The 57,671-nt window shown below is 30.0% G+C and carries 60 protein-coding genes, 1 tRNA gene and 1 riboswitch (1 of these 62 running past the window's edge); of the genes, 16 read left to right on the top strand and 45 right to left on the bottom strand.

The annotated features are described in order from the left end of the window. Positions 1-705: the 3' portion of an SDR family NAD(P)-dependent oxidoreductase gene (locus tag ACTTA5_RS03315; RefSeq protein ID WP_440647898.1), read on the top strand. 54 nt of this gene lie to the left of the window's left edge; 705 of the gene's 759 nt are visible here — the last part of the coding sequence; its start codon lies off the left edge, out of view; the stop codon is at positions 703-705. Here ACTTA5_RS03315 and ACTTA5_RS03310 read toward each other — a convergent pair whose 3' ends face one another. From ACTTA5_RS03310 to ACTTA5_RS03265, 10 genes are all read right to left on the bottom strand, one after another. Then, complete coding sequence (locus tag ACTTA5_RS03310) at positions 706-1,245, bottom strand: DUF3833 domain-containing protein (protein WP_440618710.1); 540 nt, start codon at positions 1,243-1,245, stop codon at positions 706-708. It abuts the gene before it with no gap. A gap of 10 nt (positions 1,246-1,255) precedes the next feature. Continuing rightward, complete coding sequence (locus ACTTA5_RS03305; RefSeq protein WP_440647896.1) at positions 1,256-2,434, bottom strand: class I SAM-dependent methyltransferase; 1,179 nt, start codon at positions 2,432-2,434, stop codon at positions 1,256-1,258. After that, positions 2,434-3,198, bottom strand: a complete 765-nt coding sequence (locus tag ACTTA5_RS03300) for a DUF1365 domain-containing protein (RefSeq protein WP_440647894.1) — start codon at positions 3,196-3,198, stop codon at positions 2,434-2,436. Before ACTTA5_RS03300 ends, ACTTA5_RS03305 begins: the two co-directional genes overlap by 1 nt. Further along, positions 3,191-4,429: an NAD(P)/FAD-dependent oxidoreductase gene (locus ACTTA5_RS03295; protein WP_440647892.1), complete on the bottom strand. Its 1,239-nt coding sequence runs from the start codon at positions 4,427-4,429 to the stop codon at positions 3,191-3,193. Before ACTTA5_RS03295 ends, ACTTA5_RS03300 begins: the two co-directional genes overlap by 8 nt. Before the next feature lie 6 nt (positions 4,430-4,435). After that, on the bottom strand, positions 4,436-7,306 hold the full coding sequence (gene gcvP / locus ACTTA5_RS03290) for an aminomethyl-transferring glycine dehydrogenase (RefSeq protein ID WP_440647890.1): 2,871 nt from the start codon (positions 7,304-7,306) through the stop codon (positions 4,436-4,438). Beyond that, the gene (gcvH, locus tag ACTTA5_RS03285; RefSeq protein WP_262589607.1) at positions 7,306-7,686 is read right to left on the bottom strand and encodes a glycine cleavage system protein GcvH; all 381 of its coding nucleotides are present in this window, start codon (positions 7,684-7,686) and stop codon (positions 7,306-7,308) included. Before gcvH ends, gcvP begins: the two co-directional genes overlap by 1 nt. Continuing rightward, entirely contained in the window at positions 7,686-8,786 is a 1,101-nt protein-coding gene (gcvT, locus tag ACTTA5_RS03280) for a glycine cleavage system aminomethyltransferase GcvT (RefSeq protein ID WP_440647888.1), read from the bottom strand. The genes gcvH and gcvT overlap by 1 nt, the downstream gene beginning before the upstream one ends. 78 nt (positions 8,787-8,864) lie before the next feature. Beyond that, positions 8,865-8,954: riboswitch (glycine riboswitch) on the bottom strand. 31 nt (positions 8,955-8,985) lie between these two features. Continuing rightward, complete coding sequence (locus tag ACTTA5_RS03275; RefSeq protein ID WP_440647886.1) at positions 8,986-9,858, bottom strand: DMT family transporter; 873 nt, start codon at positions 9,856-9,858, stop codon at positions 8,986-8,988. Then, the gene (locus ACTTA5_RS03270; RefSeq protein ID WP_440647884.1) at positions 9,858-10,799 is read right to left on the bottom strand and encodes a biotin-dependent carboxyltransferase family protein; all 942 of its coding nucleotides are present in this window, start codon (positions 10,797-10,799) and stop codon (positions 9,858-9,860) included. Before ACTTA5_RS03270 ends, ACTTA5_RS03275 begins: the two co-directional genes overlap by 1 nt. Continuing rightward, entirely contained in the window at positions 10,789-11,466 is a 678-nt protein-coding gene (locus ACTTA5_RS03265; RefSeq protein WP_440647882.1) for an allophanate hydrolase subunit 1, read from the bottom strand. Before ACTTA5_RS03265 ends, ACTTA5_RS03270 begins: the two co-directional genes overlap by 11 nt. A gap of 28 nt (positions 11,467-11,494) precedes the next feature. Here ACTTA5_RS03265 and ACTTA5_RS03260 point away from each other — a divergent pair, with 28 nt between their 5' ends. From ACTTA5_RS03260 to ACTTA5_RS03250, 3 genes are read left to right on the top strand one after another with little or no spacing between them, the layout of a single operon-like run. Continuing rightward, complete coding sequence (locus ACTTA5_RS03260; RefSeq protein ID WP_440647970.1) at positions 11,495-12,268, top strand: 5-oxoprolinase subunit PxpA; 774 nt, start codon at positions 11,495-11,497, stop codon at positions 12,266-12,268. Next, on the top strand, positions 12,268-12,753 hold the full coding sequence (locus ACTTA5_RS03255) for a tetratricopeptide repeat protein (protein ID WP_440647880.1): 486 nt from the start codon (positions 12,268-12,270) through the stop codon (positions 12,751-12,753). The genes ACTTA5_RS03260 and ACTTA5_RS03255 overlap by 1 nt, the downstream gene beginning before the upstream one ends. Before the next feature lie 4 nt (positions 12,754-12,757). Then, the gene (locus ACTTA5_RS03250) at positions 12,758-13,543 is read left to right on the top strand and encodes a putative hydro-lyase (RefSeq protein WP_440647878.1); all 786 of its coding nucleotides are present in this window, start codon (positions 12,758-12,760) and stop codon (positions 13,541-13,543) included. On the opposite strand, the gene ACTTA5_RS03245 is transcribed toward ACTTA5_RS03250, so the two are convergent. From ACTTA5_RS03245 to ACTTA5_RS03230, 4 genes are read right to left on the bottom strand one after another with little or no spacing between them, the layout of a single operon-like run. Continuing rightward, complete coding sequence (locus ACTTA5_RS03245) at positions 13,544-14,251, bottom strand: ABC transporter ATP-binding protein (RefSeq protein ID WP_440647876.1); 708 nt, start codon at positions 14,249-14,251, stop codon at positions 13,544-13,546. Next, positions 14,241-14,963: an ABC transporter ATP-binding protein gene (locus ACTTA5_RS03240; RefSeq protein ID WP_440647874.1), complete on the bottom strand. Its 723-nt coding sequence runs from the start codon at positions 14,961-14,963 to the stop codon at positions 14,241-14,243. The genes ACTTA5_RS03245 and ACTTA5_RS03240 overlap by 11 nt, the downstream gene beginning before the upstream one ends. Beyond that, the gene (locus ACTTA5_RS03235) at positions 14,960-15,973 is read right to left on the bottom strand and encodes a branched-chain amino acid ABC transporter permease (protein WP_440647872.1); all 1,014 of its coding nucleotides are present in this window, start codon (positions 15,971-15,973) and stop codon (positions 14,960-14,962) included. The genes ACTTA5_RS03240 and ACTTA5_RS03235 overlap by 4 nt, the downstream gene beginning before the upstream one ends. Continuing rightward, complete coding sequence (locus tag ACTTA5_RS03230; protein WP_440635302.1) at positions 15,973-16,839, bottom strand: branched-chain amino acid ABC transporter permease; 867 nt, start codon at positions 16,837-16,839, stop codon at positions 15,973-15,975. The genes ACTTA5_RS03235 and ACTTA5_RS03230 overlap by 1 nt, the downstream gene beginning before the upstream one ends. Positions 16,840-16,986: 147 nt before the next feature. Here ACTTA5_RS03230 and ACTTA5_RS03225 point away from each other — a divergent pair, with 147 nt between their 5' ends. After that, positions 16,987-18,243, top strand: a complete 1,257-nt coding sequence (locus ACTTA5_RS03225; protein ID WP_440647870.1) for an ABC transporter substrate-binding protein — start codon at positions 16,987-16,989, stop codon at positions 18,241-18,243. A gap of 100 nt (positions 18,244-18,343) precedes the next feature. Then, positions 18,344-18,955: a YjbE family putative metal transport protein gene (locus ACTTA5_RS03220; protein WP_262589620.1), complete on the top strand. Its 612-nt coding sequence runs from the start codon at positions 18,344-18,346 to the stop codon at positions 18,953-18,955. On the opposite strand, the gene panB is transcribed toward ACTTA5_RS03220, so the two are convergent. From panB to ACTTA5_RS03170, 10 genes are read right to left on the bottom strand one after another with little or no spacing between them, the layout of a single operon-like run. After that, positions 18,952-19,725, bottom strand: a complete 774-nt coding sequence (gene panB, locus ACTTA5_RS03215) for a 3-methyl-2-oxobutanoate hydroxymethyltransferase (protein ID WP_440647868.1) — start codon at positions 19,723-19,725, stop codon at positions 18,952-18,954. The two genes, ACTTA5_RS03220 and panB, sit on opposite strands and share 4 nt — an antisense overlap. Continuing rightward, the gene (locus tag ACTTA5_RS03210; RefSeq protein ID WP_440647866.1) at positions 19,718-20,119 is read right to left on the bottom strand and encodes a hypothetical protein; all 402 of its coding nucleotides are present in this window, start codon (positions 20,117-20,119) and stop codon (positions 19,718-19,720) included. Before ACTTA5_RS03210 ends, panB begins: the two co-directional genes overlap by 8 nt. Before the next feature lie 9 nt (positions 20,120-20,128). Next, a complete protein-coding gene (locus tag ACTTA5_RS03205; protein ID WP_440647864.1) occupies positions 20,129-20,548 on the bottom strand; it encodes a VOC family protein in 420 nt (139 codons plus the stop codon). 21 nt (positions 20,549-20,569) lie between these two features. Further along, positions 20,570-22,132 (bottom strand): glutamine-hydrolyzing GMP synthase, encoded by a 1,563-nt coding sequence (gene guaA, locus ACTTA5_RS03200; RefSeq protein ID WP_440647862.1) that lies wholly within the window; start codon positions 22,130-22,132, stop codon positions 20,570-20,572. Next, positions 22,122-22,559: a tetratricopeptide repeat protein gene (locus ACTTA5_RS03195; protein ID WP_440647860.1), complete on the bottom strand. Its 438-nt coding sequence runs from the start codon at positions 22,557-22,559 to the stop codon at positions 22,122-22,124. Before ACTTA5_RS03195 ends, guaA begins: the two co-directional genes overlap by 11 nt. Continuing rightward, on the bottom strand, positions 22,559-23,635 hold the full coding sequence (gene guaB, locus ACTTA5_RS03190; protein WP_440647858.1) for an IMP dehydrogenase: 1,077 nt from the start codon (positions 23,633-23,635) through the stop codon (positions 22,559-22,561). The genes ACTTA5_RS03195 and guaB overlap by 1 nt, the downstream gene beginning before the upstream one ends. A gap of 37 nt (positions 23,636-23,672) precedes the next feature. Beyond that, on the bottom strand, positions 23,673-24,284 hold the full coding sequence (locus ACTTA5_RS03185) for an RlmE family RNA methyltransferase (protein ID WP_440647856.1): 612 nt from the start codon (positions 24,282-24,284) through the stop codon (positions 23,673-23,675). After that, positions 24,285-25,196, bottom strand: a complete 912-nt coding sequence (locus ACTTA5_RS03180) for a glycosyltransferase (protein WP_440647854.1) — start codon at positions 25,194-25,196, stop codon at positions 24,285-24,287. Further along, entirely contained in the window at positions 25,196-26,002 is an 807-nt protein-coding gene (pssA, locus tag ACTTA5_RS03175; RefSeq protein WP_440647852.1) for a CDP-diacylglycerol--serine O-phosphatidyltransferase, read from the bottom strand. The genes ACTTA5_RS03180 and pssA overlap by 1 nt, the downstream gene beginning before the upstream one ends. Before the next feature lie 2 nt (positions 26,003-26,004). Further along, positions 26,005-26,652: a phosphatidylserine decarboxylase gene (locus tag ACTTA5_RS03170; protein ID WP_440647850.1), complete on the bottom strand. Its 648-nt coding sequence runs from the start codon at positions 26,650-26,652 to the stop codon at positions 26,005-26,007. A 76-nt stretch (positions 26,653-26,728) separates the two neighbouring features. Here ACTTA5_RS03170 and ACTTA5_RS03165 point away from each other — a divergent pair, with 76 nt between their 5' ends. After that, entirely contained in the window at positions 26,729-27,943 is a 1,215-nt protein-coding gene (locus ACTTA5_RS03165) for an NADP-dependent isocitrate dehydrogenase (RefSeq protein WP_440647848.1), read from the top strand. Here ACTTA5_RS03165 and alaS read toward each other — a convergent pair. The 6 genes from alaS to ACTTA5_RS03135 form a co-directional block, all read right to left on the bottom strand. Then, positions 27,935-30,601, bottom strand: coding sequence for an alanine--tRNA ligase (gene alaS, locus ACTTA5_RS03160; protein ID WP_440647846.1), 2,667 nt, complete (start codon positions 30,599-30,601; stop codon positions 27,935-27,937). The genes ACTTA5_RS03165 and alaS overlap by 9 nt on opposite strands. Before the next feature lie 94 nt (positions 30,602-30,695). Continuing rightward, the gene (gene recA, locus ACTTA5_RS03155; protein ID WP_440647844.1) at positions 30,696-31,850 is read right to left on the bottom strand and encodes a recombinase RecA; all 1,155 of its coding nucleotides are present in this window, start codon (positions 31,848-31,850) and stop codon (positions 30,696-30,698) included. Positions 31,851-31,957: 107 nt separating this feature from the next. After that, on the bottom strand, positions 31,958-33,256 hold the full coding sequence (locus ACTTA5_RS03150; protein WP_440647842.1) for a TolC family protein: 1,299 nt from the start codon (positions 33,254-33,256) through the stop codon (positions 31,958-31,960). Next, positions 33,253-34,221 (bottom strand): uridine kinase, encoded by a 969-nt coding sequence (locus ACTTA5_RS03145; RefSeq protein ID WP_440647840.1) that lies wholly within the window; start codon positions 34,219-34,221, stop codon positions 33,253-33,255. Before ACTTA5_RS03145 ends, ACTTA5_RS03150 begins: the two co-directional genes overlap by 4 nt. Beyond that, positions 34,187-34,552, bottom strand: coding sequence for a GFA family protein (locus ACTTA5_RS03140; protein ID WP_440647838.1), 366 nt, complete (start codon positions 34,550-34,552; stop codon positions 34,187-34,189). Before ACTTA5_RS03140 ends, ACTTA5_RS03145 begins: the two co-directional genes overlap by 35 nt. A 13-nt stretch (positions 34,553-34,565) precedes the next feature. Continuing rightward, positions 34,566-34,949, bottom strand: a complete 384-nt coding sequence (locus tag ACTTA5_RS03135) for a VOC family protein (protein WP_440647836.1) — start codon at positions 34,947-34,949, stop codon at positions 34,566-34,568. A gap of 188 nt (positions 34,950-35,137) precedes the next feature. On the opposite strand from ACTTA5_RS03135, the gene ACTTA5_RS03130 reads away from it, so the two are divergent. Next, positions 35,138-35,533, top strand: coding sequence for a LexA family protein (locus tag ACTTA5_RS03130; protein WP_075506508.1), 396 nt, complete (start codon positions 35,138-35,140; stop codon positions 35,531-35,533). Continuing rightward, entirely contained in the window at positions 35,511-36,788 is a 1,278-nt protein-coding gene (locus tag ACTTA5_RS03125; RefSeq protein WP_440618756.1) for a Y-family DNA polymerase, read from the top strand. Before ACTTA5_RS03130 ends, ACTTA5_RS03125 begins: the two co-directional genes overlap by 23 nt. A 14-nt stretch (positions 36,789-36,802) precedes the next feature. Here ACTTA5_RS03125 and ACTTA5_RS03120 read toward each other — a convergent pair whose 3' ends face one another. The 6 genes from ACTTA5_RS03120 to ACTTA5_RS03095 all read right to left on the bottom strand — a co-directional run bounded on the left by ACTTA5_RS03120 (position 36,803) and on the right by ACTTA5_RS03095 (position 43,651). Further along, positions 36,803-37,837 carry a GMP reductase gene (locus tag ACTTA5_RS03120; protein ID WP_440613904.1) on the bottom strand — a complete coding sequence of 345 codons (1,035 nt, stop codon included), beginning with the start codon at positions 37,835-37,837 and terminating at the stop codon, positions 36,803-36,805. 88 nt (positions 37,838-37,925) lie between these two features. Then, on the bottom strand, positions 37,926-38,816 hold the full coding sequence (locus ACTTA5_RS03115) for a DMT family transporter (RefSeq protein ID WP_440647834.1): 891 nt from the start codon (positions 38,814-38,816) through the stop codon (positions 37,926-37,928). A gap of 47 nt (positions 38,817-38,863) precedes the next feature. Next, entirely contained in the window at positions 38,864-40,015 is a 1,152-nt protein-coding gene (locus ACTTA5_RS03110; RefSeq protein ID WP_440647832.1) for a DUF1501 domain-containing protein, read from the bottom strand. Further along, complete coding sequence (locus ACTTA5_RS03105) at positions 40,012-41,457, bottom strand: DUF1800 family protein (RefSeq protein ID WP_440647830.1); 1,446 nt, start codon at positions 41,455-41,457, stop codon at positions 40,012-40,014. The genes ACTTA5_RS03110 and ACTTA5_RS03105 overlap by 4 nt, the downstream gene beginning before the upstream one ends. 1 nt (position 41,458) lies before the next feature. After that, positions 41,459-42,328, bottom strand: a complete 870-nt coding sequence (locus ACTTA5_RS03100; RefSeq protein WP_440647828.1) for a glycosyltransferase — start codon at positions 42,326-42,328, stop codon at positions 41,459-41,461. Positions 42,329-42,331: 3 nt separating this feature from the next. Next, positions 42,332-43,651 (bottom strand): glycosyltransferase family 39 protein, encoded by a 1,320-nt coding sequence (locus ACTTA5_RS03095; protein WP_440647826.1) that lies wholly within the window; start codon positions 43,649-43,651, stop codon positions 42,332-42,334. A gap of 79 nt (positions 43,652-43,730) precedes the next feature. Here ACTTA5_RS03095 and ACTTA5_RS03090 point away from each other — a divergent pair, with 79 nt between their 5' ends. Continuing rightward, positions 43,731-44,246, top strand: coding sequence for a TraR/DksA family transcriptional regulator (locus ACTTA5_RS03090; protein WP_440647824.1), 516 nt, complete (start codon positions 43,731-43,733; stop codon positions 44,244-44,246). Here the strand turns inward: ACTTA5_RS03090 and ACTTA5_RS03085 are convergent, their stop codons facing one another. The 5 genes from ACTTA5_RS03085 to ACTTA5_RS03065 all read right to left on the bottom strand — a co-directional run bounded on the left by ACTTA5_RS03085 (position 44,247) and on the right by ACTTA5_RS03065 (position 48,140). Continuing rightward, on the bottom strand, positions 44,247-44,873 hold the full coding sequence (locus tag ACTTA5_RS03085) for a glutathione S-transferase family protein (RefSeq protein ID WP_440647822.1): 627 nt from the start codon (positions 44,871-44,873) through the stop codon (positions 44,247-44,249). It abuts the gene before it with no gap. Then, positions 44,870-45,886 carry an NAD(P)/FAD-dependent oxidoreductase gene (locus ACTTA5_RS03080; RefSeq protein WP_440647820.1) on the bottom strand — a complete coding sequence of 339 codons (1,017 nt, stop codon included), beginning with the start codon at positions 45,884-45,886 and terminating at the stop codon, positions 44,870-44,872. The genes ACTTA5_RS03085 and ACTTA5_RS03080 overlap by 4 nt, the downstream gene beginning before the upstream one ends. Next, positions 45,887-46,207 carry a 2Fe-2S iron-sulfur cluster-binding protein gene (locus tag ACTTA5_RS03075; RefSeq protein ID WP_440647818.1) on the bottom strand — a complete coding sequence of 107 codons (321 nt, stop codon included), beginning with the start codon at positions 46,205-46,207 and terminating at the stop codon, positions 45,887-45,889. A gap of 60 nt (positions 46,208-46,267) precedes the next feature. Continuing rightward, a complete protein-coding gene (locus ACTTA5_RS03070) occupies positions 46,268-47,269 on the bottom strand; it encodes a fatty acid desaturase (protein WP_440647816.1) in 1,002 nt (333 codons plus the stop codon). 103 nt (positions 47,270-47,372) lie between these two features. Continuing rightward, on the bottom strand, positions 47,373-48,140 hold the full coding sequence (locus ACTTA5_RS03065) for a bacteriorhodopsin-like (protein ID WP_262589654.1): 768 nt from the start codon (positions 48,138-48,140) through the stop codon (positions 47,373-47,375). A 212-nt stretch (positions 48,141-48,352) separates the two neighbouring features. On the opposite strand from ACTTA5_RS03065, the gene ACTTA5_RS03060 reads away from it, so the two are divergent. Together ACTTA5_RS03060 and ACTTA5_RS03055 are read left to right on the top strand one after the other, a co-directional pair. Continuing rightward, on the top strand, positions 48,353-50,254 hold the full coding sequence (locus ACTTA5_RS03060) for a propionyl-CoA synthetase (protein ID WP_440647814.1): 1,902 nt from the start codon (positions 48,353-48,355) through the stop codon (positions 50,252-50,254). Further along, complete coding sequence (locus tag ACTTA5_RS03055; protein ID WP_440647812.1) at positions 50,247-50,579, top strand: DMT family transporter; 333 nt, start codon at positions 50,247-50,249, stop codon at positions 50,577-50,579. The genes ACTTA5_RS03060 and ACTTA5_RS03055 overlap by 8 nt, the downstream gene beginning before the upstream one ends. Here the strand turns inward: ACTTA5_RS03055 and ACTTA5_RS03050 are convergent. After that, positions 50,572-51,879: a dihydroorotase gene (locus tag ACTTA5_RS03050; RefSeq protein ID WP_440647810.1), complete on the bottom strand. Its 1,308-nt coding sequence runs from the start codon at positions 51,877-51,879 to the stop codon at positions 50,572-50,574. The genes ACTTA5_RS03055 and ACTTA5_RS03050 overlap by 8 nt on opposite strands. A gap of 43 nt (positions 51,880-51,922) precedes the next feature. Here ACTTA5_RS03050 and ygfZ point away from each other — a divergent pair, with 43 nt between their 5' ends. Beyond that, positions 51,923-52,810, top strand: coding sequence for a CAF17-like 4Fe-4S cluster assembly/insertion protein YgfZ (gene ygfZ, locus ACTTA5_RS03045; protein ID WP_440647808.1), 888 nt, complete (start codon positions 51,923-51,925; stop codon positions 52,808-52,810). A 10-nt stretch (positions 52,811-52,820) separates the two neighbouring features. On the opposite strand, the gene ACTTA5_RS03040 is transcribed toward ygfZ, so the two are convergent. After that, positions 52,821-52,906, bottom strand: a tRNA-Leu gene (locus tag ACTTA5_RS03040). Between the two features lie 55 nt (positions 52,907-52,961). Here ACTTA5_RS03040 and nadA point away from each other — a divergent pair. Beyond that, positions 52,962-53,951, top strand: a complete 990-nt coding sequence (gene nadA, locus ACTTA5_RS03035) for a quinolinate synthase NadA (RefSeq protein ID WP_440647806.1) — start codon at positions 52,962-52,964, stop codon at positions 53,949-53,951. 4 nt (positions 53,952-53,955) lie between these two features. Next, positions 53,956-54,789 (top strand): carboxylating nicotinate-nucleotide diphosphorylase, encoded by an 834-nt coding sequence (gene nadC / locus ACTTA5_RS03030; RefSeq protein ID WP_440647804.1) that lies wholly within the window; start codon positions 53,956-53,958, stop codon positions 54,787-54,789. On the opposite strand, the gene ACTTA5_RS03025 is transcribed toward nadC, so the two are convergent. After that, complete coding sequence (locus tag ACTTA5_RS03025) at positions 54,786-55,157, bottom strand: phosphoribosyl-ATP diphosphatase (RefSeq protein ID WP_440635338.1); 372 nt, start codon at positions 55,155-55,157, stop codon at positions 54,786-54,788. The genes nadC and ACTTA5_RS03025 overlap by 4 nt on opposite strands. Positions 55,158-55,223: 66 nt before the next feature. On the opposite strand from ACTTA5_RS03025, the gene fumC reads away from it, so the two are divergent. Next, positions 55,224-56,612 (top strand): class II fumarate hydratase, encoded by a 1,389-nt coding sequence (fumC, locus tag ACTTA5_RS03020; RefSeq protein WP_440647802.1) that lies wholly within the window; start codon positions 55,224-55,226, stop codon positions 56,610-56,612. Here the strand turns inward: fumC and ACTTA5_RS03015 are convergent. After that, positions 56,600-57,671, bottom strand: a 1,072-nt coding sequence (locus ACTTA5_RS03015) for a hypothetical protein (protein WP_440647800.1), incomplete at its 5' end; no start/stop codon positions are given. The two genes, fumC and ACTTA5_RS03015, sit on opposite strands and share 13 nt — an antisense overlap.

Below are 57,671 nucleotides of genomic sequence, written 5' to 3'. Positions count from 1 at the left end.
TTGGCAATTAAATTTGCAAACAAAGGTTGGAATGTTGCGGTGTCTGCAAGAAGAGTGGAGCTCTTGGATGAACTTTCAAGTAATTATGAAAATATTTCATCATTCCCTTTAGATGTTACTGATAAAGCAAAATGTATAGAAGTTTTCAATCAGATTAAAACTAAGTTTGAAAATATTGATATATGTTTTTTTTCAACTGGTACATGGAATCCAAAAAAAGAAAAAGAAATTGATGTTGAACAAATGGAAGATGTTTTTAAAGTAAATTTTTTTGGAACAGTAAACTCCATTAAAGCAGTGGAACAATATTATAGAGAAAGAAAAAGTGGTACAATCACTATAGTTTCATCTATTGCTGGTTATAGAGGATTACCTAATTCAACTGGTTATGGACCATCAAAATCTGCTTTAAACAATTTAGCAGAAAGTTTATATTTTGATTTTAAAAGGTACAATGTTCGAGTTTGTTTAGTTTCTCCTGGATTTATTAAAACACCTATGACTGATAAAAACGATTTTAAAATGCCATTTTTGAAAACACCTGAATTTGCTGCTGATCAAATTTATAATGGCTTGATTAATAAAAATGTTTTTGAAATACATTTTCCAAAAGCACTTACTCTAACTTTAAAGTTCTTTAGTTTTCTTCCAAGTAAACTTTATTTTAAATTAGTAGGTAAGATGACTAAACATCAAAAGAAGTAATTAATCTTTAACGAATACAACTGTTAGCTCTGCTACTTTAAATCCAAACTTAGTCATTGTAGCTCTGTTGATTGCAACTCTTTCATCTTGTTTAAAGATCCAATCATCAAAAGTAATTTTTAATTCTTTTCCTTTAACTGGAACTAATAACACATACTCAAATTTAAATGCAGGTCCGTAAGAATATCCTATTGCTTTTCCAACCACGTCCCCTGCTGTACCTTCATAATTATGCTCGTCTATTTTTGTAATTGTCCACTCTCTGTCTTGAACCTCACCATCGTCCCAATTAAATTTTTCTTTTAAAATTAGTTGTTTACCATCCCATGTTCCGTCTAAATCAGCTGAGAATTGTCTTGTAACTTTTCCTGATCGATTTTGTAAAACACCCCATGCTTTAACGTTTCCTGTAAGGTATTCTTCAATAATTAATCTAGGTTCTTTATTTTTAAAATCTTCTGGTTTCATGGCACTATTATTTGAGCAACTTGTAATTAAGAATACCAAAATTATCAACGAAATTGATTTAATTATTTTCATATTATTGCTGTTATTTATTCTGCATTGAAAATTGAATCAAATCAATATTTTTAGATTTAAATCCAGCTTCACAATAAGATAGGTAAAATTCCCACATTCTTTTAAATGTCAAATCAAATCCTTGGTTTTTAATTTGATCCCATTTTCTCAAAAACTCTTCTCTCCAGATAGCTAACGTTTCTGCATAATGATCTGCATATGAAATATACGAATTAATTGTTAAGCCGTTATCTGAAACGTATCTATTAATGCTATTTTTGTTAGGAAGAAATCCTCCTGGGAAAATGTATTTTTGAATAAAATCCTGTTTATTTTTGTATCTATCAAACAAACTATCATCAATGGTTATTGCTTGAATTGCAGCCTTTCCTCCATTCGATAAATTATCTTTTATTGTTTTAAAATAACTCTCTAAATAATTTTGACCAACTGCCTCAATCATTTCAATTGAAGCGATCGAATCATATTTTCCTTGAAGATCTCGGTAATCTTTAATTTCAATATTTACTTTTTCATTTAGACCACATTTATGAATTCTTTCTTTTGCGTATTCGAATTGTTTTTTAGAAATAGTAATACAATCTAATTTCACATCATATTTCTTACCTAAATATTCCGCAAAACCACCCCACCCACATCCAATTTCTAAAACTTTGTCACCAGAACTAGGTTTGATTAGATCAATTAATTTTTGGTATTTATTATTTTGCGCAACACTTAAATTTTTTGAACTATCATCAAAGATTGCACTTGAGTAAGTTAAAGTATCATCTAGCCACAATGAAAAGAAATCATTTCCAAGATCATAATGTTTTGCAATATTTTCCTTACTTCGACTTTTTGTATTTTTAATTATTTTATTTTTTACAAAATTAATTATAGGTAGATCAAGCAAACCTGAGAATTTATATATCACTTGAATATTTCTAGCTGTTAACTCAATTAGATCTGAAAGATTATCAGTTTCAAATTCACCTCTCATATAACTTTCAGCAAAACCAATGCTTCCACCTCTAATTAAATTATAATTAAAATTTGGATTTTTTATCTTAATATTTGCCTTTAAAGATTGATCAGGGTTACCAAACTTTAATATCTCACCTTCATAGGTAGTTATTTCAAGGTATCCATTTTTAATTTTACTTAAAAATTTAAAAACTAATTTATCTGCAGCTTTATTTAATAACATTAATTTTCTACCGTTAAATTGTTTCTTATTTTTATTTTTTTTTTAATAATCTTAATTCCTTTCATCCATAATTTAAAGGCCTCAAAATGGATTGCTGATATTATTTTTATAGTCATCAGAGGGTGCTTTAGATATGATTTTAATAATTGACTACTATTTAAGTTTGTTCTTTTTCCATCTTGAGATGCAAATAAAATTTTTCCCTCTTGATCGTATTGATCAATGATTACAGAAAGTTTTTCATCAGGATTAAGAATTCTAAAGAAATACTTACAATTCATTTCTATAAAGGGTGACACATGAAATTTTTTAGAACAATTATTTTGAATTAATTTATTTTCACTATCTACTCTAAAAACATAAGTATGTTGCTCACCAAATGTATTTTTCACCTCATACAATATAGATATTAATTTATCATTTTGATTGTAAACGAAAAAGATACTTAGAGGATTAAATACATAGCCAAAAATTCTTGGATAACAGAGAAGTTTAATTTTAATATCTGTAGTGTCTATTTTATTCAGTTCTAAATTTTTTTTTACCCACTCTTCAAGAGAAGATCCGTCCCGTTCACCATGATCTTTTTCATGAAAACTAATTAAATTGAACTTATTCAATGAAAAAAAGCTTATCTCCTGATCTATTTTTCTTAATTCTGATAAATCAATTAAAAGCGAGAAAACGCTATACTTAAAATAGTGCTCTTTAGGTTTGAAACGTTTATGAATTACTTTCCCGTTGTATATGCATGAGTTAGTCATTTAAGTATTTTAGCATTTCAATCGATGATTTTATTCCATCTTCATGAAAACCGTAACCAAAATAACTCCCACAAAAAAGTAAATCTTTTTTATTTTGCAAACTAGATAGTTCTGATTGAGCATCTAGTGCTTGTTGATCATAATATGGATGAGTAAATTTAACTATTTTAAGTATTTTACTCTCATCAATTTCAAAATATGGATTAAGAGTTAAAAAAATGTCCTGATCGCATTTAAGGTTTTGCAAAAGATTTAACCAATAAGTAATAGAGTTTTTTTCTAAATCTTTATCATTGATTGATGAATTCCATGAAGACCATGCCTTTTTATTTTTTGGCATCACTCTTTTGTCTGTATGAATATATGCAATATTTTCCTTATAACTAAAATTAGACAGAATTTTTGTCTCTTCATTAGTAGGATTTTCAATCAACTTTAAAGCATCATCAGCGTGAGCTGCTATTACAACTTTATCGTAATCAAAAAATTCACTTTCACCACCATAATATAAATCTAACCCTTTTGACTTTCTTATAATTTTTTTAATTTTATAATTTTTAAAATATTCACCACTTATCTTTGAAATTACTTTATTTACATAAGTTCTACTTCTATTAGATACAGTATACCACTGAGGTCTATTTTTTAGTTTAAAGAGTCCATGATTTTGAAAAAATTTTAAAAAAAATGTTATTGGCATCTTGCTCGCTTCATAAGGTGGCATAGACCAGATTGCAGATACCATTGGGATGATATGGTAATCAATAAATGTTTTTGATAGTTTATTATTTTCCAAATATTCACCTAAAGTAAGTTTTTGATCCGTAACATTTATTTGATCGCTATTTTTATAAAATTTAATGATATCAAAAAACATTTTTAAAAAATTAGGATTAAACAAATTAGATCTATTGGAAAAAATTCCATTTAAACCTTTTCCACAATATTCAAAGTTTGTATTTTCTACTGATACAGAAAATGACATGTCACTTTTTTCAATCTGAACATCATTTTCTTTAAAGAAATTTATTAAATTTGGATAGGTTTGAAAATTAAATACAATAAAACCAATATCTACAGATACTTTCTTTTCATCAAAAATTAAATCTATTGTATGAGAATGGCCACCAAAATGATCTTCTTTCTCAAAAAGATCTACATGATGTTTTTTTGATAAATAATATGCAGCACTTAAGCCTGATATCCCAGAACCAACTACAGCAATTTTCATTAATGATTATGCCGCGTCTTCTTTAAACTCATCCATACTTGGACAAGTACAAAAGATATTCTTATCTCCATAAACATTGTCCACTCTTGCAACTGGTGGCCAAAATTTATTTGTTTTTAAGAACTTAGCAGGATAAGCAGCTTGCTCTCTTGAATATTTATGATCCCATTCATCTGATGCAAGTTCTATATCTGTATGAGGAGCGTTCTTAATAGGATTGTCTACTTTATCAAACTCACCAGAATTGATCTTATCTATTTCAGATTTGATATTAATTAAAGTATCACAAAATCTATCAAGCTCAGATAAGCTCTCGCTCTCTGTTGGCTCTATCATCATAGTTCCTGCAACTGGCCAAGACATTGTAGGTGCATGGAAACCATAATCGATCAACCTTTTAGCGATATCTTCCTCAGTAATACCTGTCTCACTCTTAATTGATCGAATATCTATAATACATTCATGAGCAACGTTTCCATTTGAGCCTTTGTACAAAATTGGAAAATGATCTTTAAGTCTGTGAGCTATATAGTTTGCGTTTAATATAGCGACTTGAGTAGCTAATTTTAAACCTTCAGAACCCATCATTTTAATATACATCCAAGAAATTGATAAAATACTTGAGCTTCCCCAAGGAGCCGCTGAAACTGCTCCTATTCCTGTGGCAGGTCCACAATCTTTAACAACTGGATGATTAGGTAAATAAACTTGCAAATGTCTTTTACATGCAATTGGTCCCATTCCTGGTCCTCCACCACCATGTGGAATACAGAATGTTTTGTGTAAGTTTATATGACAAACATCTGGACCAAAATTTCCAGGTCTTGCTATTCCAACAAGTGCATTTAAATTTGCACCATCCATGTAAACTTGACCACCGTGTTTATGTATCAGTTCACATATATCTGTAATTTTTTCTTCAAATACACCGTGAGTAGAAGGATATGTAACCATTAATGCTCCAAGATTTTCAGAATGTGCCTCTGCTTTTTTCTTCAAATCTTCAAAATCAACATTTCCTTCTTTATCACAATCGACAACCACAACTTTCATCCCAACCATTTGGGCACTAGCAGGATTTGTTCCATGTGCTGAACTTGGAATTAAACATATATTTCTATTTTCTTCGCCTCTATCTAAATGGTATTTTCTAATTACCATTAAGCCAGCATATTCTCCTTGAGCTCCTGCATTTGGTTGAAGTGAAACTCCAGAAAAACCTGTAATTGATCTTAGCCAATTTTTAAGATCAGTGAATAAAGCTCTATAACCTTCCATCTGCTCTACTGGTACAAACGGATGAGGTTCAGCTAACTCTCTCCATGAAATAGGTATCATTTCTGCAGTAGCATTTAATTTCATAGTACATGAACCAAGTGCAATCATAGTTCTGTTAAGAGCTATATCTTTATCTTCTAATTTTTTTAAATATCTGAGCATCTCTGTTTCTGAATGATATGAATTAAAAACAGGATGTTCTAAATATTTGGAAGTTCTCAGTAAATTTTTTGGTAAATTAGGCAAACTTACTGTCGGATCTTCTTTTTTAATCGACTCAGCTGCATTAAAAATTTTCAACAATTGATTTACTCTATAAACATTTTTCTTTTCATCAAAAGAAACGGCCAACATTTCAGAATTTACTCTTCTGATATTAACTTTTTGATCTAAAGCATTTTTATAGATTTGATCAGTTTTATCTTTTGTTACAATTGTAACTGTATCAAAGAAATGATCTGAATAAATTTCATATCCAGATTGTTTTAATTTATCTGCAAAATTTTTAGCTAATTGAGAAACTCTTTCTGCAATAGTTTTTATTCCATCTGGCCCATGATAAATAGCATAAGCAGCTGAAACAATTGCTAACAATGCTTGAGCGGTACAAATATTACTTGTCGCTTTATCTCTTCTAATATGTTGTTCTCTTGTTTGAAGTGATAATCTATAAGCTTTGTTTCCATGTCTATCAACAGACACACCAATAATTCTTCCTGGCATTGATCTTTTAAACTCGTCTTTAGTTGCAAAGAAAGCTGCATGAGGCCCGCCATAACCCATTGGTATTCCAAATCTTTGAGAACTTCCTACTGCAATATCAGCGCCTAATTCTCTTGGTGTTTTAAGTAGCGCTAAAGCTAATAAATCAGAAACTAATACAGCTTTTCCATTTTTTTTATGAATTTTGCTGATGGCTTCACTTGGATCTTTGATGTCTCCTAAAGTTCCAGGATATTGAAGAATTCCACAAACTAAATCCTCTTTAAGTTGATCTAATACTTTATCTTCGTTACCAACAAGTACTTTTAATCCCATTGGTTCTGCTCTTGTTTGAATTACATCAATTGTTTGTGGATGACAATTTTCTGAAACAAAAACTAAATTACTATCTTTTTTGTTTAATCTATGACTTAATCCCACAGCTTCTGCAGCTGCTGTTCCTTCATCAAGCAAAGATGCATTTGCAATATCCATACCAGTGAAATCAACAATCATTTGTTGGAAGTTTAGGAGCATTTCTAATCTTCCTTGTGCTACTTCAGGCTGATAAGGAGTATATGATGTATACCAACCTGGATTTTCTAGAATATTTCTTAAAATTACATACGGAGTGTAAGTTCCATAGTAACCCATGCCAATAAAATTAGAATAAATTTGATTTTTTTTTGAAATTGCTTTCAATTTTCTTAATGCTTCATACTCAGAATTAGACTCTCCTATATTTAATCCATCTTTCAATTGTATCTTTTCTGGAACTGTACTTTTTATTAAATCGTCTAATGAATTATAATTAAGCTTCTTCAGCATTTTATTTTGATCTTCTTCTGAAGGCCCAATGTGTCTTTTTAAAAAGTCTTTTTGTGAGTTATGTAACATTAGCTAGCACTCTCCTTTGCAAATTTATCGTATTCTTCTTTGTTCATTAAGCTGTCCATTTCTGAACTATCTTTTAATTTAAGTTTAAAAAACCAAGCTGATCCCTCAGGGTCTTCATTAATTTTTGCAGGATCATCTACTATAGCTTGGTTAGTATCTACTACTTCACCACTTACAGGAGTATAAACATCACTTGCAGCTTTAGTTGACTCAACTACTCCTGCTGTGCCATCTTTTTCAACACTTGAACCTTTTTCAGGTAACTCAGCAAAAACAATATCTCCCAACATTTCTGTTGCATGCTTTGTAATTCCAATGGTGGCAACATCGCCCTCAACTGTAATCCACTCATGCTCTTTTGAAAATTTAACTTCACTCATTAGTTTACTCCTTTCACGTAACTTTTTTTATAAAATGGTAACCCACAAACACTTGCAGGATGTTTTTTTCCTCTTACTTCTAGTAAAATTTTTGTATCAACTTTAGAAAACTCTTTATCTATGTAGCCCATTGCTATTGGGCCATTTACACTTGGGCCAAAAGTTCCGCTGGTAACCTCACCAATAAGTTTTTCTGACTCATCAAATATTTTGGTTTTTTCTCTAGCAATCAATCTTCCTTCTGGCTTAATCCCAATTCTAATTTTAGAGGTACCTTCTTGTATTTCTTTCATAATTTTATCAGAACCAACAAATCCACCATTTAAAATTCTCTCTTTAGAAATCGCCCACTTTAAGTTTGCTTCAATTGGTGTTTTTTCAGTATCAAGTTCATGTCCATATAAGCACAATCCTGCCTCTAATCTCAAGGTATCTCTTGCCCCAAGTCCTATAAGTTGTGCTCCTTTTTCCATCAAATTCTGAGTAAATCCTTCAGCTAAATCATTGTTAATAGATACTTCAAAACCATCCTCTCCAGTATAACCAGACCTTGTAACAAAAGCTTTTTGATCTTTATAATCAAACCAGTTCCCTGTCATAAAATTAAGTTTTTCAACACCTTCTATTATGTCATTTAAAATCTCAACTGACTTTGGACCTTGAATTGCAATTAATGCTCTTTGATCATCAAGAACCATTTCATGTTTACTGTTCAGTAAATCTGATAAAATTTTAAAATCATTATCTTTGCATGCTGCGTTTAAAATAATTAAATATCCTTTTTCAATTTTAGTAATTATCAAATCATCATGAATTCCAGCACTATCGTTCATTAAAAAACTATATTTAGAGCAGTTTTGTTTCAAATTTTTTAAATCAAGTGGAAAAATTTTTTCAAGATCAGCAGTTAAGTCCTCTCCACCATGAATAAATAATTGACCCATATGAGACACATCAAAAATACCTGCATTTGATCTTGTGAATTTATGCTCTTCAACAATCCCTTTGCTATATTGTATGGGCATTTCATATCCAGCAAATTCCACAAATTTAGCTTGGTTATCTTGATGAAGTTTATTTAATGATGTTTTTTTTCCCATACTAACTCTGTCGTACCCATCTGTATTTTTGCCTGAGAGTTTTACTCCTTCGGCGAGAACTCAATCTCTTTCCAGAGTTAATATAATACGGTCCTTTTACCTGAGAGTTTCCTGGGTGGTTGCTCCTTCGGTGTCACAAAGTTTGTGATCTCTCCCGTTAACAAATATTCTAATAAATACGGTTTAATGTCAAATGTTATTAGATCGCTTTTTTTTCTGAGGTATATAAATTGTAAAATTGAAGTAAAACTGCAAAAATAACTATTGATCCTCCAATTATAACAATGAAAGGTGGTTGTTCATTTATAAACAACCACGCCCATAAAGGACCTAGTACAGCTTCTGTTAGCATTATGATACCAACCATTGCCGATGGTGTTCGTTGAGCTCCGATAGTAATAAAGATAAAACCTAATCCTAATTGTAAAAACCCAGCTAAAAATCCTAAAAAAATATCATTAGGAGATATCATTATTTTTTCTGACATTAGATAACCGATTAACAACGCAAAAATACCTGCAACAAATTGAGCAGGAACCATATCAACAGTTGGATATTTTCTTACTACCAAAATTAATGTAGCAAAGGATATTGGCATTATGAAAGCTGCAATATTTCCAGACATTTGACCTGGAGATAAAGAACTTCCAACCATTAAAAGTATTCCTGAAATTGCAAGAATTATTGAAGTAAGAGTAATTGCTGAAATTTTTTCTTTTAAAAAAAAGTAACCAAATATTGCTAAAAAGATTGTTTGTGTTTGAATAATAAAATTAGCATTAGCAACTGTTGTGTTATACATCGCGAACACATAACCACTAAAACCAAGAGATAAAATAAATCCACCAAAGAAACCAGGAAATCCTAAATTATAAAAGGATCTAAATACTTGTTTCTTATAAGTTAAAGTTAAATACAAGGTAATAACAATTAGAAAGAATACCGTTCTCCAAAATAATATTTGCCAAAGGGTTGCTCCCTCAAATGATTTTACAATCAAACCTCCAAAACTAAGACTACATGCACCTAGAAATACTAAGAAAGGTCCAGGAAGTTTTCTAATAATATTCATTATATTTGATTAAGTAAGTTCTGAGTGTCCATCTCATATAATTTAAACAAAGTTTCAGCATCAGATAAATTTATCTCTTTAAATTTGATTTTTGAGCCAGGTGATATTTGTACCAATCGATCATAATCAACACTAGCTACCACCCCAATTTTTGGATACCCTCCAATAGTACCATGGTCTGACAGCATAATAATTGGGTTTCCATCTGCTGGTATCTGAATGACCCCTTTTAACAAACCTTCTGATTTAATATTGGTATTTACAATATTTTCAATTTTTGGACCCTCTAAACGCATCCCCATTCTATCTGAAAGTTTTGATACAGAAAATTCTTTTTCAAAAAATATTTTTTTTCCTTCTTCTGAAAAATAATCAAAGTTTGGTCCTTTTATTACTCTGATATTTTCAACTTTAGAATTTATGTAATTAGTCTTTTTTTTACTTTGGTCTGAATTAATATTTAGGATATTTACTTTTTGACCATTCTCCAATTTTTTTCCATTATTTGATCCAATATTTGCCTTGGTATTTATCGAACAACTATTCCATTGAAATTTTAAATCTAATTCTCCACCAACTGCTAAATATCCATAAACTGACTTATTTGTTGAGATTAGATTAATTTCATCTCCACTTTCAATTTGATAACTCTCATAACAATTACCATCAACTTCTGTATCACTTTTAATAATTTTAAAAACAACATCACCTGTAACTGCAATATTAATTTTATCTCCATAATATTTTATATGTGGTCCTTGGTATGCAAATTCTATAATTGGAGAATTTAATTTATTGCCTACCATCTTGTTAGCTAAACTATAATTTCTATTATCCATTGCTCCACTAAATGGAATTCCTATATGATATAAATTGTCTCTTCCTTGGTCTTGAAAGGTTGTATTTACTCCAGCTCTTATAATTTCTAAATTATTTGTCATTGTAACTATTATATTTTTCGAGATTTATTTGTTTAAAAACTACTATGTCGCCAGGATTTATTAAATTTGGCTCTTCCTCTTTTGAATTATCAAAAACATCTACAGGTGTATTACCAAGTATGTTCCATCCACCAGGGCTTTCAAATGTATAAATATTTGCAAATTGTTCAGTTAAAGCAACTGATCCTTTGGGTACTTTTACTCTTGGTGTTTCTAATCTTGGTACTCTCATATTTTCATCCAAATCACCTAAAAAAGGCATACCGGCAATAAATCCGGTCATATAACAAAAATATTCCTTACTAAAAAAATTTTCTAAAATTTTATCTCGATTAATATTTAATTTTTCTTCTAATCTTTTTATATCAAGAGAAAATTGATCATCACAACAAACTGGAATTTCTATTTTAGTGCTATTGTTATCTTGAGTTTCATTAACATTTAAATTTTCAATTAATTTTTTAACTTCTTTAAAGTTTGTTTTTCTAAGGTCATAAGAAACTATTAATTTATTATAAGAAGGAGTAAGATTATTTATACATTCAACGTTCTCTTTTTTTAAAGCTTTAAAATATTTTATTACTTCAGAGTTAACTGATTTATTTACCTCTACACCAAAATCGCAATAAACAGCTGCGTCACCAAGATTTGATATATTTTTTATCATGGCATGTTATACTTCAACAATTAGAACTATGGAAATTAATATAAATTGTGATTTAGGTGAAAAATCAAAACACCATTCAAATAAATATGATCCAGATTTACTCGATATAGTAAATTCTGCTAACGTTGCATGTGGATTTCACGCCGGTGATGAAGAATCTATGAACCAAGTGGTTCAAATATCAAAAAAAAACGGTGTAAGCATTGGTGCTCATCCATCTTTCAATGACCCAGAAAATTTTGGAAGACAAAGAATGGACCTTGCACCTGAAGAAGTTAGAAAATTAATTATTGATCAATATGAAATTTTACAAAAGATTGCTCAAGATCATGGAGAAAATGTTACTCATATAAAACCACATGGAGCTTTAAATAATATGGCATGTGAAGATATTGATTTAGCAACCACTTTAGCAAAGGCGATCAATGAAATAAGTAGAGATTTGATTTATTTAGTACCTACTGGCTCTAAAATGGAACAAGCAGCTAAAAAATTAGATATGAAAATTGCCTGTGAAATTTTTGCAGATAGAACCTATGAAGATGATGGAAATTTAGTTTCTAGAAAAAAATCACATGCATTAATTACTGATCCTGAAGAAGCTAAAAAACATGTATTGAGTATGGTAAAAAATCAGGCACTGAATTGTCACAGTGGAAAGCAAATACCTTGTGAAATCGACTCTGTCTGCATACATGGTGATAATGAAAGTTCACTTGCTACTGCAAGATCAATTAGAGAAAATTTAATTGAAAATGGACTAAATTTAAAACCTTTAAGCCAAATGGAGAAATTTTTATAATGATTAAAAAAATATTTACTGCTTTGATATTTGTTTTTTTTGCTTCCAATGCAATGTCAGCAGGTTCAGACTCAACACCTAAGAAAGTAAAATCAGACTACGATAAAGCAGTTACTCATGTTAAAGCTGCAAAAAAATTTGAAAAAAAAGGCAAACTAGAAAAAGCTAAAAAGAGATATGAAAAAGCTCAAAAACTTCTTCTAAAATCAAACGATAAAAAACCAAATCAAGCGGATACACTTAATTATCTTGGTTTTACAACAAGAAAACTTGGTGATTTTGAAAATGGAGAAAAATATTATCTTCAAGGTCTAGCGATTAAACCAGACCATATTGGAATAAATGAGTATCTAGGTGAATTATATGTTGCTACAAATAGAATGGATTTAGCTAAAGAAAGACTTAAAGTATTGGAAACTTGTAACTGTGAAGAATACAACGAGTTAAAAGAAATAATAGAAGGAACAAAGAAATCTAAATACTAATTTAATGCTAGATATTCAAAATCCATTAGAGGCAAGAAAAGTTATAAGAGAAAATAATTACAAAGAGCAAACTGCAGGTGCTGCTAATAAGTATGTTCAAGGAAATCTTTGTATCTTACCAAGCAAATATGCAATGGACTTTGCTTCTTTCTGTCAAAAAAATCCAAAACCTTGTCCATTAATTGGATTTGGTACTAAAGGAGATCCTTCATTAAAAGATCTTGGTGATATTGATATTAGAACTGATGTTCCTCAATATAGAGTATGGGAAAAAGGGAAATTAATTGACGAACCATATGATATTAAAAAATATTGGAACGAAGATTTAACAACTTTTGTTCTAGGATGTTCAATGTCTTTTGAGCTACCTTTAATTGAAGCTGGTATTCCAATTCAACACATAGAGAACAATACTATTGTTCCGATGTATAAAACTTCAATAGACTGTGAACCTGCTGGACAATTTTCAGGAAAACTAGTTGTGTCTATGAGACCCTTAAGCTCAAAGAATACAATTAGATCAATTCAAATTAGTTCCAGATTTCCAGCTGTGCATGGCGCACCAGTACATGTTGGTAATCCAGACGAAATTGGAATTAAAGATATAATGAAACCTGAATATGGTGATCCACCTAGAACAATAAAGAACAACGAAATTCCTGTATTTTGGGCGTGTGGTGTTACTCCTCAATCTGTTTTAGAAAATTCAAAACCCGATTTTTGTATTACTCATAGTCCAGGTAAAATGCTTATTACTGATAAACTAAATAATGATCTTGCTGCTTTTTAATTAATTTCCTAAAAAAACTTTAGTAACTTTTTCATTATCAATTAGATCTTCTGATTTACCATCGATAACTAATCTTCCACTTTCTAAAACATATCCTCTATCTGCCATACTTAATGCAAGTCTTACGTTTTGTTCTACGAATAATATTGATATCCCTTCTGCAACTATATTTTTAAATATCTTAATTAAGTCTTTCATAACCATTGGTGATAAACCTAAAAAAGGTTCATCCACCATCAAAAGTTTTGGTAAACCCATCATGCCTCTTGCTATAGCTAACATTTGTTGCTCACCACCAGACATTGTTTTTGCTAATTGATCTGATCTAGTTTCTAGCTTTGGAAATATCTTATAAACTTTGATTAATGAATTTGTTAACTCTTCTTTTGCTTTGGGATGCCATGCACCCAATAAAAGATTTTGTTTGACAGTAAGATGAGGAAAAACCCTTCTTCTTTCAAGTACATGTGAAATTCCTAACTCGGTTCTTTTATAAGTTGGAATATTTGAAATTAAAGTATTGTCAAAAGTGATAGAACCTTTTTTATGTTCAACAAGATTACTTATAGTATTTAAAACAGTACTTTTACCAGAACCATTTGGTCCTAAAAGCGCAACCATTTCAGCTTTATTTACATTAATAGAAACATCCCAGATAACCTGAAAATCATCATATAAAACATCAATATTTTTTACATCAAGCAGCATCAAAAGTTCCTAGGTAGGCATCTATTACTTGTTTATTGTTTTGAATTTCTTTTGGTTCTCCAAATGCAATTCTTTTTCCTTGATCTAATGCAAGAACATTGTCCGAAATTTCCATGATAATATTTATGTTATGTTCGATTGTAATAATTGTTACACCAGTTTTTTTTAATTTTTTAACAAGTTCGACAAGTCCAGGGATAGTCTTTTGATCCACACCTCCGGTTACTTCGTCCATCAAAAGTAATTTGGGATCAATGGCCATAGCTCTAGCCATTTCTAATCTTTTCCTTTGTCCGGTTGATAACTCTTTTGCAAAATGATGTCTTTTCTCAATCAAATCTACAAAGTCAATAATCTCTAAGGCTCTATCTCTTGCTTTTTTAATATCTTTTTCTTTTACAAATGCTCCTATCATTACATTCTCAAGTAATGTTTGATCTGCAAATGGTTTTAGTTTTTGGAAGGTTCTACCTACACCAAGGTTACTAATTTTATCAGGACTAATTCCAAAAATATTTTTATCAAAAAATTTTACTTTTCCAGTATCTGGTTTTGTAAAACCAGTAATCAAATCAAATAATGTAGATTTACCAGCACCATTAGGTCCTATAACTCCTAAAATAGATCCTTCTTCGACATCAAAAGAAATATCTCTGTTTGCATGGATTCCACCAAAAGATTTACTTAGATTTTCAACTGTTAATATTTTCATCTTTGTTTTTTTCTTTCTAAAATATCTTTAGGAATAAATGAGATCAGACCATTTGGTCTAAAAATGCAAATAATCATTAAAATCAAACCATAAAAAATTAAGTCAACAGCGCCACCTGTGCCTCCTAAATAAATTCTTGAATATTCTGAAATTGGCACAAGTATTGCAGCTCCTATAATTGGGCCCCAAACATTTCCAATTCCACCTAGGACTGTGATTAATAAAACTATAATTGATATTTCAATATTGAAAACTCTATCTGGATCAATAATCAAAATATATTGAGCAAACAAACTACCCATTGGAGCCATGATCATTGCTGAAATCACATAAGCTATAATTTTATAGTTTGAAACATTTATACATAAACTTAATGCTGCTTGTGGATCATCTCTAACTGCTCTTAATCTGTAACCTAGTTTTGATCTACTTAGTAACCAAACTAAAAAGAATGTGATCAAAAAGAATATTAAAAAAACATAATAATATGGAGCTTTACTACTATGAAACTGCAATGCAGACCACGAATCTTCTGGTGTCATTGTCACCCATAATCCTGATGCAGCTCCTACTAAATCCCATCTTTGAAAAACTACTTGGAAACTTATTCCAATTAATAAAGTTGCAATTGCAAAGTAGTGACCACTTAATCTCAGCATTGGTATGCCAATTAAGACAGCAAAAATTGCTGAAACTAACATGCCAAAAAATATACTGATCCATGGTGTTATTCCGTACTCCATATAAAAAAATGAAGTTGCATATGCACCTATTCCAAAAAACGCTCCATGACCTAAACTAATTTGACCAGAAAAACCTGCTATAACATTCCAAGACTGGGCCATAACTGCATGCATAAAAATCATAATAAATAAATGGAGATAAAATGAATTCATCCCAAAAAGTGGAAGAGCAAACAAAAGTATAATTAGGCCAGTAATAATTGATATTACTCTATTATTCGTATTCCAAATCGGTTCTGATTTTGCAATTTCTAACTTATTATCCATTAATACCTACCAAACAAACCTTGAGGTTTGTAAATCACAACTAAAAGGTAAATTGCAAATACATATAAAAGTTTAAATGATGGATCGATCAATAATCCACCAAGAGATTCTACTAAACCTATAATTATACCGGCATATAAACACCCAATGATGCTTCCAAAACCTCCTAATGCTACTGCAACGAAAGCAAATAATGCAAAATTAATACCAACATCAGTAAAAATAAAAAAATAGTTTGCCATCATTCCGCCCGCTACACCTACACAACCAAGTCCAATCGCCCAACCAATTGCAAACATTTTATTTGATGGAATTCCTAAAATTTCTGCTGCATGTCTATCTTGTGCTGTCGCTTGAAGGGCTAATCCAGTTTCTGTTTTTGTCACAAACCAATACAAACCAAAAAAAGCAACCAAACAAACAAGACTTGCATATAATTGGGGTTGACCAATAAACACAGATCCAATTTCAATACGACCCTCTAATAGAGGTTTATCAACGTTTCTAAAGTCTGGTGTCCATAATAATTGAGCAATCGATCTAATAAAAATAGACAATCCAAATGTTGCACAAATTTGGATAAGCATTTTTGCTTTTAATATGTAGCGAATTAAAAAATAATGAGTAACAATTCCACAAAATGCCAACAAGAGTATAGTTATTGGTATCGAGAATAATGGATCTAAACCAAATAAAGACCAAAGCCAAAATGATGAAAACATAGACAACATCAAATGCTCTCCATGAGCAAAGTTTACAATTTCCATCAAACCAAAAATCAAACTCAAGCCTGCTGCAATTAATGCATAGATTAATCCCATCATTAATCCTGTGACTATAGCTTGAATTATAATTTCAGAAGTCATTTGGTTTATTATTAAAGTATATATAAAGAATGTATATATTAAACAAATACTTCTTAAGCATTGATAAAATAAAAAAACTAAATCATTGAATTGATCAATTGAATAGTATTAAGTTAGATATTTAAAAATTAAACAAGAGGGAAAAAAATGAAAAAATTAATTCTTACAGTATTTACTTTTTTTTCATTAATATCTGCGCCAGCAATTAGTTACGCAGAGGATGTAAAAATTGGAGTACTTTATCCACTTACAGGACCTGTTGCTCAGGTTGGTAAAGACGCTGTTGCAGCAGTTAAGACAGCTTTAGATATCATCAATAACAGTCATAACATTCCAGGTATGCCACTTGCGAAAGATGCAGGATTAAAAGGATTAGGCGGCGGTAAAATATCTATCGTAGTTGGAGACCATGGTGGAAAACCAGATATCGGTGTTGGTGAAACTGAGAAAATGTTAAATTCTGACAAAGTTCATGCGATGTTTGGAGCTTACTACTCATCAGTAACTGGTGCTGCTAGTCAGGTTTCTGAGAGAGCAGGAATACCTTGGGTAAACGGTGAATCTACTTCTCCAAAATTAACAACAAGAGGATTTAAATACTTCTTCAGAGTTACTCCACACGATGGTGAGTTTACTCAGCTTATGTTTGAATTCATGAACGACTTTAACAAAAAGAATAGCAATAAGTTAAAGACACTAGGTATTATTCATGAAGATACATTGTGGGGTGCTGATAGTGGTGGAACTCAAGATAAAATGGCTAAAGAACAAGGTTATGATGTTGTAGAGAAAATTAGCTATAAAGCTAAAACAACAACTTTAAGTTCTGAAGTACAAAGATTGAAAGCGAAAAACCCAGATGTTTTATTGCCTTCATCTTATACAGCTGATGCATATTTATTTTTAAATACTGCAAAAGAACTTGATTATAATCCTAAACTTTTAGTTGCTCAAAACGCTGGTTATACAGATCCTAAATTCATAGATACAATGGGAAGCAAAGCAGAAGGTGTGATCACAAGATCACCTTTTAACACTGACTTAGCAAAAACTATTCCTATGATTGGAACTGTAAACGATTTGTTTAAAACACACTCTGGTGGAAGAGATTTATCAGATGTACCTGCAAGAGCATTTACAGGTTTTATGGCTTTAGCTAATGCAATTAATAATGCTGGATCAACAGATCCTGAGAAAATCAGACAAGCTCTAGTAAATCTAGATATGTCATCTGAATCTTTAATTGTTCCTTACAGAGGAATTAAATTTGGTGCAGATGGTCAAAACGAGAAGACTAGAGGTATTTTAATGCAAGTTCAAAATGGAAAATACTGTACAGTATATCCATTTGAGTTAGCAGCTTGTGAGTTAAAATATCCTATGCCTACTTGGTCTGAAAGATAATTTAATAAAAATACAATTATTAAGGCGGTCAAATTTTTTGACCGCCTTTTTTTTATTCTTTGATTGCAATCTCTATAAATTAAAATAATAATTAGACATCTTGATTGAAGAGCTCATAATTCTAACCCAAATTATTTTTATCACTATTATCTTAACTGCAGATAATGCTGTGATAGTTGGATCTATTGCATCAAATTTTGTACCCAAAAATAGAAAACAAATTATTTTATGGGGTGTAATTGGAGCGTTTGTTTTTAAAATCTTTTTTGCAATCTTTGCTACTTTTTTATTTGAATTTTATTTTATAAAAATTTTAGGTGGGTTGTTGTTAGTGTGGATAGTAAATGATTTAAGAAAAGACCTTGTTGATATAAAAAATATAAAACCTTCAGTTAAAAAAACAAAACAACCATCATACATTAATAGTATAGGTAAAGTGCTATTTGCTGATCTAATGATTAGTTTTGACAATGTCATAGGAGTTGTTGCTGCAGCTCAAGGATATTTTGGCTATATGATTTTTGGTCTTGTCCTATCGGTCGTTCTCACAGGTGCTTTAGCTACTTATATGGCTAACTATATTCAAAAACATATTTGGATAGCATACATTGGTTTAATATTTATTTTAGTTGTTGGTCTACAATTAATTATAGGTGGTTTAGTAGATCTTGAGATACTTAATATTAATGAAGAATTTAAAAAATACTTTTAATTAAAAGAATATTTTTTTGAGGGAAATTTTCTTGTTTTAACCTCATTAGCGTAATTAGAAACTGCTTTTGATATTTCTTTCTTTATATTTGTATATTTCTTAACAAATCTAAATTTAATTGGATTTAAACCTATCAAATCATCAAAAACTAAAATTTGACCATCACAATTTTTAGATGCTCCTATCCCAATTGTTGGAATTGCAACACTTTTAGTTACTTGTTTTGCTAATGATGTTTGAACACACTCTAAAACCATACAAAATGAACCAGCTTCTTCAAGTAACTTTGCGTCTCTCATAATATTTTCTTTTTCACTTTGTTTCTTACCTTTAAATTTAAATGTTTTATCTGACTGAGGTAAAACTCCTATATGACCCATTACAGGTATATTATTTTTAACTAAGGCTTTAATAGTATTTATAATTTTCTTTCCTCCTTCTAATTTGACCCCATCACATTTAGTTTTTTTCATAATTAATTTTGCGTTTTTCAATGCCTCTTTAGGATTACGATAAGTATTATGAGGCATATCAACAATCATTAAACTTTTTTTAATACCCATACGAACACTCTTGGAGTGTTCAATCATAGTATTTAAAGTTACTTCTCTAGTAGACTTGTAATTATATAAAACTGATCCAAGTGAATCTCCTACTAAAATCAGATCACAATAATTATCTAAAACTGAAGCAATATTTTTTGAATAAGCAGTTAGACTAACTATTTTTGACTTATTTTTTTTTCGTATAAAATTTTTAATTTTATTCATTTCTTAATTCTTGATTTATATAAGTATTTAAGAACTTTTTAGATATAGATAGTTTTTTTGCAACTGCAGTTTTTTCATCAATAATTCTCCAAAAAGGAAGGTTGGGTTTTTTTAATTTTTTTTTTCTTTGTTCCTCTAATGATGCTTCTATAGCAATTCTCAAAAATATTCCTGTAGAAACAGGGCATGTTTTGTTTACTTTAGCTTTTTTTGCCAATGCATCTCTCATTTCAATAACTGTCTTTTTTTTTCCTTTTGGAATTTTTTTTATGAATTTAGCTATCGATGATGGTGACGACACTAGCATTGTTTCACCTTTTTTAATGTCTGCAAAGTTAAAAGTTAATTTTTTAATTTTTTCTTTATATGGTTTGTTAAACTTCTCAATCCACATTAAAAAATGTTACCAGGTACCTGTATTCTCCATAGAAGACCAAGGTTCTTTTGGTTCTAAATTACCTTCTTGAAGTATTTCTATTGAAATTTTATCAGGTGATCTAACAAATGCCATATGACCATCTCTTGGTGGTCTGTTTATAGTATAACCCATGTCCATTAATCTTTGGCAAGTTTCGTAAATATTATCTACTCTATATGCAAGATGACCAAAATTTCTTGAACCTTCTCCTAGTTCATCCCCATCCCAATTATATGTTAGCTCAATTTCTGCTTTGTCATCATTAGGAGCTGCAAGAAATATTAGAGTGAATCTTCCTTTTTCATTCTCCATTCTTCTTGTTTCTTTTAGCCCAAGACCTTCACAGAAAAATCTTAAAGATTCATCTACGTCTTTAATTCTGATCATTGTATGTAAATATTTCATAAGATGTTTTTATAATTAAAATTACTCTAATTCAATAGTACTTGGGGGCTTAGAAGTAATATCATACACAACTCTATTAATTCCTCTTATGCTATTGACAATTTTGTTGGAAATAGTTTGCATAAAAGATTTTTTAAACTCATAAAAATCTGCAGTCATTCCATCTTCAGAGGTAATTGCTCTTAGTAAACATAAATATTCATATGTTCGGTTATCACCCATAACACCAACTGTTTTTACTGGAAGTAATGCTGCATATGCTTGCCAAATTTTATGGTAAAGCCCATGATCTCTTAAAGCTTGTATAAAATAATGATCAGCTTCTTTTAAAATTTTAATCTTTTCATTAGTAATAATACCTGGCATTCTAATTGCTAAACCAGGACCAGGAAACGGATGTCGTGAAATTATTTCATGACTTAAATTTAACTCTAAACCTAATTTTCTTACCTCATCTTTAAATAGAAATTTTAATGGCTCTACTAACTTCAAATTCATTTTTTTAGGTAAACCACCCACATTATGATGTGATTTTATTTTGGAAGTTTGACTTCCAGTTACAGACTTGCTTTCAATTAAATCTGGGTACAAAGTTCCTTGTGCCAAAAATTTTACATTTTTTATTTTCTTTGCATATCTCTCAAATATTTTGATGAATAGATTTCCTATTATTTTTCTTTTTCTCTCTGGATCAGAAACATTTTTTAATTTACTTAAAAATTCCTTTTCAGCATTCACATAGATTAAATTCATTTTTAGTCGTTTTTTAAAAGTTTGAACAACCTGAACTTCTTCATTTTTTCTAAGCAATCCAGTGTTTACAAAAATACAATATAGTTTTTTACCTATTGCTTTATTCAATAATTGAGCAACCACACTACTATCTACACCACCTGATAATGCACAAATTACTTTATTATTTCCAACTTCAGCTCTGACATCTTTAATTAATTGTCTCTTTTGATCTTTTGAAGACCAATTTCTTTTTATTTTGCAAATAAGAAAAATAAAATTACTAATCAGTTTTTTTCCGTTCTCTGTATGAGTTACCTCTGGATGAAACTGGACACCATAATAATTTTTGATTTTATTTTCTACAATTGCAAATTTTGAATTTGAGCTTGAAGCGATTACTTTAAAATTTTTAGGTAATTTAGATACTTGATCAGCGTGGCTCATCCAGACTACTTTAGATTTTTTTGTACCAAAAAAATTATTAGTTAAGAGACTATTATTTTTTTTAATTACATTTGCTAAACCAAATTCACGATGCTTTGATTGTTTAACTCTTCCTCCATTAAGTTTAGATAATATTTGATGTCCAAAACAAATGCCAAGAACAGGAATATTTAATTCCAAAATTTTTTTATCAAATGAATACTTATTAATTTGATAAACATTCAGTGGACCCCCTGATAAAATTATACCTTTTACGCTTTGATTAATTTGATTAAGTTTAATTTTTTTATGACTCACAATATCCGAGAAAACACCCAGTTCTCTTATTCTTCTAGCTATCAATTGAGTAAATTGTGAACCAAAATCTACAATTAAGATTTTGTTAATGCTATTATCAAGACTCATTACTTGGTTCTAAATTTTTTAAAGACTCTAAAATTTCATTATTTTCATCACATAATGACTTACATACTTGAACAAATGTTTCAGATAATTCTTTAACTTTGTCGTAATTAGATTTTTCAAGTGCAATTTTCATTAGCATTAAAATAGCTTCTTCATTTTGAGGATCAATTAATAGAGTAGTTTCTAAGTTGTATTCTTCTTTTCTTTGATCTTCTTCATGATTATAAATTTTCGCTAAATACAAATATGAATTTGCATCCTTTGGATTAAATACGATATTTCTCTCAAATAAAAATCTCGCATCCTCATATTTTTCTTTTTCATACAATTTAATTGCTTCATTAAAAAAATTTTCTTTTGAAAAAGAATTAGATTGAAACGAAACAACTAAAACAACCAGTGAAATAAATTTAAAAATTCTATTCATTAATATTTATTATCATTTTTGATTACATCCACATTATGAACCATACTTTCATAAAATCCTGCTTTAGTAATTTTAACAAATTGTGGTTTATTTCTCAATTTCACAATTTCTTTTGAACCAAGATAACCCATAGATGATTTAAGGCCACCAATTAATTTAAATATAATACTGCCAACATCACCTTTGTATTTTACAAAACCTTCCACTCCCTCTGGAACATACTTGGATGTATCTTTTTGCTTAGTTTGAAAATACCTATCTGCCGAACCTTTATTCATAGCTCCTACAGAACCCATCCCCCTAAAGCTTTTAAATAATTTTCCATTTTTCTTTATTAATTTACCAGGTGTTTCATCTGTACCTGCAAATAAAGAACCTATCATGACTGCATCCGCTCCTGCTGCAAAAGCTTTTGCCAAATCGCCAGAATATTTTATTCCACCATCAGAAATTATTTTTACATTTTTATTTTTAAGTCCATTTCTTACTGATAAAATTGCACTTAACTGTGGAACACCTATCCCTGCTACTAATCTTGTTGTGCAAATTGATCCTGGTCCAATACCAACTTTAATAATATCTACTCCTAATTTAATTAAAAATTTTGCTGCTTCTGGTGTTGCAATATTTCCAGCACATAAAGCGATGTTCTTATGTTTAATTTTTTTTATATATTTAACTATTTCTCCCACTTTTTTGGTATGTCCGTGAGCGGTATCTACTACAATTAAATCAACACCTTCTTTAAGTATAGCTTTAGCTCTATCAAATTCACCAATTGATGCTCCAACAGCTGCTCCAACTAACAATTTTTGTTTTTTAACTTTTTTAATTTCTAAAATTTGTTTTTTGATATCTAAATTTCTATGAATAACTCCTATTCCTCCTGCTTTACCAATTGCTATAGCCATATTGCTTTCTGTTACAGTATCCATAGCAGAAGATAAAAGTGGGATTTTAAGTTTTAAATTTTTCGTTAAATTTACTGATGTATTTACTTCAGATGGCAATATCTCTGAGTACTTTGGGGCTAGCGTAACATCGTCAAAGGTGAGCGCTTCTTTTATAGGAACCATGATCTTTTATATACGATTCCTTTTAATTTTAAAGTCTCTATCTAAGTTTTTTACAAATTATAAAACTTTCTTTTGAATCTTTCCTACTAGATTTAGGTTTAAAAACCTTAACTTCTTTAAAATATTTTTTACCTTCTGCGACTATTTCGTTGAAAGTTCCCCCCATAAAGATTTTAGAAATAAAGTAACCATTTTCATTTAGCAAATCTTTCGCAAATACCATTGCTTCTTTACAAAGTTCTCCTGTTTGAATTGAATCAATGTTTTTAATTCCTGTGGTATTTACAGCCATGTCTGACATCACAACATCTACTTTAGTGGTTGTATTTTTTTTTATCTCTTGCTGAACTCCTTCTTCAGTGAAATCACCTTGTATTTGAAAACTTGATCCAATTGGCTCCATCTTTTTCAAATCAATTGAAATTAATTTCCCATTCTTAGATACTTTATTTGCATATTGGGACCAGCTTCCAGGAGCAGCTCCAATATCAATAACAGTTAATCCACCTTTAAAAATTTTAAATTTTTCGTCAATTTCTATAAGTTTGTAGGCAGATCTTGCTCTATAACCATCAACTTTTGATTGTCTAACGTATGTATCTCTCCGTTGTTTGTTGACCCAATTTTTTGAAATTTTATTTTTTTTCAATTAATTTTCAAATCTTAAGCTTTTATTTAATATCTTGCCATCAAGAGTTTGGATTTCTATTTTGATATCTTTATTTACTCTCATATCTTGATTGTTTTTCCAAATGCCAGCCGCAAGATGCATTATTCCAATTTTGTAATTAGGTAAATAAGGTTCAACGAATGTATTTTTTGACTCATCAAATTTTGGTAAAAGATTGCTTGTTATCCAATTACAATTTAAAGGTAAAAATTCTGTTTCAATATTGTCGTGATAAACAGAAATGTTCATTGCAAGTTGTTCAGAGCCAAAAATATCTCCACCTTTTAAAGTTTCTCTAAGATTATTTTGCCAAATTTCCCAAGATTTAGAATTTTTTTCTAAAGAAAAAACACCTATATTTATATGAGGTGCAAAGGCTAATTTCCTAGCTTTATCCAAATTAATTTTAGCTTTTACTGCATGTTTAAAATTTTGAGATTTAATTATTGCGAGTTTTCCAAAAACCCAATTTACTTTTGAGGTAATTTTATAACCTGGTCCAATAGTTTGAGTTATTCCCAATTTATTGTCATCACATGCTTTAAAATATAATTCTATTGTTTGCCAATCATTGACCCAAGCATCACAATCAATCCATAGATATTTTTCATAATTAGGAAAATATTTTGGTAGAAATGCCCTTGAAACTTGACTTTTTAACCACTCTCTTCCTTTAATTTTACTTTCAGGAACTTTTATATCCCACTCTGCAGATTTAATCTCATCTACTTTAGATAATAATTTATTTTTTTGTTCTTCTGATAATCCAGCATCCAAAACACATATTGCAGTATCTTTGCTAGCTTCGAACTGTTTGATGGAGTCTATTAATTCATCCAATAAAGGGAAATAATTAGAGTCTGCTAAAGAAACAATAGTATTTTTTTTCATTACAATACATCTTCAAGATCGTCATCTTCATCGTCATAATTCTGACCTTCGTTTTGTTTTTTAAGTTTTTGATAATGAAAAAAGCTTACTGGAAGCATAGTTAAATAAATTAAAGCACTTAATGAAATTACATTAAAAGGATAAATTAACAATAATCCAAAAAATAAAACAATTCCAAATAATAAGAAAATTGTTGTCTTTCTTTGAATTACAATTTTTTTAAATGAATAGCTTGGAAACTTACTAATCAATAAAAAAGAAGTGACAATAAAAAATATCGGCACAATAATTGTATAATCTACTTTAAACACTTCAATACTAGACATACTAAATATAAGTGGTGTTAATACTAAAATTCCACCAGCTGGAGAAGGAACACCTTCAAAAAAATTATCTCTCCAAGATGGTTCACCACCTGTATTTACATTGAAACGTGCCAATCTTAATGCGACGCAAATTACATATATTAAACAAACTAGCCATCCAAACCTTCCAAGTTCATTTAGCTTCCAAAAATACATTATAAAAGCAGGAGCAACCCCGAAGCTAATCATGTCAGTTAAAGAATCTAATTCCTTTCCAACTTTAGATGTACCTTTGATTAATCTTGCTATTCTACCATCTAGTCCATCAATTACAGCTGCAATAATTATTGCTATAATTGCAAACTCATATCTTCCATCTAAAGCAAATCTTATAGAAGTAAGACCAATACAAACACCTATAAGTGTGAGCATATTAGGTAAAATTACTCTAGCACTCCTTTTTTCAGGAACTATTTTAAAATTTTTTTTAGGTTGTTGCATATCTATCTTTTAGCTAATAGAGTTTCCCCTGAAATAGCTGTTTGACCAATTTTTACTAATGGTTCATAATTCTCATAGTAAACATCTGCTCTACTTCCAAATCTTATCATTCCAATTCGATCCCCTTGATTAAGTGTTTGATCTTTATTTGTCTCGCAAACAATTCTTCTTGCAACCAAACCTGCTATTTGGACTATGACGATATCATTTCCATGATTATCTTTTAATTTATAATAGTTTCTTTCATTGTCCTCACTCGCTTTATCTAATGAGGCATTTAAAAATTTTCCTGGCTTGTATAAAATATCTTCAACTTTACCCGAACAAGGAGTTCTATTTACATGACAATCAAATACGTTCATGAAGATACTAATCTTTTTAAATTTCTTGTTTTCTAAATTTAATTCTTTTGGTCCATCTACCTCTTCAACTTTAATTACCTCACCGTCTGCTGGGCTTACTAGATAATTGTCATCTCCTATGATTGTTCTTTCAGGGTCTCTAAAGAAATAATAAACCCATATAGTTAAAAGCAATCCAATTAATCCTAAAAATCCATTTACTAATAATAAGATGATTGTGATGAAGCCTGCGATTACAATAAACTTATAACCCTCTGTGTGTATCTTTGGAAATATCTTGGTAAACATATTCTTCTATTTGCTAATTTTCGATTAATATGTATATAAACCAATCAAATTCAATTAATAAGATAAATTTAATTTAATGAGCAAAATCAAGGTAAATAACCCTGTTGTCGAGTTAGATGGTGATGAAATGACTCGAATTATCTGGGAGTTTATTAAAAATAAATTAATCCTTCCGTATATCGATCTTGGAATTGAGTATTACGATCTTGGAATGAAAAGTAGAGATAATACTGATGATCAGATCACAATAGACTCGGCAAATGCTATCAAAAAAATTGGTGTTGGAATTAAATGTGCAACCATTACTCCTGATGAGGCAAGAGTTGAAGAATTTGATTTAAAAAAAATGTGGAGATCTCCTAATGGAACAATAAGAAACATTATTGGAGGAACAGTATTCAGAGAACCAATTATTTGTAAAAACATTCCAAAATTGGTTCCTTCATGGACAGATCCTGTGATCATCGGAAGACATGCTTTTGGTGATCAATATAGAGCTACAGATTTTAAAGTGCCTGGAAAAGGTAAAATGGAAGTTAAGTGGACGTCAGAAGATGGAAAAGATGAAATAAAATATGAGGTATTTAATTTCACTGGTCCTGGCGTAGCACTATCAATGTATAATTTAGACAAATCTATTCAAGACTTTGCAAGATCATGTTTTAGCTATGGATTAATTAAAAGGTGGCCAGTCTATATGTCTACAAAAAATACAATTTTAAAACAATACGACGGAAGATTTAAAGATATTTTCCAAGAAGTATTCGATAATGAATACAAAGAGGAATTTGAAAAACATAAGTTAACTTATGAACATAGGTTAATTGATGACATGGTTGCATGTGCAATGAAATGGAGTGGAAAATATATCTGGGCTTGTAAAAATTATGATGGTGATGTCCAGTCCGATACTATGGCTCAGGGTTATGGATCATTAGGATTAATGACAAGCACTCTGTTAACTCCTGATGGAAAAGTGATGGAAGCTGAGGCTGCTCATGGAACTGTTACTAGACACTATAGAATGCATCAACAAGGAAAGGAGACTTCTACAAATCCTATTGCATCTATATTTGCATGGACAAGAGGATTGGCTCACAGAGGAAAATTAGACAATAATCAAGAATTAATTAAATTTGCTCAAACATTAGAGGCTGTATGTATTGAGTGTGTTGAAAATGGATCTATGACAAAAGATTTAGCAATTCTTGTTGGACCGAACAGTAAGTTTTTAACTACCAATCAGTTTTTAGATGAAATTGATGGTAATCTTAAAAAGAAATTAAATTAAAGATTTTATTTTTTCAAAAGCATCATTGATTTTGGATTGGTCTTGACCACCTGCTTGAGCAAAATCTTTTCTTCCACCTCCACCTTTACCTCCAATGACTTCTGAACCTGCTTTTACAAATTGTACTGCATCAAATTTTTCAGTTAGTTTTTCTGTGACACCTACAGCTATACCAACTTTGTCATCTTTGCTTGCAAAAACTATTACAATACCTTCACCTAATTCTTTTTTACCTTTGTCTACAAGTTTTCTTAATTCTTTAGGCGGAAGATCTTCAACATTTTGAAATCTTACTTTCACCCCATTGATATCTTGATCATTAACTTTATTTTTGGATTGATCTTGTAATATTGAATTAACTGATAGAGTTTCTAATTGTTTATTTAAATTTTTGATTAAAACTTTTTTATCACTTTCATCTAAATTAGGCTTTCCACCAAGATCTGAAATTTGCTTGCTCAATTCATTAATTTGTTCATCATCTTTTTCAGAGGACAAATTTAACATTTTCTCTTTATTTTTAAGGTAATCCTCTAGTTGCTTATCTCTTAAAGCCTCTACTCTTCTAACACCTGCAGCAATTGAAGATTGGCTGATAATTTTAAATTTACCTATATCACCAGTGTTTTTTACATGAGTTCCACCACATAATTCAGTTGAAAAGTATTTTTCTCCTTCATCCCCCATTGATAACACTCTTACTTCGTCTCCATATTTCTCACCAAATAATGCTAAAGCTCCATTATCAACTGCCTCTTTTGGTGTCATAATTCTTGTAGTTACATCAGATTGTTTAGAAATCATATCATTTACATGACTTTCTATTTTTACCATCTCATCATCTGAAATTGGTTTCATATGACTAAAATCAAATCTTAATCTTTCTGGCTCAACTAGAGATCCTTTTTGAGTAACGTGCGGACCTAAAACTCTTCTCAAAGACTCGTGCAATAAATGAGTTGCTGAATGATATGCCCTTGTGTCATTTCTTTTTTCAATATTGATTTTCATTTCAACATCTTGTTCTAATTTTATTGAGCCTTTTTTCACTTTTCCATAATGAACAAATAGATCTCCCAATTTTTTTTGAACATCTGTTACTTCAAATTCAAATTCATCCTTAGAGATCAACCCTGTATCTCCTACTTGACCTCCAGATTCTGCGTAAAATGGTGTTTGGTTAACAACAATGATACCTTCGTCTCCAGCATTTAAAGTATCAACTTCTTTATGATTTTTAAGAAGTGATTTTATAACTCCTTGTGCTTGATCATTTTCATATCCTAAAAATTCTGTAGCTCCATGTTTTTCTTTAACTCCATACCAAACTTGTTCAACTGCACTATCTCCAGATCCTTTCCAATTTTTTCTAGCAAGCTCAATGCTCTCTCTCATCAACTCACCAAATCTTTCTTTATCAAACTCTAAAGATTTTGATTTTAAAATATCTTCTGTAAGATCAATTGGAAATCCATAAGTTTCATAAAGTTTAAAAGCAATGTCACCTGGTAAAACTTTATCTATTTTAGAAATTTCATCATTTAAAATTTTAATACCTCTATCTAAAAGAACTAAAAACTTTTCTTCTTCCATTTTTAGAGTTTCTTTTATTAAAGACTCTGCTCTTTTTAGTTCAGGATAATTTCCTGACATTTCATTCAATAAGGTATCAAACAATTTTGAAAATACTGGATCCTTAGCTCCTAATAAATGAGAGTGCCTCATCCCTCTTCTCATAATTCTTCGAAGTACATACCCTCTTCCTTCGTTAGATGGCAACACTCCTTCAGCAATTAAAAATGAACTTGCTCTTAAGTGATCAGCAATTACTCTAAAGCTAGATAGATTAGATTTATCTGATTTAATTTTAATTATATCTGATGCAGAATTAATTATTTTTTTAAAATGGTCTGTTTCATAATTATCATGAGTGCCTTGAAGTAAAGCAGCTATTCTTTCTAAACCCATTCCAGTATCAACTGATGGTTTTGGAAGATTTATTCTTTTATCTTTTGTAATTTGTTCAAATTGCATAAAGACCAGGTTCCAAATTTCAATAAATCTATCTCCATCTTCATCTTTAGTACCAGGTAATCCTCCATGTAAATGATCACCATGATCAAAAAAGATTTCTGAACAAGGTCCACATGGTCCTGTTTCGCCCATTGACCAAAAATTATCTGAAGTTGCTATTCTAATAATTCTATCATCGTTAAAACCTGCTATTTTCTTCCAAAAATTGAAGGCTTCATCGTCCTCATGGAACACTGTTACATAAAGTCTATTTTTATCTATCCCAAAATCTTTAGTGATTAAATTCCATGCATAATCAATTGCTTGCTCTTTAAAATAATCTCCAAATGAGAAATTTCCTAACATTTCAAAGAAAGTATGATGTCGAGGTGTGTAACCTACATTTTCTAAATCATTATGCTTACCACCAGCTCTTACACATTTTTGTGATGTTGTGGCTCTTACATAATCTCTTTTTTCTAAACCTGTGAACACGTTCTTAAACTGGACCATTCCTGAATTAGCAAACATTAACGTTGGATCATTATTTGGAACCAAATTACTAGATTCCACTATCTGATGATCGTTCTTTTCAAAATACTTTAGAAAAGTATTTCTTATTTCATTGAGAGTTTTGTCTGCCATATTTTTAAAATACAGCTTTTTTATTTTATGTCTAGATACAGTACGGGAAAAAAGGCGCTTAAATTAAGCGCCTTTTATTAATAAAGATGACCTATTAATTCTTTTTAGATGGAGGAGTAGCTTCAGCTTTTGCTTCTTCTTCTTTTTCAGCTACTTTCTTTTCTTTCTCCAATTTTTCAGGATCTATCGGGTTTCCTTCTATTTTTTTAGAAATAACACCAGCTTTTTCCCTAATTGCCATTTCAATTTCTGCAGCAACTTTAGCATTTTGAGCTAAATAAGTCTTAGCATTCTCTCTACCTTGACCAATCTTCTCACCTTTATAAGCATACCATGCTCCTGATTTTTCAATAATATCTGCTTTGGAACCAAGATCTACTAATTCACCCATCTTGCTAATTCCTCTTCCATACATCAAATCAAATTCAACTACTTTAAATGGTGGCGCTACTTTATTTTTTACTACCTTCACTCTTGTAGAGTTACCAATAATTTCATCTTTATCTTTGATGGCACCAATTCTTCTAATATCCATTCTAACTGATGAATAAAACTTAAGCGCATTTCCACCTGATGTAGTTTCTGGACTTCCAAACATAACTCCAATCTTCATTCTGATTTGGTTAATGAAAATCATCATTGTGTTTGTGTTTGAAATTGAGCTTGTTAATTTTCTTAAAGCCTGACTCATTAATCTTGATTGAAGACCTACATGATGATCTCCCATCTCACCTTCGATCTCAGCTTTTGGTGTTAAAGCTGCAACAGAGTCGATTACGATAACTGAAATAGAGCCTGATTTTACTAGCGTATCAGCAATTTCTAATGCTTGCTCACCAGCATCCGGCTGTGAAATTAAAAGTTCTTCAGTATTTACACCTAATTTTTTTGCATAAACTGGATCTAAAGCGTGCTCTGCATCAACGAATGCACAAATTCCACCTGCTTTTTGAGCTTCAGCAACAACTTGCAATGCTAATGTTGTTTTTCCAGATGATTCTGGTCCATAAACTTCAATAATTCTTCCTTTTGGTAATCCGCCTATACCTAAAGCTAAATCAAGACTTAAAGAACCTGTTGAAACAGACTCAATATCCATAGCTCTCTTTTGGCCAAGCTTCATTACAGAGCCTTTTCCAAAATTATCTGTAATTTGAGCTATTGCAGCATCTAGTGCTTTGTTCTTTTCTTTACTATCCATTTCTTGATCTTTAGTAGATTTAACTACTTTTAGGTTACTTTTCGTCATTTTTTGCCTCTTTTTTTACGTTTTTTAACAGTCGAATCATGATTTAAATGTACACATTTTGTTCTCATTAGCAAGATCTTTGTTTTTACTGAGTAAAAAAGACTAAATTACTTAAGATTTAAATAGTCGCTATTTAAAAGACCTACTGATTTTAAAACTCTGTATTGAGCTAACAAATAGCTTCTTTCAGCTTCAGCAAGATTAATTTTTGCGTTTATTAAGTTTGATCTAGATTGAAGAACATCAAAAGTAGATCTTCCAGATCCACTTTCATATTCAAAGCTAATTCCTTCAGTTGCAACTTCTGAAGCTTTAACTTGTGATTGTACTGCTTGTAAAAAACTTTTTGAAGATTGTAAAGTTGACCAAGATGACGTCACTGATTGTGTATTATTTTTTTGCGCATTCTCTAATAGCAATCTTTTCATTCCCTTAGCTTGAAGATTTTTGCTTACATTAGATTTATTCTTTCCACCAAATTGGAAAGGCCATGAAACAGTTGCTTGTAAGACATCTTTTTCTCTTTCATCATAAGTTGCACTTAAATCATCAGTATAAGTTCTCTCTAATGAAATTTTTGCTGTTGGTGAAAGATCAGATCTTGCGATTTTTACATCTAGCTCTGATTGTCCGTATTCAATTTCAGCAATAATTAATTCAGGACTTTTCTCTAAAGATATTTTTTTAGCTTCACCTAAATTTTTTGGAATAGTAACTTGTGCGTTATATATTTTTTTTAATTTTGCTTCTTCTGCAATAGCACCAATTACATTTTCATAATTTAATCTGCTAGTTACTATATTATTTTGAGCTTCAATATATCTTGCTTGTGCACCTGCAAGAGAAGATTGTGATTGTGCCAAATCAGATGCTGTGATTTGCCCCCTACTTAATCTTGCATTATCTAATTCAAATTGTCTTTGAAGCAAGTTTACGTTTTCTTCATTAATATTTAATTTTTCATAAGCTAAAATTAAACCTGTATAGGCTTCAATAGCTCTTAAAAATATTTCTTGTTCTTTTTTAACTAATTTTGCTTCTGTTAAGTTTAATCCTAACTTACTTTTCTCATATTCTGTTTTTCTTCCACTGCCATCAAACAATGTTTGCTCAAGTTTAATTGAAGAAGTCATTGTATCAGTGTCAGTGATTGATGCATCTCCACCACTTTGATTTGTAAGTTTATTAGTGTCCTCAAAATTTTTTGTACTAGAAAGAGTTAAGCTAGGTAACAAATCACTTCTAGACATATTGATTACTTCTTGTTGAATTTCTAAATTTTTTCTTTCTGCTTGAAGCTCAAGATTATTATCAAAAGTTTGTTTTAGTGCTTCTTTTAAAGTTGCTGAAAATGCACTTAATGGAAAAATTATTGTACAAAAAATAATTATTAAAAACTTTTTCATTTATTATATTTTATTGTCTTAATTTGATGGTTGCTATTTAAATTTAAGATAATTGTAGAATATTTTGGTGCAAATTTAAACATGTTCTGTGTAATTCTTTGGTAAGTTTGCATAAAACTAATAACGTCTCCCTTGCTCATTATTTTATGACTAGACTTATTTTTAGTATTTAACCATAACTTGTGCTCTTGTTTAAGTCTCCATTTCTGAAGCAAACTAAAATTTTTAGCTTTTAGATAAATCAGGCAATTTAATTGAGAATATAGTTTTTTGTATTTTGTCTTTAGTTGCTCATTTACATATTTTCTCCAAATAAGATTTTGATCTTTAGTTCTTTCAAGAGAATTAATTGATTTTTTAAGTGTTTTATTAACTTCTGCTCTTGCACCAACACACCAACCCTCAAATATAATTACATCTGGCTGCTCTTTAATATTATACCAATTTTTTTTAGGCGACCTATCGTCTACTGCCTTATTAAAACTTGGTAACTTTATTGATTTAAAGTTTTTACTTTTTGATTTTTTAAAGAAATCCAACATAATTTTTACATCATGTGTTCCGGGCACTCCTCTTGTCATCAACATAGGATGGACTTTATTGGATAAAACAGATCTTTCTTTTCTGGTTTTATAAAAATCATCAATAGAAATTTTGAATACTTTTAATTTAAAATATTTTTCTAATATTATTTTTATAATTGAACTTATTGTTGTCTTTCCAGTCCCCTGTCCCCCAGCCAAACCAACAAAGTAAGGTTTTTTATTATTAGCTTTTTTTGCAATCCAAAAACATACAGGTATTAAAAAAGATTTAAGCATCTTATCTTTATTACTAAATTTTTCTTTTAAGGTTTCTTGTGATTTAATGAATTTTAGACAATCACTTTTAACTTTTTTAAAACACTCAGCAGTAGATTGCATTGAACTTTTATTTTTCTTGGTCCATTGGATGGTTGAGACCATCAAATTGAGCTATCTCTTTTATATCTTCAACTTTAATTTCATCAACACAACCTAAATTAAATCCAGTCATAGCTGGTGCGCTTCTTGGATTGTGATGAGTGTAAATTCCACACTCGGTACAAAAATAATGTTTGGCAATTTTTGAATGGTATTGATAAAGTTTTATTTTATCTTCGCCTTTTGTAAGTTTAAAGTCTTCATTTTTAACCATGCCCATTGTTGCATTTTTTCTTTTACAAATTGAACAATTACATCTAACTATTTTTGCTAATTCATTAACTGTAGAATTAATTTCTGCTTCTACAGATCCGCAATGACAACTTAATTTCATATATCTCCTTAATTTAAGTCAAAATACTTTTTGCTGCAATCTTATTTCCATCTAAATCACGAACGTATGCATAATAATTTCCATCTTTTCTAACGCCTGGTCCACCTTCGTCTTTTGCTCCTTTTGAAATTGCAACTTCATAAAATTTATCTACTGCTTCTTTAGTGTCAGCTAATAAAGTAATTTGTGAACCATTTCCAAAAGTTGCAGGCTCACCATTTACAGGATGTGTTACATAAAATTGAACTTTATCTGGATCACTTGAATGAGCGTAACCCAAATACTTTTCTGTTTTTAAAATTCTTTTTAATTTTAAAGGTTCAAAAACAGCATTGTAAAAGTCACCTGATTTTTGATGATCATTAGAACCAACCATGACAAAATCTAAAACATTCATATTCAAAATCAAAATTTATATATTTAAATAACTAACTTAAACTATCTATGGTTGAAGTTATCCACAAGTCCACAATATGTGGATTGGATGTTCACGTTTTGATTCACTTTTGATTCAGTTACAGACTCAAAATACAACCTATTGAGTGTATTCCATAAATAGTCTATAAATTAGAACAAAACAAGAACATGAAACTAACAATCCCATATTATCTACATAAAGCAGGCGCTGGTTTTCCTTCTCCTGCAACAGATTATATCGAAGAAGATATCGATCTGAACATGCATTTAATAAGAAATGTTCCAGCTACTTTCATCATCAGAGTTCAAGGTAAATCCATGGTTGATGTTGGTATTAATGATGGAGATTTATTAGTGGTTGATAAAAGTTTAAAACCAAAAAACTTTTCAACTGTGATTGCAAATGTTCATGATGAACTTGTGGTTAAAACTTTAGTTCAAGAAAGAGATAAAAAATTTTTAACCTCTGGTTCTAAAGAGTTTTCTGACAGAATTTTAATTAATGAAGAACAAGATGTTTTTATTTGGGGAGTAGTTACTTATGTCATCCACTCAGTATACTAAGAAAATAGCACTCGTTGATTGCAATTCCTTTTATGTTTCTTGTGAAAGATTATTTAATCCTAAAATAAGAAAAAAACCTGTTGTTGTTTTATCTAATAATGATGGCTGTATAATCTCGAGATCTAATGAAGCAAAAGCTTTAGGAATTAAAATGGGTGAACCTTATTTTAAAGCAAAAGATATTATCGTTAAAAATAATGTAAATGTTTTTTCATCAAACTATTCTTTGTATGGAGATTTATCTAGAAGAGTAATGAGAACTCTTAAACGATTTAATTCAGAAATAGAAGTTTATTCAATTGATGAAGCGTTTTTAGATTTATCAAACTTTAAAGATCAGGATGTAGAAAAAGTTGGGAAAGAAATTAGAGAAACTGTTTTGCAATGGACTGGTATTCCAACGAGTATAGGGATCGCAAAAACAAAAACTTTAAGTAAAGTTGCAAATCATATTGCAAAGAAAAAACAATCAGGTGTTACAAGTTTAATTGGAATAGATAATTTAGATCCTATTTTAGAAAAAGTTGAAATTAATGATGTCTGGGGTGTTGGTAGACAACTTACTAAATTTTATCAAAAGCACGGAATTTACAATGCGAAGCAACTTAAGAATAAATCTAATACATGGATTAAGAAAAGTTCCAATGTTTTAAGCTCAAGAACTGCAATGGAGCTTAGAGGAATTCCTTGTATTGATTTAGAAACAACTACTACTAAAAGAAAGAGCTGTGTGGTTTCAAGATCATTTGGAAAAAGAATTGAAACGTTCCAAGAATTAAAAGAAGCAGTTGCAAACTATTGTTTAAATGCATCTGAAAAAATTAGATCAGAGTCTTTAGTTGCAAAAGCAATTACTGTATTTGTAAGAACCAGCCCTTTTCATAGAAACTTTGGTTATTATTCAAATGCAAAGACCGTTGATTTTCCTATTGCAACAAACAATAGTATTGAAACAGTTAAAACTGCAGTTTCAATTCTTGAGAGCATATTTAAAAATGGTTATCGTTATCAAAAAGCAGGTGTGATGCTAACAGGATTATCAAATGCAAGTGATAAAACAAATTTATTTACTTCTGAAAAAGATGAAAAGATAAATAGCTTAATGAGATCAATTGATAATACTAATCATCGATATGGAAGATCAACTTTAAGTGTTGCAAGTGCTGGGGTTCATAAAAAATGGAATATGCGAAGGCAGTATTCTTCTAAAATTGATACAGCTGATTTTTATTGTTTACCAACGATTAGAGCTTAAAAGAAATAATTAATTTATTTTACAAAAGTATCATTAAATTGATTAGATACTCTTACAAAAGTAGTACATTTACTCAATTGTTTGAGTGATGGTGCTCCTACATAAGTGCAGCTACTTCTAACACCGCCAAGAATATTTAAAACGGTATCGTTTATTTTTCCTCTATATTTAACTCTAACTTTTCTTCCTTCGCTACTTCTATAATCTGCTAAGCCACCATAATGTTTTTTGTTGGCAACTTCTGAACTTGATCCATAAAATTCTATATACTTAGATCCATTTACTTTTACTATTTTACCTTTTCCTTCATCATGACCTGCTAACATTCCACCTAGCATTACAAAATCTGCACCTCCACCAAAACCTTTTGCAACATCACCAGGACATGTACATCCTCCATCAGCGATGACATGTGCACCAAGACCATGAGCTGCATCTGCACATTCTATAACAGCACTTAATTGTGGATACCCTACTCCTGTTTGAATTCTTGTTGTACAAACACTTCCAGGTCCTATTCCAACTTTTACAATATCTGCACCACTTAAAACTAATTCTTGAGTCATATCTGCAGTAACAACATTTCCAGCAATAATAGTTTTTGTTGGGTATTTTTCTCTTACTGATTTAATAAAATTTGTAAAATGCTCTGAGTAACCATTTGCAACATCAATACAAATAAATTTAAAAAAACTAAATTCCTTTAAAACCTTATCTAAATTTTGAAAGTCCTCTTTTTTAATACCAACACTAAGTGCAATGTTTGGATAGATTTTTTTAATATTTTTGTTTTGTTTTATTTTTTTTACATCATGTTGTTTTGTTAAACATGTGATCATTTGATGATCATTTAATTTTTCAGCAATACTTAATTCACCAACACCATCCATGTTAGCTGCCATAATAGGAATACCTGACCATTCGTTTTTACTATATTTAAATCTGTAGGTTCTAAGAAGATTTACGTCTTTTCGACTTTTTAATGTGCTTCTCTTAGGTCTGAATAAGACATCAGAGTAATCTAGCTTAAGCTCTTCTTCTATTCTCATAATTTAAAATGCTATTATTTCTAAAATACTATTTCAATTAAATTGTAGCCTGTGGATAAGTTTAAAGTATCAAATTTAGGCAATTTTTTTATTTTATTTTACCCAACTGCTTCTGTCTCATTATAATTATAAGTCCACTTATAACAATCATTACAGCACCTAGATAAGTATTATATTCTGGCAACTCGTTGAAAAAGAAATATCCATATAAAATTCCCCAAAGTATTGCTGTGTACCTAAAAGTTGATGTAACAGAAACTAATGCAGCTTTAATTGTCAGTACTGAGAAAATATAACCAAAAGATAAAAAGAAAGCTGAAATAATTAAAATAATACTTTGTTCTAAGTTAAATGAATAAGATTTATAAATAGAAAGAAGTCCAAAAAATATTGTAACTACCAAACAAGTAATAAATGCTATTTGAAGACTATTGTGTCCTGTTTTTATATTTTTAGTTACTAAATCTCTTATTGATAAAAAGATTGCAGAAAGAAGTGGAAATATAAAATAATAACCAAATTTTAATTCAGCTGGATTGATGACAACTACTACACCTGTAAAACCTATTATAACTGCACTCCATCTTTTCCATCTAACTTTTTCATTTAAAAATAACGCACCAAAAGTTGTCATTATGATTGGAGCTAAACTCAATAAAATATAAACCATTGCAAAAGGTAATTTTGCAACCCCTATAAAAAAACCAACAGCAGCTAAAGCTTCTAAAATTCCTCTTAAAGTTAGTTTATTAGAGGAAAATATTACTTTTAAATTAAATTGGTTTTTAATACTTAAAAACATTCCTATAAATATTAGACAACAAATTCCTCTTAAGAAAATTATCTGATTTAATACCGCTAATTCATCAAAGCTTTGGTAAATATGTTTAACTAATGCATCATTGGTCGCAAAAGAAAATTGTGCAATAACCATGTAGAGGATACCAAGTAATTCATTATTTAATTTTTTTTCAGGCATGAGCGTGCCTATATACATTTTAATTAAAAAAATCTAAGGGTAATTTATTAAACTTTAAAAAGTTTGTCGGATAAGTTATCTAACTTATCACCCCAAAAAACATCTTTTTGAATTCTTTCAAATTCAACATCAAACACTGTAGACATTGCAGATGCATATACTGATCTTGCATCAATTGTTGAATTTAAATCCCTTCCTTCAAATAATTCTTTTCTTTTTAAACCTGGCCAGTCTGTGTGAATTTGGGCTTTCTTAACTAATCCTCCAGCTAAAAGAATTGCAGATCCATATCCGTGTTCTGTTCCATTGCTACTGTTTTGTTTAATTGTTCTTCCAAATTCAGTCAGAGTAACAATTAAAGTGTTGTTAAATGCTTCATTGGTCATAGATTGTTTTAATGCTTTGATAATATTATCATAATCAGACAAACAATCTGCATGAGCACCATTAGTTGCTCCCTGTGCAGCATGAGTATCAAATCCATCAACTTCAAACACTGCTACTCTTGGACCATCATCTCTAGAAAGTTCGTCACCTGCACTTGCTGCTAAGGCCCAACTTTTTCTGCTTCCTTGATTTCTTAAATTTCTAGTTAAAACAATTTTCAAATTTTCACTCAATAATTTTTCATCATGTTCTTTAAAAGCTTCTTGAATTATTTGTAGTGTTGATGGTGCTGGCAAATTTTCTCCTACTGGATAATAATTATTATTCATTGGAACACCTCTTATAAGTAATGGCATCGGTAACGATAACGCTAAACCACTTCCTGTAAGACCTGCAAGCTTCATGCCTCTTCCAAGCCAACCTGTTTTTTCTTGGTAAGGAATTTTTCCACCAGTCTCCATTAAATTTTGTCCATCAAAGTGAGATCTTCCTGTATAAGGAATGTTTGTTGCATGAACTGCTGCACTTAAATTTTTATCCCACAAATGTTTAAAAGTTTCTAAAGCAGGATGTAAATCAAAATCACTAGTTAAACTTAATGTTCTATCTAAATTAATTTTACTCCTTAACTTTTCAAAATTTTTGTCATCTTTAATTGGAATTGCGCACAAGCCATCCATTCCACCACGCAACATGATTAGTACCAAATTCTTTTTTGGGCCGCTGCTTGCAAGAGTCGGTACTCCAAAACCAGCAAAATATAACGATGTTAAGGCAGTTGTTTTTAAAAAATCTCTTCTATTTATCTTCATGCTTTTAAAAATTCTGGGTGGTTAAATAATAATACATTCATATCTCTTTTTTTTCTCATTTTAGATTCTTGTTTATTAATATAATTAAAAATCTTATCAGGATTATCAAAATTTTTTGTAATAACTTTTGTATAAAATTCTTCATTATTATTTTCTAGTTTTGAAAAAGCGTAGCTTCTTTGAGCAAAAACCAATCTTCTAATTAACAGTTCTGGAGACATCCAATCATCTGAATGGTCTGACCATCCATTAGGTTGTTTTGCTCTATAAGGATGATGACCAAGATCTCTTAACAATCTTTCTGGAGTTCTTTGTTTCCTTGTTGGTTTGGTGCCCAATTCATATGAGTCCATTAATTCTGGTGAAGGAGGCCATTGCAAATCTCCAATTTTTGCAACTTGAATGAACCAGTTTTCAGGTGTCTGAAATTTTCTATATTTATCATTGTATTCAAAAGCTACTTTTATAGCTGCCTTATGAATTTCAGGTAAATGTCCATCTGATTTTTTAAATGCATCAATAATTGGTTGCTTCATCTCTTTTGTAGGATCATCAGTGATTAAATATCTACACAATCTTTCAGCAACAAAGTTTCTACAATTAGGATGATTAACTAGATCTTTAATTACAGCAGCTAATGCTTTTTTTCCTCTTTTGTAATCTTTTCCTAGCACCTTTTTTTTTCCTGGTTGATGATACTCAGAATTAAAATAAACATTTGCTGTCTCTAATTTCTTTTTATCCCATCTTTGCTGCCAGCCGGTCATAATATAAGCAAGCTGAATTACATCTTCTTGAGTATAACCAGCTTTAGGAGATACTGTATGAAGTTCCATAAGTTCTCTTGCATGATTTTCATTAATTGTTGCCGGTTCTTTTTTTCTTCTTCTCCAATCTTGACTTGCAGTAACACTTTTTGGTCCAGCGCTTTCACTATTATCCAAGTGATGTATCATTGCCCATGATGTAGTTACATCATAAACCATTTTTTCAAATGACTGATTTAAATTTGGCCAAATAATTTCTCTCTGATAAGGACCTGTTGAATAGTTTGCTAAAAAATCTTTTTCGCTAATTGCAAAAAAGTTCCCCCAAAACATCCATAGTTTTGCAAGGACTGGATTTTTACCGTTTATTCCTTCAGTGTGTCTAATAGCTATATCTAAAGACTCCCAAAATTTTTGACCTGTATCATGCCTCAATTGATCTTTGTGAGTTTTGTAAAGATTTTTATTATCTTTATATTTTTTTCTTAAAACTTTTCTATCCCCATAAACCCAATCTCTATAATGACCTCTAAGTTCTTTTTCTGTAAGAATCTTTCCCTTCCATGAAAATTCTGGAATTTCATCAACTTGATTTAAAGCCCAACGTAATGGATCAGAAGGAATTTCTTCATTGGGTCCTATTCCAAAAGCAACTTTTCTAAAAAAGTTTTTCATATTATTTTATTTTATCAATATCGTGAATGTTTGTTAAGGAATTATTAAATTCTTCAATATTTTCTCTTAAAGCTAAACTAGAAATTGAATAAATCATTATTAATAACAAAACTAAAGGAAATGAAGTAACAATTGACGCATTACTTTTGATTAACAAAATATAAAAAACAATAAATAAAGCTGAACGAATTAAAACTGTTTTTCTAAATACACTTATTATTGAAAGAGAATGTTTTAACAAATTGAAAAAACTCATTTGAGATGGACCAAAATATCTTTTGCCTCTAATTGATGGAGAAGAAATTAAATCTTTTTCAATTTTTTTTAATGATCCAGAAAAACTATTCCAAGTAGATTTTTCATCTAACATTTTCTTAACAGTTGCTTTTGAAAGACATGTGAAATTACCAAATTTAATAGATTGCCCTGTAAATGCTAAAGTTAAAAACTTATGAAATTGGTAACATAATTTAAATATCATATTTTCTGATCTTTTAACCCTTTCGCCAACTATAGATCTGTCTCCAGCTTCCTTTGATAATTCGATAAAGTTTTTAATTTCTTCAGGCCTATCTTCACCGTCGCCATCCATTGGGATGACATAATCAAACTCATTTTTTTCATAGATATATTTCAAACCTGAAGCAATACATCTTGCATGACCTCTGTTTTCTTTCATATTGATTATTTCAATAGATTGAAAATTTTCAATATTTGGATATTCATCAATGATTTGTTGTGAAGAGGCATCATTGATTACCACTAGTGATATTTCAGAATTTAAATCTTTTATCTCGTAATTAATATTTTCTATCAATAACTTCAAAGACTCTCGGTCATTATAAACAGGTACTAAAATGACATATTTCATAGATTATCTTGATCCTACACAGATACTATCAAGACACATATAATCTTTCAATTGATCAAGTTTCTCTCTTTCAACCACACCTTCCCAAACTGGTCTGGATTTTAAATGATAAGATAAATTGCCTGCATTCCACTCATCTCCAAGAACAACATTGATCTTTGAACTGAATTGTTGATCCCAAGCATATTGAGTTTTCATCGCAATTTCTTTACCTGGATAATCTGTTCTCTTATCATCTTTTGATACTGAAACATAAGCGTACAGAACAGGTGATAAAAAGAAAAAAAATAAAAACCCAACCATAAATGATTTTAATTTTTTCAAATTTATTTGAGATTGGAATAAATAAACAATTAATGTTCCAAAGAATAAGTAAAATGGTGTCATCCACATTGTTCTGATTTTTGAACCTGTTATAAATGAAGTTAAAAACATCAGAGCAATCGGTAAAATATTTATTGCTAACAAAAATAATAAATTTTTATCTTTGAAATTTAATTTGAATTTAAGTTTTTTGACTAATAACAAAGTCAAAATTATAAATGGAATTAATATACCAATTTGTTTTCCTAAAAATATTAATGGATATTTTATGTGATCAATAAAACTTGATTGCTCTAAACCGGTTCTTGCTAGTCCATAAGTAATTGTAATGAATTCATTATTATTCAGCCAAATCAAATGGGGAACTAAAGTAACAATAAATACTTCAATTGTTATTAAATATTTAAAATCAAACTTTCTTTCTTTCTTAATAATTAAATAAATAAATAAAAGTGCAATAGATACTAATAAGTAAATGAACAAATATTTTGACAAAAACCCTAATGCACCAAATAAACCTATTAACAAACAATCCCAAAACTTAATATTTTTACCACTATAAATTTTCCAGGAATAATATGCTGTTAATGACCAAAAAGGTAGTTGGCATACATTTACGTTAAACTCAGGTGTAGTGAAATTATAAAAATAAATCGTTTCAATTAATAAAACTGAAATTAAACCAAAAAATTTGTTTTTAAGTATTTCGTTTGAAAGTTTAAACACATAATAAAATGAAATAATTACAAAAACTTGGCTTAGTAAATAATAAGCCCAATCCTGGGAACCAAAAATTTGAAAAAAAACCTCAGGAAAAAAAGCACTCATAGGAGGATGCTTATTAAAACCCCAATCTAAATTACTTCCCCAAGCTAAAGCTTCAATTGTATCTAAAGGCAAATTGTGATTTGTGAGAGTTGGAACCAAGGTCCAGAAAATTAGATGAGATATCACAAAAATATAAAAAAGATTATCTATATTTTTAGTATTAATGGTCATTATTTAAATATTTATAACAATTCAGCTTGCTTGACACCCCTATTTTGCTGAATATACTCCGACCATTCAAAATTACGCTATGCCAAAGACTGCTAAAGCAAAAAAAAAAGTTTCTAAACCAAAAGCAAAAGTTGCAAGTAAGCCAAAGAAAACTGTGGCTTCGCCGACTAAAAAAGTTCCTATAAAAATTTCAAAAACTTACGTTCCAAAAGAAACTGAAAAATATATGTGCGAAAAACATAAAGTATTTTTTAGAATGAGATTAAATGAATGGAAGAAAGAATTAATTAAATCAAACAATGAAGCGCTATACAATGGAAGTATGGATGACAACAATATTTCAGCAGATCTAGTAGATCAAGCAAGTTCATACATCGATAAAAATGTAGAGATGAAAGCAATTAACAGACAAATAAAATTAATTTCTGAAATCGATAAAGCTTTAAGAAGAATTATGGATGATACTTATGGGTATTGTTTAGATACTGCAGAACCAATTGGTTTAAAAAGATTAATGGCAAGACCTGTTGCAAAATACACTATCGCTGCACAAGAAAAGCATGAAAAAGAAGAAAAAGTTCATGTGGATGATTAATTAAATCTTTGGAATTTTTGCCTCTTTATCCATAAAGGCATATCCTTTTATAACAGCCTCACGCTCAGAAATTTCTTGATACCATCTAGATAAGTTTTGATAATTTTTTAATCCAATATCATGCCATTCATGTCTTGCTAACCATGGCCATGTTGCAATATCAGCTATAGTGTAATTATCTCCTGCTAAAAACTTAGATACTTTTAGTCTTGTATCTAATTCTCCATAAATTCTTTTAGCAATTTTAAAATATCTTTGTTCACCAAATTCACTTTTTCCAGGATTATAATGATGAAACTGATGATGCTGACCAATCATTGGACCAATAGTTCCCATTTGAGCCATCAACCATTGATTAATCACCAATCGATCTTCTTCAATATAAAACTTTCCACTTTTTTCACCCAGGTACATCAATATTGCACCAGACTCGAAAATACTTTTATTATTTTCATGATCTTTAATTACTGGAATTTTTCCAAATGGACTTATCTTTAAAAAATCTGGATTAAATTGTTCGTCGTTTCCTATGTCAATCTTAGTTACTTTATACTGATAACCAATTTCTTCTAGCATAATACCAATCTTCCAGCCATTTGGGGTATTAGCAGAAAATAGCTCTATCATTTTTTTACACCAAGTCTCTCTTGAGCAGCTTTTGATGTAGTAGTGAATTCAAATCTTAATTTTTCATCTGGTCTTGCATACTTAAAACAACCTCTAGCAGCAAGAGCACCTTCGTGGAAACCTGAAAGAATTAATTTTAATTTGCCTGGATAAGAACAAATATCGCCAATTGCAAATATACCATCAACATTAGTCTCAAAGTTTTCAGTATTTACTTCAACTGTTTTTTTATTGATGTTTAATCCCCAATTTAAAATGGGACCAAGTTGCATAATTAAACCAAAAAAACCAAGAACATAATCAGATTGTAATTCTTTAATTTCTCCTTCATCATGTTTTATTTTCACTGAATTAATTTGATTATCTCCGCTAACAGAGTCCATTTGATATTTAGTGTACAAATTTAATTTTCCCTGATCATTTAATTCTTTAACTTTTTGAACACTAGACTCTGCTCCACTAAATCCATCACGTCTGTGGATTAAATTTACTTTAGATGTATTTGATAATTCAATTGCCCAATCTAAAGCCGAGTCTCCTCCACCAAATATTGATATAGTTTTGTCTTTAAAAATTGTTTTATCTTTAATGGAATAAAATATTGATGATCCTTCAAATTTTTCACATTCTTTAACTGGAAATTTTCTTGGCTCAAAAGATCCAACTCCACCAGCAATAATAATTGTGGCTACATCAAATTCTTGGTTTCCACTTGTTTTAACATGCCAACGATTTTCAACTTTTTTTAGTTCCTCAACTCTTTCATTTAAATGAAATTTAACATTAAAAGGTTTTATTTGTTGAAGAAGATTATTTGTTAATTCTTCTCCAGTACATTCTGGTACAGCTGGAATATCATAGATAGGTTTATCAGGATAAAGTTCGATACACTGCCCTCCTGCTTTATCTAGATTATCAACTATTTCACATTGAAGTCCTATAATTCCAAGTTGATGAGCACAGAACAATCCTGTTGGTCCTGCTCCAATAATTAACACATCTGTTTTATTCATTTAAGCTTGCTTTTCTGGAATAGTAACTTCTAATCCGTCTAATTCATCTGAAACAATTAATTGGCAACTTAGTCTACTATTTTGTTTTGGTTCATATGCCATATCTAACATATCCTCTTCACCGTCTTCTTTTGCTGGAAGTTTATTTAGCCAATCTTCTTTTACATATACATGACAAGTAGCACATGCCATACCACCTCCACAATCAGCATCAATTCCTGGAATATCATTTTGTACAGCTCCTTCCATTACTGTTAATCCATTTTGAATATCAATAGTATGGGTTTTGCTATCGTGTGTGTGGTAAGTAATTTTTGCCATGCGTTATATATAGGTTTTTATCTAAAATGAGCAAGTAAGTAAAAACATACTTGGCAATATTTATGCGTTCTGTGGTTCTGGTACTTCCTTTTTAAAAAAGTAGCTAGTGTCTTCTGTTTGTTTCATTATAGCTGGTAAAATTTCTTTGTAGGCATCAATTAAACCATCATTTGTTCTTGGTAATTGATCTTTAATGTGATGATGAAGTTTATCTAAGTTATAAGATGGAACTGTTGGAAACATGTGATGAGTTACATGATATTCCATTTTCCAATACAAGAAGCTTAAAATAGGATTTAAATACATTTCTCTTGTTGTATATCTATGATCTTTAATATTCCTTGCTAAACCAGCATGTTGAGTAAAAGAAACTAGTTTGTGTAAAGTTCTTCCATAAAATTTTGGTAATAAAAAAAACAATACTGGTAACCAAGATGATACAATTAAAGACCACAATATAATTGCAATCCAAATTGAAACAAAAATTCTAGAATTAAAAATAACTTTTGATTGTGCATTTTCAGGAATGCAGTCTTGCATTACTTTTGTTTTTACACCAAATGCATGTTGAATAATTTCATAAGCAATACTTTTTTTAAAATAAATAAGTTCCATAAAAGGGATTAAATTCATTAATAAATTTTTTGGCGTGTCTTTTAAATTATTTCCATATTCAATTTCATGATCAAATGGATTTTCTGTTGAATATGTATTTCCATGATGAACAAAGTGTGTGTATCTCCATCTTAATGGTTCAAAATTAGAAAGATATGAAGAGATGTAGTAAAAAAATTCATTTAAGGATTTTGATTTAAACGCAGTTTTGTGACCTGTCTCATGCCACAATGGATTTGAAAAACCATAAATGTTTCCATAAAACAAAAACCAAAAAACTGACCACCATGTGCCCCAAGTCATATACGCTAAAGTTCCTGTAACTAATAACAATCCAAAAAAAACTGAAACATGCTGAAGTCCTTTAATGTCAGATTTTTTTGAAAGTTCTTTAAGAACCTCTATATCAACTTGGCATTTGTGCCATTTTTCTAATTTTACATCCATAATTATAAATATGTATAATAACTATACATAATTTTACCTAAGGCAAAAAAAAAGGGCAAGTACAAAATTGTACCTGCCCTTTTTTAAATTTTAAGTAAAACTACTACTTAGCTCTACCAGGTTGTTGCATAGCTGCTGCCCAAATGATCAGACCGAAAGCGATCTTGTTCAAAAAGTCAGCTGCGTTGTAAATCACGTTTAGTGAGTTAGCATCTACACCACCTGTTAGGTAACCAAAAATGTAACCTAATGGGTAGATCGCCCAACCTACAGTAACGATCATTCTCATTGCACCAAAAGCAGTTACAAGTGACTTGTTACCACTTTTTGCTGCTCTCTTACCTGCTTCACCCGAGAATACTTCATATAAGATGTATACCCAACCAGCCATACCGATTATGAAACCAAGTGTAGCGTTGATGTATCCAGCTTCTCCTAAGTATCCACCTACTAGCATTACTAATGTACCAATCATCAGTCTCCAGAAAATTCCAGAGTCTGACTTGTTTACTGCTGCTAGAACAAAATAGAATTCTAACATCAATAATGGCACTGTAATTAACCAGTCAATGTATCTGTATACAGTTGGTGAGTCACCAGTAGCGATCCATACATCTCTCATGTACATGTAGTGTACGAATGCAATACCAGTTACTAGACCAGCAACTGTCATTGAAACTCTCCATCCAGCTGGAACTGAACTTCTTTCTAAGAAAAAGAATACAGTAGCAGCTAAACAAGCCATAGATACTAACCAAAACGAAATACCTACGAAATCGTCTTGAGCCAGCATAGCTGTTTCAGCGTTTGCAACACCAGTTACACCCATAAGAGCAACAACTGTAAGAGCAAACAATTTAAGTTTTTTCATAAAAAACTCCCTCTTCGTTAGTTTTTATTTATTAGTTTATATAAACTAGACTTAAGTAACTCTAAGCCAAAGTTGGGGTTAAATAGCAAATAAAATTAGTTTTATGAAGACTTAATTGTCATTAATTTGCATTGATTTTACTGAATTTTTAAAATTAAATACAATTTATAAGTTAAAAACTAAAAAAATAACGAAAATCGAATCAAATTAGAATGTCAAAAAAATTTCAAAGTATTTACGAAAATTCTATAAAAAACCCCGAAAATTTTTGGCAAGAAGCAAGTGAAGATATCTTTTGGTTTAAAAAACCAACAAAAATTTTAAATAAATCTAATCCTCCTTTCTATAAATGGTTCGAAGATGGTGTTACTAACACTTGTTATAATGCTCTAGACATTCACATTGACCAAGGAAGGGGTCAAAAAACTGCTTTAATCTACGATAGTCCTATTACAGGCAATAAATCTAAGTTCACTTATGAAGAACTTAGAGCAAAAGTATCAAGATTTGCAGGAGCCTTAAAGCAACAAGGTATAAATAAAGGAGACAGAATAATCATTTACATGCCAATGATCCCTGAGGCGGTAATTGCTATGCTTGCTAGTGCTAGAATTGGAGCCATACACTCAGTTGTCTTTGGTGGATTTGCCTCAAATGAACTTGCAAGCAGAATAGATGACAGTAAAGCAAAACTATTAGTAACGGCTTCATGTGGTTTTGAGCCTGGAAGAACAGTTGAATACAAACCTTTAGTGGATGAGGCTATTAAAATAGCAAATCATAAAATTGAAAAGATGATTTTGTTTCAAAGACCAGGAAACGAAGTCAAATTAAATGCTCCAACAGAGATTAGTTGGGAAGAAGCAGTCTCAAATTCAAAAGATGCTGATTGTGTTGAGATGAATTCAAATGAGTTTGCTTACATTCTCTATACCTCTGGAACAACTGGAACACCAAAAGGTATTGTAAGAGATACAGGTGGTCATATCGTAGCTCTTAAATGGACTATGAAGAACATATATAATATTGACACTGATGATATTTGGTGGTCAGCGAGTGATATTGGATGGATTGTTGGGCACTCTTATATTGTTTATGCACCATTGTTCAAAGGGTGCACTACAGTTTTATTTGAAGGAAAGCCTGTTGGAACTCCAGATGCTGGTGCTTTCTGGAAAATCATTTCTGATTATAAAGTAAAATCATTATTCACAGCTCCAACTGCATTTAGAGCAATTAAGAAAGAAGATCCAGAGGGTAAATTTTTCTCAAAATATGATTTATCCAGTTTTGAGAGCTTGTTTCTTGCAGGAGAAAGAGCAGATCCAGATACTATCAAGTGGGCTGAAAATTTATTAAGAGTCCCAGTGATTGACCACTGGTGGCAAACTGAGACTAGTTGGGCAATCAGCTCAAATTGTACCGGTATTGAAATGATGGAAACAAAATATGGCTCAGCTTGCAAGGCTGTTCCTGGATATGATGTTAAAATCATTAAACCAGATCAATCTTTAGCTAAACCAAATGAAATGGGAGATATAGTTGTAAAACTACCTTTGCCTCCTGGAACATTCCCTACCCTTTGGAATGCAGATCAAAGATATAAAGAAAACTATATGACTAATTATGAAGGTTATTATCAAACATACGATGCAGGTCACATTGATGATGATGGTTATATTTGGATCATGTCTAGAACAGATGACATTATCAATGTTGCAGGACATAGATTATCAACAGGAGCAATTGAGGAAGTGTTGTCTGAACATCAATCTGTTGCGGAATGTGCAGTACTTGGAATTGCAGATAAACTTAAAGGTCAATTACCAATTGGTTTAGTAGTTTTAAAATCTGGTGTTGAAAAAGATAATGAAACTATATCGAAAGAATGTGTACAAATGGTAAGAGATAAAATTGGTCCTGTTGCTGCATTTAAGACTGTTATTGTCATAAAAAGATTACCAAAAACAAGATCTGGAAAAATTTTAAGAGGAACAATAAGAAAAATTGCAGATGGTGATGAGTATAAAATTCCACCAACAATAGATGATCCAGCAATATTAAATGAAATAAAAGAAGATTTAGTAAATTATAAAATTTTAAATAATGATTAAAACTTATATATTTTTGATTGCTGCAATTTTTTGTGAAGTTGCTGGAACGATGTTGTTACCAGTTTCTCAAAACTTTACTAAAGTTATACCTACAGTTGCTTTATCAATTTTTTATCTTTGTGCATTTTATTTGTTAACTTTTGTTGTAAACAAACTTCCAATTGCAATTGTATACGCTACATGGAGTGGATTAGGAATTTTTACTATTGCTATACTGGGATATATATTTTTTAAACAAACCTTAGCTTGGCAAGCAATTTTAGGATTATTTTTAATTGTATTAGGTGTAATTCTAGTAAATAGTTTTACAGTTAAGCTTAACTAAATTGCAAAGGAGTTCCTTCTGGATCTCCTAAAATTTCCCCCTCTTGCATTTTAATTTTTCCCGCAATGATAGTGTGTGTTGGTGTTCCTTTAAATTTAAATCCATTAAATGGAGACCATTTGCATTTACTTTCAATATTTTCATTTTTAATTTCAATAGTTTTATTCATATCTACAATTGTAAAGTCAGCATCATAACCTTCTTTAATGAAACCTTTATTTTTAATTCCAAAGATTTTAACTGGATTTTCACAAACAAAATTTATTAACTGATTTAAACTTAGCTTTCCATCATTAATATGATTTAACATGACTGGCATTAAAGTTTGCACACCTGGCATCCCTGAAGGAGTATTTGGATAAACTTTATCTTTGTTTTCTTTTAAATGAGGAGCGTGGTCAGAACCAATAGTATCATTAAAATTATTTCTTACCCCATACCATAATCTATCATAATGAGATTTATCCCTTAAGGGTGGGTTCATCTGAGCATATGTTCCAAGTTTGTCATAACAATCTGGAGCATAAAGAGTTAAATGCTGAGGAGTTATCTCAAAAGTAATGTTTCCCTTATGCTGAGAAAGAAAATCAATTTCTTCTTTCGTTGTAATGTGAAGAACATGAGCTTTTTTCTTATGTTTTTCTGCAATTCTAACAATTCTTCTTGTGGATGCTATGGCACACTCTGCGCTCCTCCATACGGGATGTGTTTGAATATCTCCTTCTTTAATTAATTTTTTATTAATTTGTAATATTGCTTCATCTTCGGAGTGCACTGCAACGACTTTGGAGGCGTTTTGAAAAACTTTATCTATATCATCTTCTTCAGCCACCAATAAATTACCAGTCGAAGAGCCAGCAAAAAGCTTAATTCCACAACAACCTTCTAAATCTTTTAAACTAGCTAAATCATTTGCATTATCAGCAGTTGCTCCAAAATAAAAAGCATAATTGCAATACATTCTATTTTTAGCAAGATCTAGCTTTCTTTGAAACTCTTTCATGTTTGAAGTTGGAGGGTTAGTGTTTGGCATCTCAAATACACTGGTTATACCACCTGCTATTGCTGCCCTACTACCTGAATGAAGATCTTCGGTATCGGTTGATCCAGGTTCTCTAAAATGTGTTTGAGTATCTATACAACCAGGTAAAACTGTTTGACCTTCAGCATTAATTGTCTCTTTTGCTTCATCTGAAATTTGACCAATCTTTTGAATTTTTCCATCTTTTATTGAAACATCAACATCTTTTAACTCACCATCGATATAACATTGTCCATTTTTAATTGTAAGATCTAACATTTGAAAAAAAAGTTATTATATTAAATCAAATAATTAATCAAATATGAATATCAAAAACGTTTACATTTTAGAGGATAGATCAATTCTTTATATAAACGGAGAAGATGCAAAGGATTTTCTGCAAAATCTTATTAGTAATGACATAAATAAAGTTGGTGAGGAAAATAGTTGTTTCACATCTTTGTTAACTCCACAAGGAAAATTTTTATATGAATTTATAATTGTAAAACATAAATCAGGATATCTTTTAGATTGTGAAAAGTTTCAAGCAGATGGATTGTTTAAACAATTATCTCTTTACAAGTTAAGATCAAAATTTGAAATACTTAATCTAAGTAATGAGTTTGTTGTGGCAGCTTTTACTCATGAAAAATTTTTAAAATTTGATGAAGCAAAAGATCAGTCAGGATTTACAATTAAGTATAGAGAAGATCCTATTTTTTTAGATCCAAGAAATAAACAATTAGGAGCAAGATTAATCATTAATTTAGAAAAACTTTACTTATCCTTAAAAAAATTAGATCTCCACGATACAGATATAAATGAATACTATTCTTTAAGTCATAAACTGGGAATAGTTCCAAAAGATTTAAACAAATTACAAGATAAGTTATTTGGTATTGAATGTAATTTTGAAGAACTGAATGGAATAGATTTTAAAAAAGGCTGTTATGTCGGCCAAGAAAATACAGCTAGAATTAAATTAAAAAATAAGCTTTCAAAAAGATTGATGCCTATAAAAATAATTAACGGAAAACTAAATGAAGGAGAAAGTATTTTTAATAATGAAAATGAAATAGGTAAAGTGTTAATAGATAATGATTACCCCTTTGCTTTAATCAAATTTTTAGATGAAAACTTTGATGAAAAACTTGAATTTAAAACTAAAGAAGCTTCAATAAGTATAAAAAAACCTGAATGGATTAGTTAAAATTGAAATTTGGTGCGGTCGGAGAGACTCGAACTCTCATGGACTTGGTCCACACGGCCCTCAACCGTGCCTGTCTACCAATTTCAGCACGACCGCGATATGTCTCATAATAAATGAATGACAAGTATGTTTCAAATTGGTAAAAAACTTCATGGAATTTACACAAGAAGTACGTAAAGCAACAGATCCAATTTACCAAAAAATTTCAAAGGTGATGCCCGAGATAGAATGGTCTGTGCACGCACCTTACATACATAAAATTAATAAATTAAAAAAAGAAAAGAACGCAGTTATTTTAGCTCACAACTATCAAACACCAGAAATTTATCATGGTGTTGCTGATTTCTCTGCAGACTCACTTGCGCTTGCTATAGAAGCATCAAAAACTTCTGCAGATATAATTCTAATGGCAGGAGTTCACTTTATGGCTGAAACCGCAAAATTAATGAGCCCTAATAAAAAAGTAATTTTACCTGATATGGAAGCGGGATGTTCTTTATCATCCTCAATTACTGGTAAAGATGTGAGATTACTAAAAGAGAAATACCCAGGTGTTCCAGTAGTATCATACGTAAATACCTCAGCTGAAGTAAAAGCTGAAACAGATGTTTGTTGTACATCAGCAAATGCAGTAAAAATTGTTAAATCTCTTGGAGTAAAAAAAGTTATATTTTTACCTGACGATTACCTTGCAAAGTATGTTGCATCTCAAACTGACGTGGAAATTATATCTTGGAAAGGAATTTGTATAGTACACGATCAATTTAATAAAAAAGAAATCGATGATATTAGAAAAAATAATCCTGGGATAAAAATTATTGCTCATCCGGAGTGTCCACCAGATGTAATCGAAGCTAGTGATTTTGCAGGATCCACTTCTGGAATGATTAAATATGTAAAAGATAATCAACCAAAAAAAGTAATGATGGTTACTGAATGTTCAATGAGTGACAACATTCAAATAGAAAACCCAAATGTAGATTTTGTTAAACCATGCAATATGTGTCCGCATATGAAAAAAATTACTTTACCTAAAATTTTAGATTGTTTGGAAAATGAAACTGGCGAAATTATTATGGATAAAGAAACAATAGAAAAAGCGAGAATATCTGTAGAGAGAATGGCAGCTATTGGCAGATAATTAAGTGTCAAAAATTAAATTAAGCAAAGAATTTATAAAAAGTACTGTTAAGTTAGCTCTAAACGAAGATCTGTATCCTTCGGGAGATATCACTTCAGCCTTAATTAATAACGATAAGATTGTAACTGTAAAGTTATTATCAAATCAAAATGCAGTTGTTGCTGGATTATTTTTTGCAAAACAAACTTTTTCATTAATAGATAATAAAATAAAATTTATTATCAAAAAAAAAGATGGCTCAAGAATTAAAAGAGGTTCCATAGTTGCTTTGATTAAAGGTAAGGCAAAAAATATTTTAATTGCAGAAAGAGTAGCTTTAAATTTTTTGTCACATATTTCTGGTATAGCAACTATGACGAATGAATTTGTTAGATTAGCTGGAAAAAAAACGAAAATTTGTTGTACAAGAAAAACAATTCCAAATCTTAGAGTGATCCAAAAGTATGCTGTGAAATTAGGAGGTGGCACAAATCATAGATTTAACTTAAGTGATGAATACTTAATTAAGGACAATCACATTGCTAGTTCAGATTTGAAAACTTTAGTTATTAAAGCAATTAAAAATAAAAAAGGAAAAAAAATTACGGTTGAAGTTGATACAATTAATCAACTTAAATCAATTTTAGGATTAAAGTTTAATACTGTTCTACTAGATAATATGAACATTAAAAATTTAAGAAATGCAGTTAAAATTGCTAAAAAGTATTACGAAACTGAGGCTTCGGGCAATGTTAATCTAAAAACTGTTAAAACGATTGCTTCAACTGGAGTAAATAGGATCTCTGTTGGAAGCATTACTCATAGTGTTACTGCAGTGGACTTTAAGTTAGAAATCTAACTTACAAATTTCGATAGATCTGGTTTAAAATAATTTGGGCCTTTCATAACTTTTCCAGCTTCATTATATATAGGCTTTCCATTTTCATCTAGTTTGCTCATATTTGAATTTTGAACTTCATCAAAACACTTATCTAAATCAATTCCAAAAGCATGTCCTGCTCCATAAGTTACATATAGAATATCAGTAAGTGCATCAGCAACTTCTAATAAATCTTTATTATTCATAGCTTCTGTAAGTTCATCTAACTCTTCTTTAATTAAATCTATTCTTAATTTATTTATCTTATCGGTGCTAAAAGATGGCTTAGTTTTAACATCTTGACCAAAGGTTTTCATAAAAGTTCCAACTTTACTAAAATTCGACATATTGCTCCTATAAGTTTTTTAAAATTTATTGTATGAATATAATTATTTTTACTTAAAAATTAATCAATGAAATTAAGAAAAGAATTTGACAGTATTGGAAGTATAAATGTACCTAATGACAAATATTGGGGTGCATCAACTCAAAGATCAAATAAATTTTTTAACATCGGAAAAATTTTAGTTAATATTTCTATAATAAAATCTATTGCTATAATTAAAAGATCAGCGGCTATAGTTCATGCTAAAGATAAATTAATAAGTAGTAAGATCTCAAAAGCAATTATCAAAGCTTCCGATGAAGTTATTAATGGAAAATTAGATGAAAATTTTCCTTTAAAGGTTTGGCAAACAGGTTCTGGAACTCAGACAAACATGAATGTTAATGAAGTAATTGCTAATAGAGCTATTGAAATGCTTGGTGGAAAAAAAGGCACAAAAAAACCAGTTCATCCAAATGATCATGTAAACAAATCACAATCTACAAATGATGTTTTCCCAACTGCTATGCATATTTCTGTAGCAATACAAACTTTAGCTAAAATGTTGCCAAGTTTAAAAATTTTAGAAAAAGAATTAAAGAAAAAATCTATAGAATTTAAAAAAATTGTTAAAATTGGAAGAACTCATCTTCAAGATGCAACTCCATTATCTCTTGGTCAAGAATTTTCTGGATATCATACTCAATTAAAAAAATGTATTGAAAGAATTGAGTATGCTTTAAAAGAAATACTATTTCTTGCACAAGGTGGTACTGCTGTTGGTACAGGAATAAACTCAAAAAAAAATTTTGATAAAAAAATTGTTAAAGAAATCTCAAAATTTACTAAAATAAAATTTAAACCTGCACCAAATAAATTTGCTGAACTTGCGGCACACGATGCAATAGTAAATTTTTCTGGAACATTGAATACATGTGCTGTTGCACTAATGAAAATTTCAAATGATATAAGATTTCTGGGATCTGGACCTCGTGCTGGATATGGAGAATTAATACTACCTGAAAATGAACCTGGATCATCAATAATGCCTGGAAAAGTAAATCCAACTCAGTGTGAAGCAGTTACGATGGTATGTGCAAACATAATTGGAAATCACAATGGAATTACAATGGCAGGAACACATGGTCATTTTGAATTGAATGTATTTAAGCCATTAATTGCCCATAACATTTTACAATCTGTTGACTTATTAGCTGACAGTACAAAAAATTTTGCGCTTTACTGTGTTAAAGGAATTAAAGCTAACAAAAAGAGAATAAAAGAGCATTTAGATAATTCTTTAATGTTAGTAACAGCTTTAGCTCCACATATTGGTTATGATAACGCTGCAAAAATCGCGAAGACAGCTTTGAGGAACAACACAACACTTAAACATGAAACATTAAAAACAGGATTAATTAGTGAAAAAGACTATGAGAAAATTGTTGATCCTAAGAAGATGATTTATCCTACATAATTTTTTATTACTTCATTCAATAAATTTTTGAGATAAATTTTATTTTGCAAGTTGTTTTCTTTTAGTAAAATATCATCGAAAGAATATTTAGATTTTTCAAGTGATTTTCCGTCAATCTTGATATTCTTAACTTTAATATTTTTTTCATCGAACAAATAAGTAAAGTTAACGTTAACTATACTTATTTTTTTTCTCAAATTTTTTGGAGTAAGTAAGAATTTGTAAAGTTCATCAGTATTATTTATATTAATTTCAACGTTAGAATCTAAAATTAATTTTCCTTCTTTAACAAATATTAAGCTATCTAAAAATTCAAAATCAATATTATTTTTCCATGTCATTTTAGATTGATCAATATCTACTAAACCTTCTTGAATTTTTGATTTTATTAAAACATTTTTAAAATCATCAAATTGTTTGATGCTGTTTCCAGAAATAATTAAATAAAAATCAATATTTTTATTGTTTAAAATTTCAGTCTTTAAAAGCTCTTTAATCATTGCATTTGACGAAAACAAAGGCGAGAAATTTAGTTTATTTGTATTACCCGTTATGTTTGAGTAAAATGGTTTAAAATTAAACTTACCAATGTAAGAAAACTCTGGATTTTGTAATTTATCAAAAAATTTAAACTCAAACAAATTATCTTTTAATTGGTACTCAAATAAACTTTTTGTGTTTATTAAATTTATTTCTGAAAAACCTAAATAATTTGAGTCTTCATATGAAGTTTGATTTTCTATTTCTAGTCTTAAACTTTCTATATTTATTTTAGAATGTATTGTTTTGTCAATTTTATCATCAAAAACTTTGATTGAATAAGGTAAATTAAATATCTCATTATTTGCATAAAGCATATTTTTAATTTCTTTAGGATCGAAAAAATATTTTGCATTTTTGATATTGTTAATAAAAAAAACTTCATTTTCTAAACTTCTATAAAAAACATTACTTTTTAATATATCAAATTTAAAATCATTAAAATTGCTATCTAATAAATTATAAAAAAAAATATAATTTACTTTGTTTAGATTAAAAATTGCTACTTCTAAGAAAAAA

Source organism: Candidatus Pelagibacter sp. HIMB1521, assembly GCF_052047875.1.
Classification (GTDB): domain Bacteria; phylum Pseudomonadota; class Alphaproteobacteria; order Pelagibacterales; family Pelagibacteraceae; genus Pelagibacter.
Note: the sequence above shows the minus strand (reverse complement) of the source record. Positions and strands in the feature narration are given on the sequence as shown.

Coding starts and splice junctions, on each gene's coding strand:
- ACTTA5_RS03310 (WP_440618710.1), bottom strand. CDS start 1,245: ATGAAAATAATTAAATCAATTTCGTTGATAATTTTGGTATTCTTAATT.
- ACTTA5_RS03305 (WP_440647896.1), bottom strand. CDS start 2,434: ATGTTATTAAATAAAGCTGCAGATAAATTAGTTTTTAAATTTTTAAGT.
- ACTTA5_RS03300 (WP_440647894.1), bottom strand. CDS start 3,198: ATGACTAACTCATGCATATACAACGGGAAAGTAATTCATAAACGTTTC.
- ACTTA5_RS03295 (WP_440647892.1), bottom strand. CDS start 4,429: ATGAAAATTGCTGTAGTTGGTTCTGGGATATCAGGCTTAAGTGCTGCA.
- gcvP (WP_440647890.1), bottom strand. CDS start 7,306: ATGTTACATAACTCACAAAAAGACTTTTTAAAAAGACACATTGGGCCT.
- gcvH (WP_262589607.1), bottom strand. CDS start 7,686: ATGAGTGAAGTTAAATTTTCAAAAGAGCATGAGTGGATTACAGTTGAG.
- gcvT (WP_440647888.1), bottom strand. CDS start 8,786: ATGGGAAAAAAAACATCATTAAATAAACTTCATCAAGATAACCAAGCT.
- ACTTA5_RS03275 (WP_440647886.1), bottom strand. CDS start 9,858: ATGAATATTATTAGAAAACTTCCTGGACCTTTCTTAGTATTTCTAGGT.
- ACTTA5_RS03270 (WP_440647884.1), bottom strand. CDS start 10,799: ATGACAAATAATTTAGAAATTATAAGAGCTGGAGTAAATACAACCTTT.
- ACTTA5_RS03265 (WP_440647882.1), bottom strand. CDS start 11,466: ATGATAAAAAATATATCAAATCTTGGTGACGCAGCTGTTTATTGCGAT.
- ACTTA5_RS03260 (WP_440647970.1), top strand. CDS start 11,495: ATGGAAATTAATATAAATTGTGATTTAGGTGAAAAATCAAAACACCAT.
- ACTTA5_RS03255 (WP_440647880.1), top strand. CDS start 12,268: ATGATTAAAAAAATATTTACTGCTTTGATATTTGTTTTTTTTGCTTCC.
- ACTTA5_RS03250 (WP_440647878.1), top strand. CDS start 12,758: ATGCTAGATATTCAAAATCCATTAGAGGCAAGAAAAGTTATAAGAGAA.
- ACTTA5_RS03245 (WP_440647876.1), bottom strand. CDS start 14,251: ATGCTGCTTGATGTAAAAAATATTGATGTTTTATATGATGATTTTCAG.
- ACTTA5_RS03240 (WP_440647874.1), bottom strand. CDS start 14,963: ATGAAAATATTAACAGTTGAAAATCTAAGTAAATCTTTTGGTGGAATC.
- ACTTA5_RS03235 (WP_440647872.1), bottom strand. CDS start 15,973: ATGGATAATAAGTTAGAAATTGCAAAATCAGAACCGATTTGGAATACG.
- ACTTA5_RS03230 (WP_440635302.1), bottom strand. CDS start 16,839: ATGACTTCTGAAATTATAATTCAAGCTATAGTCACAGGATTAATGATG.
- ACTTA5_RS03225 (WP_440647870.1), top strand. CDS start 16,987: ATGAAAAAATTAATTCTTACAGTATTTACTTTTTTTTCATTAATATCT.
- panB (WP_440647868.1), bottom strand. CDS start 19,725: ATGAATAAAATTAAAAATTTTATACGAAAAAAAAATAAGTCAAAAATA.
- ACTTA5_RS03210 (WP_440647866.1), bottom strand. CDS start 20,119: ATGTGGATTGAGAAGTTTAACAAACCATATAAAGAAAAAATTAAAAAA.
- ACTTA5_RS03205 (WP_440647864.1), bottom strand. CDS start 20,548: ATGAAATATTTACATACAATGATCAGAATTAAAGACGTAGATGAATCT.
- guaA (WP_440647862.1), bottom strand. CDS start 22,132: ATGAGTCTTGATAATAGCATTAACAAAATCTTAATTGTAGATTTTGGT.
- ACTTA5_RS03195 (WP_440647860.1), bottom strand. CDS start 22,559: ATGAATAGAATTTTTAAATTTATTTCACTGGTTGTTTTAGTTGTTTCG.
- guaB (WP_440647858.1), bottom strand. CDS start 23,635: ATGGTTCCTATAAAAGAAGCGCTCACCTTTGACGATGTTACGCTAGCC.
- ACTTA5_RS03180 (WP_440647854.1), bottom strand. CDS start 25,196: ATGAAAAAAAATACTATTGTTTCTTTAGCAGACTCTAATTATTTCCCT.
- pssA (WP_440647852.1), bottom strand. CDS start 26,002: ATGCAACAACCTAAAAAAAATTTTAAAATAGTTCCTGAAAAAAGGAGT.
- ACTTA5_RS03170 (WP_440647850.1), bottom strand. CDS start 26,652: ATGTTTACCAAGATATTTCCAAAGATACACACAGAGGGTTATAAGTTT.
- ACTTA5_RS03165 (WP_440647848.1), top strand. CDS start 26,729: ATGAGCAAAATCAAGGTAAATAACCCTGTTGTCGAGTTAGATGGTGAT.
- alaS (WP_440647846.1), bottom strand. CDS start 30,601: ATGGCAGACAAAACTCTCAATGAAATAAGAAATACTTTTCTAAAGTAT.
- recA (WP_440647844.1), bottom strand. CDS start 31,850: ATGACGAAAAGTAACCTAAAAGTAGTTAAATCTACTAAAGATCAAGAA.
- ACTTA5_RS03150 (WP_440647842.1), bottom strand. CDS start 33,256: ATGAAAAAGTTTTTAATAATTATTTTTTGTACAATAATTTTTCCATTA.
- ACTTA5_RS03145 (WP_440647840.1), bottom strand. CDS start 34,221: ATGGTCTCAACCATCCAATGGACCAAGAAAAATAAAAGTTCAATGCAA.
- ACTTA5_RS03140 (WP_440647838.1), bottom strand. CDS start 34,552: ATGAAATTAAGTTGTCATTGCGGATCTGTAGAAGCAGAAATTAATTCT.
- ACTTA5_RS03135 (WP_440647836.1), bottom strand. CDS start 34,949: ATGAATGTTTTAGATTTTGTCATGGTTGGTTCTAATGATCATCAAAAA.
- ACTTA5_RS03130 (WP_075506508.1), top strand. CDS start 35,138: ATGAAACTAACAATCCCATATTATCTACATAAAGCAGGCGCTGGTTTT.
- ACTTA5_RS03125 (WP_440618756.1), top strand. CDS start 35,511: ATGTCATCCACTCAGTATACTAAGAAAATAGCACTCGTTGATTGCAAT.
- ACTTA5_RS03120 (WP_440613904.1), bottom strand. CDS start 37,837: ATGAGAATAGAAGAAGAGCTTAAGCTAGATTACTCTGATGTCTTATTC.
- ACTTA5_RS03115 (WP_440647834.1), bottom strand. CDS start 38,816: ATGCCTGAAAAAAAATTAAATAATGAATTACTTGGTATCCTCTACATG.
- ACTTA5_RS03110 (WP_440647832.1), bottom strand. CDS start 40,015: ATGAAGATAAATAGAAGAGATTTTTTAAAAACAACTGCCTTAACATCG.
- ACTTA5_RS03105 (WP_440647830.1), bottom strand. CDS start 41,457: ATGAAAAACTTTTTTAGAAAAGTTGCTTTTGGAATAGGACCCAATGAA.
- ACTTA5_RS03100 (WP_440647828.1), bottom strand. CDS start 42,328: ATGAAATATGTCATTTTAGTACCTGTTTATAATGACCGAGAGTCTTTG.
- ACTTA5_RS03095 (WP_440647826.1), bottom strand. CDS start 43,651: ATGACCATTAATACTAAAAATATAGATAATCTTTTTTATATTTTTGTG.
- ACTTA5_RS03090 (WP_440647824.1), top strand. CDS start 43,731: ATGCCAAAGACTGCTAAAGCAAAAAAAAAAGTTTCTAAACCAAAAGCA.
- ACTTA5_RS03085 (WP_440647822.1), bottom strand. CDS start 44,873: ATGATAGAGCTATTTTCTGCTAATACCCCAAATGGCTGGAAGATTGGT.
- ACTTA5_RS03080 (WP_440647820.1), bottom strand. CDS start 45,886: ATGAATAAAACAGATGTGTTAATTATTGGAGCAGGACCAACAGGATTG.
- ACTTA5_RS03075 (WP_440647818.1), bottom strand. CDS start 46,207: ATGGCAAAAATTACTTACCACACACACGATAGCAAAACCCATACTATT.
- ACTTA5_RS03070 (WP_440647816.1), bottom strand. CDS start 47,269: ATGGATGTAAAATTAGAAAAATGGCACAAATGCCAAGTTGATATAGAG.
- ACTTA5_RS03065 (WP_262589654.1), bottom strand. CDS start 48,140: ATGAAAAAACTTAAATTGTTTGCTCTTACAGTTGTTGCTCTTATGGGT.
- ACTTA5_RS03060 (WP_440647814.1), top strand. CDS start 48,353: ATGTCAAAAAAATTTCAAAGTATTTACGAAAATTCTATAAAAAACCCC.
- ACTTA5_RS03055 (WP_440647812.1), top strand. CDS start 50,247: ATGATTAAAACTTATATATTTTTGATTGCTGCAATTTTTTGTGAAGTT.
- ACTTA5_RS03050 (WP_440647810.1), bottom strand. CDS start 51,879: ATGTTAGATCTTACAATTAAAAATGGACAATGTTATATCGATGGTGAG.
- ygfZ (WP_440647808.1), top strand. CDS start 51,923: ATGAATATCAAAAACGTTTACATTTTAGAGGATAGATCAATTCTTTAT.
- nadA (WP_440647806.1), top strand. CDS start 52,962: ATGGAATTTACACAAGAAGTACGTAAAGCAACAGATCCAATTTACCAA.
- ACTTA5_RS03025 (WP_440635338.1), bottom strand. CDS start 55,157: ATGTCGAATTTTAGTAAAGTTGGAACTTTTATGAAAACCTTTGGTCAA.
- fumC (WP_440647802.1), top strand. CDS start 55,224: ATGAAATTAAGAAAAGAATTTGACAGTATTGGAAGTATAAATGTACCT.